Origin of the sequence: Frankia sp. AgB1.9 (assembly GCF_016786355.1) — a bacterium.
Classification (GTDB): Bacteria; Actinomycetota; Actinomycetes; order Frankiales; family Frankiaceae; genus Pseudofrankia.
In genome coordinates this window covers 48633-94435 of the sequence record NZ_JADWYX010000027.1, presented here as the reverse complement: position 1 = coordinate 94435, position 45803 = coordinate 48633, and the positions used below count along the sequence as shown (strand labels likewise).

The window sequence follows — 45803 nt, the reverse complement described above, 5'->3', positions numbered from 1 at the left end:
GACGTCCAGAACCACGTGTTGGCCGGTGTCAGCTGCGGGAGAGGCCGCACGGTGTTCGCTCCTCGGGAGTCGGTGGGGGGGGGGGGGGGGCCCCCCCCCCGGGCGGGGGGGGGGGGGACCGGGTTGCCGCTTGGTGGTCCGGCTGGCGCCAGGCAACTTCACGGGCACTCGCGACGCGACGATGACAATCGTGCCGAGGGCGCCGACCAGCAGGTAGAACCAGCGCTGGCCGGCGTCGACGACGAACCACGCGTCGAACCAGCGCCACGTGCCCAGGCGCAGGTCCCCGTAGCCCTCGAACACCACGTTCACGAAGAACAGCCAGATCGCGAATCCGGCCGGCAGCCAGAGCCACCACACGAGCAGCGGGATGGCGAGCCGCCGGCCCCTCGACCTCATGCGCTGATCATTCCGGCAATCGGCGTGATCACGGGATGAGTTTTGCGGAGTCCTTACATTCCGCCCTTGCCCGTCGTGGCAGCCCCCGCGTGTGGGATGCTGGTCGGGCGCGCTTGAGGGGAATCGATGGGCGACGGGCGGGACTCGGTTGATCTGGCCGATCTTTTCGGCCTTGATGGCGGTCGCGTGCATATCGGCCGTCCGTTCGGCGACGCCGGCCAAGGCCGGCTGTACGCCCGGGAGGGGCATCCCGGGACGGCGGTAAAGCTGTTCAGCCCCGCCTTCCTTTTCCGGTCGGCGGCGGACCTGCGCGCGAAGCTCACCTGGATGATCGGTCATCCGCCCGCGGACGTCGCCGGCCGGTACCGGTTCGCCTGGCCGCGCGAGCTGGTCGTCGACCGAACCGGCGCGCTCGCCGGCTACACGATGCCTGGACCGGCCGACGGGGTCGAGCTGCGGGCCCTGTTCGTCCGTGGCCGCCAGCCGCCCCCCGAGGCTCGGCTGCCGGACTGGCTCGTCGGCCCGCCCACGCAACGGCTGGACCGGGCCGACCGGCCGCGGGTGGCCGGCGACTGGCGGCTGCTGACGCGGGCGGCCGCGAACCTGGCCGCCGCGACGGCCGCGCTGCACGAGCTCGGCTACGTGGTCGGCGACTTCCACGACGGCCTGGTCCGGGTGGGCACCACGGGCGGGATCACCCTGGTCGACTGCGACGCGGTGCAGGTGACCGTGCCGGAGCTCACCGGCCCCCTGGAAGGGACCGGGCCGCAGGACGTCACCGGACCACCGGACGTTACTGGGTCACAGGACGTTACTGGGTCACAGGGCGTCACCGGGCCACAGGGCGTCGCGGCGCCGCGGGAGGCCCCCGGGTCGGCCGGCGCTCAGGTGTACCGGGCGCCGGTGGGGCGGCCCGAGTTCACGCCGTCCGAGCTGCTCGCCGAGCGCGGGCGGCCGGTGGGCCAGGGCGCCGACGACTATGCCTTGGCCGTCCACTGCTTCGCGCTGCTGCTCGGCGGCCACCGGCCCTACACCGGGACCTGGCGGGCCGCCGGCGACGAGCCCTCCCCGCTGGGCCTGGCCCGGCTCGGGCTCTACGCGCTGGCCGGCGGCGGACGGCTCGACCCACCGGCCGGCATGCCGCCCGCCGAGGTCCTGCCCATCGACCTGCTGGCCCTGTTCGAGCGTGGCTTCGGCCCCGGCGCCGGGGTGCGCCAGCCGCGGCCCACGGCCGTCGAGTGGCGTGACGCGCTGCGTGGGCTGGCAGGCGACCTGCGGACCTGCGCCCGGACGCAGACCCATCACTACCGTCCAGGCCTCGACGCCTGTCCGTGGTGCGCCCGGGACGACCAGGCCAGGACCCGGGCCGCCGCGCTGGTGCCGGCCGCCCTTCCCACGGCGCCGCCGCGCCCGGCGCGGACGGTCGTGACACCCCAGCGGGCCGTGCGCCAGCCGGCCGCGACTCCGCCCCGCACCGCCGGTTCGGCCCGCGCGCCGGGCCCTCGGCACCGGACGCCCCCCCGGGCCGAGCCCCGGCGGTGGGTCGGCAAGCTGGGCGCGGTCGTGCTGTGCCTGCTGGGCGCGGCCCTGATGGCCCTCACCATCTTCGGCGCCGTCGATCAGCCGTCGGCCACCGACCAGGCGCGCCGGGACACCGGCGGCCCGGCTCCCGGCAGCGCGGCCGCGGCGATCGCCGCCTCGGCGCGGCCGTCCTCGGGACGGGCACCGGCCGGCGCCACCGCGCCGCCCGGCCAGGCGTCGAGCAGCCCGACGGCGAGCCAGCCGGCGGCGCCGTGGCCGTGGCTCGGTCGCTGGCAGAGCGTCTCCAGCTCGCCGCTGCCCGGCTTCGGCCTGGAGATCGACGATCAGGGCGAGGTGGGCGGCCAGGAGGAGATCACGGCGACCGAGACCTCCGGGACCTGCCCGGTTCGCTACCACGGCACGGTCCATACCCGGCTGGACGGACCGATCTCGACCTGGCCGCTGGACGCCTCGGTGCGTCTCACGCTCGACGCCGTGCTGCCCGCCGGCCAGGACCCGAAGGGCTGCGCGCTGCTGCCCGACTCGTCGTTCTACACCGCCGGCGCCGGCGGCGAGCTGACCAGTCCCGGCGTCATCCAGTTCCAGGTGATCGCCGCGATCGACGGTCTGGCGCAGGCCCGGGTGATCGTGCACCCGGGCGAGCAGGTCGCCCTGATACTGCAGCGCGTGTAGGACCCTCGCCTGGGCGCTCGGCCTGCTCCGCGGCCTTGGCGAGCAGGTAGCGCCGTTCCGGCTCGCTCGCCGTGCGCTCCGCCGCCGCGCGGAAGTCCGCGCCGGCGCCCGCGCGGTCGCCGGTCTGCTCGCGCAGGTGGGCGCGGACGGCGAGCAGCCGGTGGTGGGCCGCCAGCCGCCCGCCGGCCAGCTCGTCCACGGCTTCGAGGGCCGCCGCCGCGCCGCGGACCTGGCTGAGCACCACCGCCCGGTTCAGCGCGACCATCGGGTTCGGCGCGATCCGTTCCAACAGGTCGTAGAGGCCCAGGATCTGCGGCCAGTCGGTGGCGTCGGTGTCGGCGGCCTCGGCGTGCACGGCGGCGATCGCGGCCTGCACCTGGTAGGCGCCGACCGGGCCGACGGGCAGCGCCCGCTCCACCAGCGCGAGGCCCTCGGCGATCAGCTCCCGGTCCCAGCGGGACCGGTCCTGCTCGGCGAGCGGCACCAGCCGGCCGTCGGGGCCGGCCCGCGCGGGGCGGCGCGCGTCCGTCAGCAGCATCAGCGCCAGCAGGCCCAGCACCTCGGAGCGGGCCGGCGCGCCAGCGGGCAGCAGCCGGGCCAGCCAGCGGGTCAGCCGGATCGCCTCATCGGACAGCGCCGGGGCGGTGAGGTCGGCGCCGGAGCTGACCGTGTAGCCCTCGTTGAAGATCAGGTACAGGACGTGCAGGACCGCGCGCAGCCGGGCGTCGTACTCGCCGCCGGCGGCCGGCAGCCGGAACTCGGCGCCGGCGGCGCGCACGCCCTGCTTCGCCCGGCTGATCCGCTGCGCCATCGTCGCCTCGGGGACGAGGAAGGCGGCCGCGACCTGCGCCGTCGTCAGGCCGCCGACCGCCCGCAGCGTCAGCGCCACCTGGCTCGGTCCCGAGAGCGCCGGATGGCAGCACAGGAACAGCAGCCGCAGCGAGTCGTCCTGGTCGGCTGGCCGGTCGGCGTCCGCCGCGGCGGCGAGCAGCTCGCCCGCGGGTGTCGCCAGCGCCACCCCCTGCTCGCGGCGCCGGCGGGCGGACTCGGCCCGGATCGTGTCGATCACCCGCCGGCCGGCCACCGCCGCGAGCCAGCCGCGCGGGCTGTCCGGGACACCGTCGACCGGCCAGCCGGCCGCCGCCGCGATCAGGGCTTCCTGGACGGCGTCCTCGCACAGCTCGAACTGGGTCGGGTACCGGCGCAACAGCCCGCCGAGGACCCGCGGCGCCAGCTCGCGCAGCAGGTCCTCGACGTGGTGGCCGTCCATCGGCTACGGCCGCTGGGGCGCCGGCGACTCGTGGGGGAGCGGGACCAGCTCGACGGCCTCTTGCGAGGCCCACGGCAGGTCGGCCGAGATCTCGATCGCCCGAGCCTCGTCGGAGACGTCGAGGATGTAGAAGCTCCCCATGAACTCCTTGGTCTCCAGGTACGGGCCGTCGGTGATGGCCGGCACCCCGTCGCGGACCCGGATGACCTTCACGTCGGCCTCGCTCCCGGACCCGTAGGCGCCGATGAGCTCGCCGGAGTCGAAGTACTTGCGGTTGAACGCCTCCTGCGCGGCGATCGCGGCCGGCCACTCCTCCGGCGGAATCGCAGCCCAGGTCTCGTCGCTTCCGTAGATCGTCACCAGGTACTTCATGGTCGGAACTCCTGCCGTCTCGGGCGCCGCCTCCCGGCGCCGACACCGCTGGGTCGAGGCCGCGCCCCCATTCTCTACGCCCCCACCGCCAGAGTGACGCGGGTCACGTCTCGCCGATCGCGTTCTCCCCGGTGACGGTCTCCCAACCGGCCAGCCGGCTGGTGCGGCGCCTGCGGCCGACCAGGCGGCGCCCAGGGCCGGTGGTCACCAGGAGCCAGGCGGGCCGGCCGCGCCGGAACAGCCGGCCGGGTATCAACGAGTACCCGCCCCGCAGGGCGCTCCCGACGAGGGAGAGCACGGCCGACGGCGCCAGCTGCGGGAACTCGTACTCGCCGACAGCGACCCAGACCTCGCGACGCCACGGGTAGACGGCTACCACGAGGTTCGGCCCGGCCCGCCTGGTCACCGCCACGGCTCGGTGGCCGCCGATCGTTCGCGTCGAGATCGCCGCGTCGCCCGCCGCGACCTCGGCTTCGAGAAGGCCGGCGAGCGAGCGCCACGTCTCGGCCAGGTAGGCGTCCGTGAACTCCACGTTCAGCCTGGTCACGGTGGCCAGCAGCGACGAGGACACCAGAAAGGACCCAACCAGGAGACCGGCCGGTACCGCGAGGTAGGTGTCGGGCGGCCGCAGGCCGAACGCGACGAAGGCGCAGGCCAGGTAGGCGCCGAGCGCGAGCAGGACACGGATACGGAGGCCTCGGTCCGCCCGCAACCCCGCCACGACCGTCCGCGCAGGCACGGTCTTGGCCACTTCGCGCCGCCACCGGTCCGCGATCCAGCTCCCCAGCCTGTTCACGGGCAGGACACCGGGCGCCTCCATAGACAGGCCGAACAGGACGCCGACCAGGCTTCCTGGCACAGCGATCCAGAACGATAAGCACCCGGACGATCTCGCGCAATACCGAGAACTGCCGTCCTACCAGTGCCTTCTCGCGGCCGTCCGGCCGTCAGGTATGAGTGCCCCCGCGCCGGTCATGATCGCGGTTTGGGCCCTGGGGTGGTCGTAGAAATGCTCTCGTCACGACCATCACAGGGCCAAAACGGCGATCAAGGCCGCGCGAGCATCGACCCATGGTCGAGCGCAGTTTCTAGATCAGCCAGACCCGGCCGAATGGGCCAGCAGAGTCCACCGGAGGGCGGAAACGACGATCAACGCGTTTCCGTTGGCCCGAGAAGGCGGCGCGTGTCCCGGGGTCCGCGGCCGCGGACTAGCGTCAGGTCCGGACATCGCCTCGGCCGGCGCGGCGGTGGCCTCCGGGCTCGACCAGGCCGGGCGCCGTCCGGGACGGCAGACGGCGGGATGGAGGCAGGCGGTATGGAGCTGCGCGAGGCGATGCGCACGGCCGGCGCGGTACGCAGGTTCACCGACACCCCGGTGCCGGACGAGGTGCTGGCGCGGGTGCTCGACGACGCCCGGTTCGCGCCGTCGGGCGGCAACGCCCAGCCGTGGACGGTGCTCGTCCTGCGCGACCCGGAGATCCGCCGGCAGGTGCGCGACCTGGCGGTGCTCGGCTGGCGTGAGTACACGGCGCAGGCCAAGGCCGGCGTCCGGCCGTTCGCGCCTGGGCCGGACGGGCGCTGGCACGGAGCGGCCGTCGACCTCGGCGAGGCCGCGGCGACGCCCGCGCCGATGTCGTTCGTCGACGAGCTCGACGAGGCGCCCGTCCTGCTGGTGCTGGTCGCCCGGCTCACCGCCCTGGCCGTGATGGACATCGAGCTGGAGCGGACGAGCATCGTCGGCGGCGGCTCGATCTACCCGTTCGCCCAGAACATCCTGCTCGCCGCCCGGGGCGAGGGCCTGGGCGGGACGATGACGACGTTCCTGGTCCGCCGTGAGCCGGTGGCCGCCACGCTGCTCGGCATCCCGGCCGACCACGCGATCGCCGGCGTTCTCGCTCTCGGCTACCCGCAGCAGCGGGCGACGAAGCTCCGGCGCCGGCCGGTGGCCGAGTTCGCCCACGTCGACACCTTCGACGGCCCGCCGTTCCCGGCCCCATCCGAGGACTGAGCACATATGAGCGCCGCGAACGACCGGCTGGTCGAAGGCATCGCCCTGATCACCGCGGCGGCCTCGCACGACCTCGCCCAGCTGGCCGCCGAGATCCGCCGGGCCATCGTCCTCGCCGCCGGCCTGCCCGAGCCGTACGGCGACTCGGACGACGGCGGCTCCGGCGACGACCAGTCGGCCGCCGAGCTGCTGCGCGAACTGGCCGCGAGCAATCCCGACGCCCTCGCCGAGGCGACCAGCAAGATCATCGAAGAGGCTGGGATGCGGATCGCCGCGGTCGCCTACCTGGCCGCCGCGCTCAACGGCCAGGGCCGGCCGAGCCTGGAGCACATCGCCCTGATCCTCGCCGCCGAGGCCCAGGACGAGGCCTGACGGCTCGGGTCCGCCCCGACTCCGCCGCGCGAACGCCGCTTGCATGAATGCCTGACCACGGCGATGACCAGGCTGCCTCCGCATGCCGTCCCGGCGGACCGGGCAGGGGTCGCGAGTGGGGTTTCAACACCACCCTGCCGTGATTCCCAAGCTTTGAACGGCGAGAAGGAGACACGCGATGACCACCTGGACGCGCACCGAGCTCGACGCCCTGGGCAGCACCGACGAGATGACCATCAGCACGCGGCGGCCGGACGGCTCGCTGCGTCCCGCCGTCCCGATCTGGGTCGTGCGCGTCGAGGACGACCTGTACGTCCGGTCCTACCGCGGGCGCGACGGCTCCTGGTTCCAGCGGGCCGCGGCCCAGGGCACGGCCCATGTCCAGGCGGCGGGCGTCGACCGTGACGTCACCGTCGCCGGGCCGGGCGCGTCCGCCCGGGAGCCGGTCGACCGGGCCTACCGCACCAAGTACGCCCGTTACGGCGACAGCTACCTGCGGCCCATGGTCGCCGACCCGGCGGTCGACACGACCCTGCGCCTCAACCCCAGTGACTGAACGGCACAGATCATGACCCAGCCCCAGGAACCGTCCGGCGCCGCGAGGATGTTCGGTGACTCGGCCATCGGCATGGGATCTCGTCCCGAGACCAGTAAGATCGTCGTTTTCGCCCTCGCGTGGCTGTAAACGTCGCGGTTTTGTGACCACGTGAGGGCCAAAACAGCGATCATGATCTTGGCGCTCGCCCTTGGCGCCGGGCGAGGCCTGACGGCCGTATCCGGCGCCGAGCCTGGCCCGGCCGGGACGTCTGGCTTACGCCGACGCCGACGGCTCGGGCACCGGCGCGGCGGCTCAGCCGGTTGGTGGTGTGGCGTCGGCCGGCTTGGGCTCGGGGTGCAGGAGCGGGGAGCTCGTGTTGGACGGCCACTGCGGGCGGTAGTAGCCGCGGAAGTGCAGCTCGCCGCCGCGCAGTTCGCGGATGGTGAGGAAATCGCCCTTGTAGCCGCGGTGGTCGTACGGCGCGAACGTGAGGTACGCGCCGGGCCCGCCGTTCGTGCAGGGCATCCACTTGATCTTCTCGAGCCCTAGCCGGACCTGTTCGGGCGTCGCGATCGCCGCGTTCGCGATGCCGTGGATCGCGGCCCGTGCGGTGTCGTAGCCGAGGGCGACGACGACGTTGCGGGTCACCCGGCCGAACCGGGCCTCGAACCGGCGGACCATCGCCTCGTAGTTCGGGTTCGCGCCGTCCTCGCCGAGCTGGTCGACGCCGTGCCAGCCCTCCAGGCCCTCCGCCCAGGCGTTCGAGTTCGAGTAGAACATGAACGCGGTGCCCATGAACCGGGGCGGGTCCCAGTCCAGCGCCTTGAACGCGGCGGCGAAGTGGAACGTCGAGTAGCCGTAGCCCATGTAGACGATGGCCTCGGCGCCCTGGGCCCGCATCGTCTCGAGGTGCTCCTGGAGGCCCCTGGGGTTGGGCCCGAGGCTGACCTCCTTGATGATCTCAACGCCCACGTTCTGCGCGGCGGTGCGGAAGTACTCGGAGTAGTGGTCGCCGGACGACCCCTTCTCCCAGAAGAAGCCGACCTTGGTGTGTCCCTGCTGCGCGCACCAGTTGGCGCCCATCACCGACTCGGTCGGGATGTCGCCGTTGGCGACCGTGAAGCAGTAGTCGCCGGCGAACTTGACGCTGCCGGTCCAGCCCAGGCAGGCGACGCCGGTCCGGTTCACGGTGTCCATCAGGTTCAGCGAGTTGTCCGAGATCATCGGGCCGAGCACGACGACGCACCCGTCGTCGACGAGCTTCTGGTAGCCGCGCCGGACCTTCAGGTAGTTCTCCCGTGGCAGGCCACGGGCGTCCGCCGTGATGATCTCCACTGGCCGGTCGTACACGCCCTCGTTGAGTGCGTCCTCGATGGCGAGGATCGTCGAGTCGACCCAGTCGGACAGCAGCTGGCCGAGGTCCATGTCGACGAGGATGCCGATCTTCACCGGCTCGAACGGGTCACCCTGGGTGACCAGTCCGCGGGTCGGCGGGTAGACGACGATCGACTCGACCGCCTTCTCGCCGACCCGGCCGCCGCCCTCGTACCAGCGGCCGTCCGGGTCGTTGTACGCGACGGTGTCGGTGCCCCGCTCGACCGTCGAGACGGCTCGGTCCGGCCGCGCGATCCCGTGGTCCACCGGCGCGGGGAACAGCCGCTGCGCGTACTGGGTCTGCTCCTGCTCGGGTGATGCCGGCCCGCTCCCGCTCATCCGCGACTCCTCTGTCACTGCCCACAGTTCGGCTGCTCGTCCCGTTCCGGAGGCGTCACCAGGCCCGACGCTCGTCCAGGCGGTCAGGAACGATCGGATAGTATATACAATCTTTGCGGGAGTCGAGGGGTTCAAACCGGTCGGGTTCCGCGGGCGGGGACTGTCGCTACAGCTTCAGATCGGCGAACGACAGCTCGGCCTCGCCGTCGGCGGGCGAGCGGTCGGCGAGAGTGCGCAGGTCAGCCGTGAAGGAACGCAGAATCGCCAGTCGGTCTGGGATGGTCCCGTCAGTGGCGCCGGGGACACACGCGGCAGTCCAGTCCTCCTGGAAGACCTCCAGCCGGCATTGCGCGCGGGTCGCGGCCGCCTGGCCGCGCGCGGCCGCCGTCGACAGGCCGCAGACGTGCTCGATGGCCAGCAGCGCCAGCGCGGCGCCGAAGAACAACGAGCACCAGGCCGCGCCCGCGATGTCGTTGCGAGCGGCCGCGATCACCGGGAGCAGTACGCCCACCGCCGCCAACAGGACGGCCAGCACCCGCAGCAGGCGGGAGAGCGACCGAAGGTCGTGGCCGCGCCGCCGGTGCCGGTCGGTGGCGTCGATGGCCCTGCGCTCCAGCCGCCGGTACAACGCGGCCAGGACCGCGTCGGTGTCCTTCCAGTCGCTGGACGAGACCACGGGGAGCAGATCCATGCTCCCGCCGCTGGCCGGCGCTCCGATGGCCCGCGGCCGCCAGGCGAGCCACGCCGCCCGGTCGGCCGGCACGACCGCGCCCGCGAAAGCCGCGACGGTCCCGGGCGCGACGGGCGCGAGCGGCGAGCGCGGCCCCTGCGGCGGCGGCTGCGTCCTCGGACCCCACAACACCATCTGACCTCCTTCTGCACGATGGATACTCTCCGAACAATGATAGTGACGGATTGTAGTCAGAAGTGGGATCGGCCGTGGTCGCCCGGCGTGCCGCGCCGAGGCGCCGGTTGGCCAGGACCTGACGGGTGGTCGGTCCTCGACGCTTCCAGGGGGTTTGCGAAGTCGGACTATTGAGCTAATCTCCGTGCCGGAGGCCGAGGCGCCCTCGCAACCCGCTCGCTCACCTCGACCCGGAACGGTGTGGCCGGGGGAGCGGGAAAGGCCGGCGTTCTGGCCTGTCTGAGCAGAGGAGAGCTGGCCGATGTTGCTGTGAGTGAGGGCGAATTAGTCAGAGCGGCAGCAAAAGTTCGGACTAATAGTCCGATGGGCCCGGCCGCTGACGGTGGGACTGACACCGTCGTTCTGTGTCCGCAGGCGGACGGTGTCCCGTTCGCGCCGCGTACCCCGCTGACCGCGCCGTTCTGGGCGGCCTGCGCCCGCGGCGAGCTGATCTTCCAGCGCTGCGTGGCCTGCGCCGAACCGGCCTTCCCACCGGCGGCGGCCTGCCGGGCCTGCCTGTCGAGCGACCAGCGCTGGGAGCGGTCGGCCGGCCGCGCCACCCTCTACAGCTGGACGGTGGTGCACCGACCGGTGAGTGCCGCCTTCCGCACGCCGTACGCGCCGGCGATCGTCGCACTCGACGAGGGCTACCAGCTGCTCACCTGCCTGGTCGGCCTCACGGTCGCCGAGATCCGCCCGGACCTGCGTCTGCGCGTCGCGTTCCACCCGGTCAAGGACGCGGGCGGCCACGCCACCACGACGCTTCCCTACTTCGAGCCCGCCGCGCGCGCCTGAACGGAGTCCGCCGTCATGCAGCCAGAGGACCTGATCCTGATCAGCGTCGACGACCACATCGCCGAGCCGGCCACCATGTTCGACGCGCACGTCCCGGCGAAGTACCGGGAGCTCGCGCCGCGGGTCGTCGACGAGCCCAACGGCGTGCAGCAGTGGTACTACGGCACCACGCGAGGCCGTAACCTCGGCCTGAACGCGGTCGCGGGCAAGCCGCCGGCGATGTTCAACGTCGACGCCAGCCGCTACGACGAGATGCGGCCCGGCTGCTACGACGTCCACGAGCGCGTCCGGGACATGAGCGCCGGCGGCCAGCTCGCCGGCCTGAACTTCCCGAACTGGCCCGGCTTCTCCGGCCAGGTCCTCAACCAGGGCCCGGACCGGGACGTCAACCTGGTCATGGTCAGGGCCTACAACGACTGGCACGTCGACGAGTGGTGCGGCGCCTACCCGGACCGGTTCATCCCGTGCGGCATCCTGCCGCTCTTCGACGTCGACGAGGCGGCCAAGGAGGTGCGGCGGCTGGCGGCCAAGGGCTGCCACGCCGTCACGTTCTCCGAGAACCCCGAGGCGCTCAGGATGCCGAGCATCCACAGCGGCTACTGGAGCCCCCTGTTCCGCGCCGCCAGCGACACCGGCACCGTGCTGTGCCTGCACCTGGGCTCGTCGTCGCGCTCCCCGATGTACTCGACCGACGCGCCCGCGAGCGTCAACATGACCGGCTCGTCGATCGCCTCGATCTTCTCGTTCGTCGAGCTGGTGTGGGCCGAGTTCTGGGCGGACTTCCCGGACCTGCGGTTCTCCCTGACCGAGGGCGACATCGGCTGGGTGCCGTACTTCCTGTGGCGCAGCGAGCACGTCCGGCGCCGCCACTCCGGATGGACCCGGCCGGTCTTCCCGGCGGGGCTCGACGGCCCGGCGGACGTCTTCCGCCGGCACATCCTGACCTGCTTCATCAGCGACACCGTCGGCCCGCGGCTGCTCGACTGGTTCGACGTCGGGAACGTCTGCTGGGAGTCCGACTTCCCGCACTCGGACTCCAGCTGGCCGTACGCGCCCGAGGACGTCCTGGCCAACCTCGGCGGCCTCCCCGACGAGACGATCAACAGGATCACCCACGAGAACGCGATGCGCCACTTCCGGTTCGACCCGTTCACGACCCGTCCGCGGGAGCGGGCCACGGCCGGCGCGCTGCGCGCCGAGGCGACCGACGTCGACGTCGTCACGCGGGTCGGCCGCCCGGCCAGCGAGCGCGACCTGGCGAGCTGGAAGCGCCTCACCACCCGCACCGCGCCGCCGGCCGCCGCCGCGCCCGGCCCTCGGGCCTAGGCGCCCGGATGACCTCCGACCGCGCCGCGCCGGCCGAGCCCGCGGCCCCGCTCGCCGGTGTCCGCGTCCTGGAGCTCTCGACGCAGCTCGCCGGGCCCTACTGCGGCAAGCTGTTCGCCGACGCGGGCGCCGACGTCGTGAAGGTCGAGCCGCCCGGCGCCGGCGACCCGCTGCGTGCCTGGTCCGCCTCGGGAGCACCGCTCGACGGGGATGGCGCGCTGTTCCGCTACCTCAACGCCTCGAAGCGGTCCGTCGCCGCCGACCCTGGCAGTCCCCGGGTGCTCGGCCTGGCGGCGGCGGCCGACGTCGTCATCACCGGTGGCGCGCTCGCCGGTGGGAGCCACGTCGGTCACGGCCTCGACGCCGCGGCCGTCCGGCGTCTGCACGCCGACAACCCGCGCGCCGTCGTCGTGTCCATCAGCCCGTTCGGCCTGGCCGGCCCGTGGACCGGCGACGGCCGGGAGCACGGGTCCCAGCCACTTCGGGACCGGGCGGTGAACGAGTTCCTGCTGCAGGCGCTGTGCGGCTCGACCGCGGCCCGCGGTGAGCCGGATGCCGCCCCGCTGCAGGCGGGCGGGCGGATCGGGGAGTGGGCCGCCGGCGTCTACGCGGCGGTGGCCGGGCTCGCCGCGCTGCGCGGCGCCCGGCGCGACGGCGTCGGTGACCTGGTCGACCTCTCCATCCTCGAGTGCATGACGATCATGATGGGTGGCCTGTCGGTGGTCGGGCCGACCATCATGGGCGGCCCCGGACCAGGGGTCGCCGGCTCGCCTGGCCGGGTACCGGAGATCCCGTCGATCGTGCCGACCAAGGACGGGCTGGTCGGCTTCTGCACCATCACCGCCCAGCAGTTCCAGGACTTCCTGGTCCTCATCGAGCGGCCCGACCTGCTCGGCGACCGCGACCTGGCGCTGCTGGCGCGCCGCCACGCCCGCCGCGACGAGTTCCTGGCCGCCGTCCACTCGTGGTCCACCCGGCACACCACCGACGAGATCGTGGAGCTCGCCGCCGGGCTGCGCATCCCGGTCACCCCGGTCGGGACGCCGTCGACCGTGACGACGATCGACCACTTCACCACCCGCGGCGTCTTCGTCCCCAACCCGAGCGGCGGGTTCGCCCAGCCGCGCACGCCCTACCGGGTCGACGAGTTCCGCGGCCAGCCGCTCGTCGGTGCGCCGGCCCTCGGCGAGCACACCGACACCGCCGGCTGGGAGCCCGTGCCCGCGCCGGTCGAGGCCGGCGCGGCGGGGCGGGAGCTGCCGCTGGACGGGCTGCGGATCCTCGACCTGACGGCGTTCTGGGCCGGTCCGTCCGCGACGATGCTCCTCGGTTCGCTCGGCGCCGACGTCATCAAGGTCGAAGGGGTGACCAGGCCCGACGGCCTGCGGTTCGCCGGTGGCAAGCCGCCGACCGAGCCGAGCTGGTGGGAGTGGGGCACGATGTTCCTGGCCACCAACGCCAACAAGCGCGCGGTGAGCCTGGAGCTGTCGACCCGCGAGGGGCAGGACCTGGCCCGGCGCCTGATCGGCGCCTGCGACGTCGTCATCGAGAACTTCACGCCCAGGGTGCTGCCCAATCTCGGCCTCGACTGGGACGCGGTGCGCGCGGCGAACCCGGCCACGGTGCTCACCCGAATGCCGGCCTTCGGCCTGGACGGACCGTGGCGCGACCGCACCGGCTTCGCCCAGACGATGGAGCAGGCCAGCGGCCTGGCCTGGCTTACCGGCACCCGCGACGGCCCGCCGGTGATCCCGCGCGGTGCGTGCGACCCGATCGCCGGCCTGCACGCCGCCTTCGCCACGCTGGTGGCGCTCGCGGCGAGGGACCGCCCGGGTAGCAGCGGCGCCGGCGCGTTCGTCGAGGCGACCATGGTGGAGTCGGTCCTCAACGTCGCCGCCGAGCTGACCGTCGAGCACACGGCGTACGGCGCCTCGCTGCGCCGCGACGGCAACCGCGGGCCGCTCGCCGCCCCGCAGGGCACCTACCACTGCCCCCGCGATCCGGCCGGCCCCGACGTCTGGCTCGCGCTCGCGGTGACCGACGACGCCCAGTGGCCCCGGCTGTGCGCGGTGGCCGGTCGTCCGGACCTGGCCGCCGACCCGGACCTGGCGACGCTCGCGGGCCGGCGCGCCACGGCCGCCCACGACCGCGTCGACGCGGCGCTGGCCGCCTGGGCCGCCGCGCTACCCGACCGGGCGACCGGGCTCGCGGCGCTCGCCGAGGCCGAGGTCCCGGCCGCGCCGGTCACCCCGGCCGCCGCGCTGCTGGCGAACCCGCAGCTGGTGGCCCGGGGCTTCTTCGAGCGGCTGGCCCACCCGGTGGTCGGCGAGCACCCGATGCCCGGCGTCGCGTTCCGTCTCGCCAGCCATCCCGGCCCGTTGCTGCGCCGGCCCGCGCCGGTCTTCGGCCAGCACGACGACGAGGTGTACCGGGACCTGCTCGGCCTCACCCACCCGGAGATCGAAGGCCTGCGCGCACGGGGCGTGCTCGCCGACCGGCCGGCGGGCGCATGACCGGGCCACGGCCAGACGCCGGCCCCGACACCGCCGACGAGGAAGGCGACGCGACGCCAGGCGGCCTGCCCGCGACGGCCTATGCCGTGCTCGGGCAGCTGGCGGTGGCCGACGTGCCGCTCTCGCCGGTCGAGCTGAAGACGCGGGCCGACTTCAGCCTGCGCTTCTTCTACTGGGCGCCGGCGATCAGCCACATCCGCAAGGAGCTGGCCCGGCTGGAGCAGCTCGGCCTGGTGACGTCCAGCCCGGCGCCGGGCCGCGGGCTGCGGCGCACCCTCGTCCACGAGATCACGCCCGCGGGACGCGCGGTGCTGCGCGACTGGCTGCACCGGACACCCGACGACGAGCCGGTGGTGATCAAGCACCCGGTGCTGCTGCGGGTGTGGCTGGCCGGCGAGAGCGACGACCCGGACCGGGTCGTGGAGATCCTCGACCACCACCTGGCGCAGACCCGGGCAGCGATCGACGAGCTGCGCTGGGGCAGGCGGCGGGCCCGCGAGGTGCGGCTGGCCGACCGGCCCGAGCTGCGCTACTCGGGCGCCGTCGGCGACTACGTGCTGCGCCGGATGTACGCGGAGCTGGCGAACATCACCCAGCTGCGGGACGAGCTGGCCGCGCTGCCCACCGCGCCCCGGCCGCCGTTCGCCGGCCCGCCGCCGCTGCACGACTACGCCGTGGAACCGCCAGTCCCGGCGGCCGACCCCGAGGCGGCCGACCCAGAGGCGACCGACCGCGCCGCCGCCGCCCGCGGACCCGTCGCTCCCGACGAGGAGGAGAGCTGACCATGCCATCAAGGCCGGCTGCCGTCGTCGGCGCCTACAACACGGTCCAGGCCCGCCGGCTGCCCGGCGAGACGTCCACCAGCCTGCTGTTGGACGCCGTCGCCGGCGTCCTGGCCGACGCCGGTGCCGCTCTCGCCGACGTGGACGGCATCTGCGCCCCGGGCATGGGGGGCGCGCTCGTCTACGACCTGGGTCTGGGCCCGGCGTGGCAGGGCGCCCAGCCCGGCATCGGGGCCGTGCTGGAGGCCGCGGCGGCGATCAGCACCGGTCAGGCGGACTGCGTGCTGGTCGTCACGGCCGAGGCGGGTACCTATACCGAGCACACGGCGACGGCGCCGTGGACCCGTCCCGAGAACGAGTTCGTCATCCCGTGGGGGATGTTCACGGTGGCCGAGTTCGCCCTCATCGCCCGCCGCCACATGATCCAGTACGGAACGACACCCGAGCAGCTCGCCGCCGTCGCCGCGACGATCCGCAACAACGGCCACGCGAACCCGGCCGCCGTCTACGCCGGCCGCGGCCCGTTCACCCCCGCCGACGTGCTCGCCTCGCGGCTGGTCGCGGACCCGTTCCATCTGCTGGACTGTTCGACGACCTCCGAGGGCGGCTGCGCCCTGCTGCTGACCACCGCCGAGCGCGCGGCCGACCTGCGTCGCGTGCCCGTCCACGTCCTGTCCGGCGGTTCCGACCACCTCGGCCCGAGCTACCGGTACCCGCCCGCCTGGGACCACGTCGGGCGGCGCCCGGGAGCCCCCGTCAACGGCCTCGTCGGGCGGCGCGCGTTCGAGCGCGCGCTGGCGAACGCTGGCCTGTGCCGCGACGACGTCGACGTCCTGGAGCTCTACGACCCGTTCTCGTTCGAGATCATCCGCCAGCTGGAGGCGTTCGGGTTCTGCGAGCCGGGGGAGGGCGGGCCGTTCGTCGCGGACGGCCACATCGCCATCGACGGCAGCCACCCGGTGACGACGGACGGCGGCACCATGTCGTTCAGCCACGCGGGCTCGTCCGTCCAGATGCTCCAGCGGGTGATCCGCGGCGTGGAGCAGCTGCGCGGCGACTGCGGCCCAGCGCTCCAGGTCCCCGGCGCCGACGTCGCCCTGTGCACCGCCGGCGGCGCCGGCGCCCTCTTCCTCACCCTCGTCCTGCTGGGGAGGCACCCGTGACCACCATCGTTCCCGCGCCCCTCGATCCCGCGCTGTTCCTGCCGGAGCCCGAGCCCCGGCCGGTCCAGTACACCGTCATCTCGGTCGACGACCACGTCGTCGAACCGCCGCACCTGTTCGCCGGGCGCGTCCCGGCCCGGTTCGCGGACGCGGCGCCGCGGATCGTCGAGACCGAGCGCGGCCACCAGGTCTGGCGGTTCGAGGACGCGACCTTCACCCAGGTCGGGATGAACGCCGTCGCCGGCCGGCGGCCCGAGACGGTGCGGGTCGAGCCTTTCCGGTTCGAGCAGATGCGCCCCGGCTGCTACGACATCCACGCCAGGGTGAAGGACATGGACCTCGGCGGTGTCTGGGCCTCGGTGAACTTCCCGTCGCAGATCACCGGGTTCTGCGGCCGGGTCTTCTTCGCCGCCCGCGACCAGGAGCTGGGCCTGGCCTGCGTCCGTGCCTGGAACGACTGGCTGTACGAGGAGTGGTTCCAGGCCTACCCCGACCGGGTCGTCCCGATGGGCATCACGTTCCTTTCGGACCCCGAGCTGGCGGTCGCCGAGATCCGGCGTAACGCCGAGCGCGGGTTCACCGCCGTCACGTTCCCGGAGCGCCCGCACCGGGTCGGTCTGCCGTCGCTGTGGGACACCGACCACTGGGACCCGATCATGCGGGCCTGTGTCGACACCCAGACCGTCATCACCCTGCACGTCGGTAGTGCCGGCCTGGAGGAGCGGCCCCCGGGCGCGCCCGGCCTGCAGCTGGGCGCGACCCTGTTCGGCCAGGCCTCGCTGACCGCGTGCGCCGAGTGGCTGTGGTCTGGCTACCCGGCCCGGCTCCCGGCCCTGAAGATCGCGATGAGCGAGGGCGGGATCGGCTGGGTCGCGATGCTGCTCGACCGGCTCGACAACCTGGTCGACCGGTCCGGCTACGGCACCGCCTGGGACCTCCGGCCGGCCGACGTGCTGCGCCGTAACTTCTGGTTCTGCACCCTCGATGACCCGTCGACCATCGATACCCGGCACCGGATCGGCGTCGAGAACATCATGGTCGAGACCGACTACCCGCACGGCGACGGGACCTGGCCGGACACCCAGCGGCTGCTGGCCGACGTCTGGGGCCACATCCCGCCGGCCGAGATCCGGGCGATGGCCTGCGAGAACGCCGCCGCCCTGTTCCGCCACCCGCTGCCGCCGACCGTGCTGCCGGCCGACTGAAGGGCAGAGCCATGACCTTCCACCCGACGGCCGAGAAGCTGATGCCGGAGCTCACCACCCGCGAGGAGATCGCGCTGCTCGCCCGCGCCCTGTGGCAGGAGGGCTACGACGACCACCTTGCCGGGCATATCACGGCGCTGCAGCCCGACGGCACCCTGCTGTGCAACCCGTGGCTGGTCCGCTGGGACGAGCTGCGCCCGGAACAGGTCATCCGGATCGACCTGGCCGGGAACCTGGTCGAGGGCGACTGGCCGGTGCCGCTCGGCATCCCGCTGCACCTCGCGCTGCACGCCGCCCGTGCCGACGTGACCTGGGCCGTGCACAACCATCCGCTGTTCGGCACGGTCTGGGCCGACCTCGGTGAGATCCCGCCGATCTACGACCAGAGCTCGGCCCTCGGCGGCGGTGGCGACCTCGTTCTGGTCAACGAGTACTCCGGCCCGGTCAACGACGCCGCCACCGCGCGAGGCGCCGTCGACGCCATGAACGGCGGCCATCTCGCGCTGCTCGCCGGCCATGGCGTGTTCGTCCTCGGCGGCTCGGCCCGAGCCGTCTTCCAGCGCGCCGTCGCCCTGGAACAGCGCTGCCAGCGCGCCTGGCATGTCCGGGCGGCAGGTGCGACCCCGACCCCGGTGTTACCGGCCGGGTTCCTGAACCACCTGAAGGCCTCCGACGGCGACGGCTTCCTCGGTTTCTGGGAGTCCGCCGTCCGCGCCGAGCTCCGCGCCGACCCAACCCTCCTCGACACCCGCTGACGGCCGAACGCATCCTGTTGATGCGGACGGTCGCTAGGAACCGCCGCTACCGCCGCTACCAGGCGATGGGTAGGCGTTCGGGGTAGCGCCAGATGGAGCCGGCGTGCCAGGGGATCCCCTCGGGGGGCACTGCCAGGCGCAGGGCCGGGAAGCGGGCGAGCAGGGCCTCCAGGGAGATGCGCAGCTCGGCGCGGGCGAGGCTGGCGCCGGCGCAGTAGTGGGTCCCGTGGCCGAAGGTCAGGTGGGTAGACGGCCGGTACCGCTGGAGGTCCAGCTCGTCCGGGTTCTGGAACACGTCCGGGTCCCGGTTGGCCGCCAGGTACGAGACGTGGACGGCGTCGCCGGCGCGGATCGTCACGCCGCCCAGCTCGATGTCCTCGGTCGCGATCCGGGCGATGCCGACTCCCCGGCGGAACGGGATGAAGCGCAGCAGCTCCTCGACCGCGGGTTCCAGCAGGCTGGGCCGGGCGCGCAGCAGCGCGAGCTGCTCGGGGTGGGTGAGCAGCGTGTAGAGGATGTTGCTGAGCTGGTAGGTGCTGGTGTCGTGGCCACTGATGGTGAGGACCATCGACATCACCGCCAGCTCGGTGTCGCCCAGCAGCTCGTCGCCGTCGCGGGCCAGGGCCAGGGTGCTGATCAGGTCGTCGCCCGGCCGGGCGCGCCGCCGCGCGGTGAGCTCCAGGAAGTACGCGCGCAGGGCGGCCTTCGCCTCGCGGGTCGGGCCAGGGCCTGCGCCGGTCGACATGAGCGTGACCACCAGGTCCCGCAGGCGCCGCTGGTCGCCGTCGGGGATGGCCATGATCTCGCAGATCGTGGTGAGGGGCAGGCGCGCGGCGAACAGCCGGGCGAAGTCGGCGGGAGCGCCGTGGGCGCTGATGTCGTCGAGGAGCCGGGCCACGACCGCGCGGATCTTCGGGGTCATGCGCTCGATCTGGGCCGCCGTGAACCCCTGCGCGACAAGGCGTCGCAGCCGAGTGTGCGCGGGGGGATCCATCAGGTTGACCGCCTCGGCCTGGGCGATCGGCTCGGGCGTCATCCGCGGCAGGTCACGGCCGATGCCGGCCGCGCGGCTGAACCGGTGGTCCGTCACGACCGTGCGGACGTCGTCGTAGCGGGTCACCAGCCAGGCCCAGCCCCGGCCGTGGGACATGCTGATCCGGGTGACCGGCTCCTCGTCGCGCAGCTGGCGCAGCAGTGGGTCGAACTCCAACGCCTCCAGATGGCCGAACGGACAGTGCCGCGCCCGGGGCTGCGTCTCGGTCGTCATCACGCGGCGCTTTCACGGGCTGTGAGCCGGGTGCGCAGGTCCGAAGGCTGACTGATGGGGGAGGTCCAGGTGCCGACGCAGCTCTCGGCCGTGATGCCGGGGCCGAAGCCGGCGATCACGCCGGTCGCTCCATGTTCGAGAACGTTGTCCTCGAACATGCGCCGAAGGGCGTCGAGGACGACCGCGCTCGCGATGTTGCCATGCTCGGTCAGGGTCGCCCGGCTGTAGCGGAAGAACGCCGGGTCCAGGCCGAGAATGTCGCGCAGGTCGTCCAGAATGCGTGGGCCGCCTGCGTGGATGATGTAGAAGTCGAGCGCGCCGGCGTCCCAGCCGTGGCTTTCCGCGAGTGCGCACAGCGCCGGGGCGAGCATCGCCATCGTCTTCGGCACCCGCTTGTCGAGCCGGAAATGAAAACCCGTCTCCTTGACCGCGTAGGAAATCCAGTCCTCGGTGTCCGGCACGAGGTAGGAGCAGTTCCGTTCGAGCTGCACGCCGTACCCGCCGCGCCCGCGGACCACCGCGGCGGCGACGGCGTCACCGAACAGGCCGTTGGCCAGCAGCGAGCCGACGTCGTGGTCCGACGGCTGGTAGAGCAGCGAGCAGAACTCGCAGGCGACGATGAGGACGTTCGCGTTCGGGTAGGCGGTGCAGAAGTCGGCCGCCCGGTTGATGGCCGCGCCACCCGCGGCGCAGCCGAGCTGGGCGATCGGGATCTGCCGGGTGTCGTTCCGGAACCCGAGTTTGTTGATCATCCAGGCCGTCAGGGACGGCATCAGGAAGCCCGTGCAGGAGACGAAGATGATGGCGTCGATGTCCTCGGGCCCGAGGTCCCCGGCCGCCGCGAGGGCGGGGCGCACCACGCCTGGTATCCGGGCCATCGCCTCTTGGGCGTACACGGCGTTACGCGCCTCGAAACCGGGATGCAGCAGGGTTTCGGCCAGGGGTCGGACCAGATGTCTTTTGTTGACCCCGGTGTTCGAGATGAGCTGGAGAACGAGATCGAGTTGAGGGTGGTCCGCGTGCAGTCGGCGGGCCAGCTCGAGGGTCTCCTCCATTCCGATCGTGTTTTCTGGGACCAGCACGGCAGGGCGGCAGAGGATTGGCATGCGAAGCGCCCCTCCTTCGCGGGCTCACGCCAGCCGGGGCGCGGCTGGCGCGCCGCCCGCGCGGCCAGGTTGGGTTGATCCTAGGAGCCTGGATGGCTCGCTCAACGTACCCGTTCTCGTAATGCCAAAACGATGGCCGCGGCCGGCGCCGGGAACTGCCTCAACGTGCCGGAATTGTTCCGCCAAAGAGGGCCGGCGGGCGGAGGTATTTCATTCCGGAAGTGCGGGAAATCCGGCCATCGCGGGACTCGGGACCCGAGCGGGACTTAGGACCAGAGCGGGACTCAGGACCCGAGCGGGACTCAGGACCCGAGCGGGGCGAAGGGATAGGCGTCCCACGCGGCTCGTTCGGCGTCGCGGGGAGCGTCGACGACCCGCGACGTCGGCGCGTCCCAGATCATCGTCGCCCGCCCAGACGGCTGGTACGACGGCCAGGTCGGCCGTGACACCTGGCGCACGGCGTTCGGGTCGCCGGTACGGGCGAACGAGGTCCAGGCATCCATGATCTGGGCCGACAGCCGGGCCAGGGGCGCGCGGTCGGCCCGGACGGCGGCCTCGCCGCCGGGGATCCCGGCGAAGCGCAGGGTGCCGAACACGAACGGCAGCTCGATCGTGTGGACCGCGCCCAGCCCCGTCGGCGGATTCCAGTCGAACTCGTAGACGTAGGTAGGCCGCCAGCGGCTCTGCGCCTCGGCCAGCCGCAGGGCCGGGACGCGCAGGGCCTGGTCGGTGAACATCGCCAGCCGGATGTCCTGGTCGCTGGCCCCGGGCAGGTCGCGGCGGTAGACGGCCACCATCTGGTCACGCTGCCCGGCGAGGCGCTCCGGGAACACCCCGTCGTACTGCTGGGACAGGACCGCCAGGCCGTCGGAGTCGAACTGGCCGAAGAAGTTCATCTCGTCGCGGGTGGTACCGAGCAGAATGCTGATTTCGCGGGTCTTTCCCTCCTCGACGGCCTGGATGGTCGGCTCACGAACGAGCGTGCCGTCGACGTATGGGGCGAAATAGAGCGCCGACTGCGCACCCGGCGCGGCGTCGAGCAGCTTGTCCTGCAGGCCCAGGATCTGGCTTGTCGACATCGCCGTCAGGTCCTCGACCCGCTTCACCGGCAGCCCGGCGGAGATGCTCTGCTCGAACCCGGCGGAGTGGACCAGATAGCCGTTCCCGCTTTCCAGGACGGCCCGGCGGAACAGCTTCTCGGGGTGGTCGGTCGCGAGCATCGCGCTGATGGAGAACGCGCCCTCGGACTGGCCGGCGACGGTCACGTTCGACGGGTCACCGCCGAAGTCGGCGACGTGCGCCTGGACCCAGCGCAGGGCCGTCAGCTGGTCGCGCAGGCCGTTGTTTCCCGAGCCCTCATACGACGGGTCGATCCCGCCGAGCTCGGACCAGCCGAGAATGCCGAGCCGGTAGTTGAGCGAGATCACGACGGCATTGCCTGCCCTCGCCAGGCGGGCGCCGTCGTAGCGTGGCTCGTCGCCCGACCCGAGCCGCGCGGCCCCACCGTGGATGAACACGATGACCGGCCGTTTGGTGGCGTCCGGCCGTGGTGTCCAGACGTTCAGGTACAGGCAGTCCTCGTCGGTGTAGACGGCGCTGTCGTCCGGGTAGTCCTCGGCGGAGTCCCGGTCCTGCGGGCAGACGTGCATGCCGTCGGTTGCCGGCAACGTCCCGTGCCACGGGCTGACCGGGACCGGCGGGCGGAACCGGAGCCGGCCCGTCGGCGGCTGCGCGTAGGGAATGCCGAGAAACGCGCACAGGCCGCCCTCGGCCTGCCCCGCCACGGCACCCAGGCTGGTTTTCGTGTCACACGACGGCGGTGAACCGGACGCGGCTGTCGAGGAACAGGCCGCCGCCGGCAGCGTCAGCAGAAAGGCGGCCAGAACGGTGGCCGCCATGGACCGGAACATGGGCGATCTCCTTTCGAGAAACCGCCTTTGATGGTTCGCCGCCCGCACCACAAGGCACATCGCCGCCGAGAACGAACCGAAGGTCACTCCTGCGGGTGACCCGCGACGATCAGCCCTGCCTTGCGACGATCAGTCCTGTCCGGCGACGATCAGCCCTGACTCGTAGGCGAAGACGACTGCCTGCGCCCGGTCCCGAAGCCCGAGCTTGGTCAGGACGCTGCTGACGTGGCTTTTGACGGTGTGCTCGCTGACCACCAGAGCCGCGGCGATCTCGCTGTTGGACAGGCCCCGGCCGAGCAGCCGCAGCGTCTCGGACTCGCGCTCGGTCAGCTCGTCCAGCCGGCGGGCCAGCTCCGGCCGGGCGGCCCCGCGGCCGACGACGTCGGCGATCAGCCGGCGGGTCACGCTCGGCGCCAGCAGCGACTCGCCGGCCGCGACGAGGCGTACCGCCCGGACCAGCTCGTCGCGGCGGACGTCCTTGAGCAGGAACCCGCTCGCCCCGGCCCGCAGCGCCGCGTAGACATAGTCGTCCACGTCGTACATGGTCAGGACCAGGACCTTGGCCGCGCAGCTCCGGCAGATCGCGGCCGTCGCCCCGACGCCGTCGAGGGTCGGCATCCGGATGTCCATCAGCACCACGTCCGGGGCCAGCGCCGCCGCCGCCCGCACGGCCTCGGCCCCGTCGGCGGCCTCGCCGACGACGGTGATGTCGGGCTGCGCGTTGAGGATCATGGCGAAGCCGCCGCGGAAGAGATCCTGGTCGTCGACCACCAGGACCCGGATCGTCGCTCCCATCGGCGTCACCCGCCGGCCGGGGCCGAACGCGGCCGGGGCCAGTGCTCGGCTGGTCGGCCGGGGGCCGGCAGCGACGCGGTGACGGTGAAGCCGCGCGGGTCGACGGCCAGCGTCCCGCCGCAGGCCTGGGCCCGCTCCCGCATCCCGAGCAGACCGTGCCCCTCCCGCGGCGGCCCGGAGAGGCCGGTGCCGCCCCCGTCGTCGGCGATCCGGACCTCCAGCGACGCGTCGGTCCAGCTCAGGGTGACCTCCACCGACCGGGCCCCCGCGTGGCGGACCACGTTCGTCAACGACTCCTGGACGATGCGGTAGGCCGCCACCCCGACGTCCACCGGCAGCGGACGGCGCTCGCCCTCCTCCGTCAGGCTCGTCCGCAGCTCACCGCGGCCGGTCCGCGCCACCAGCTCGCCTACGGCGTCGATCCCCGGCACCGGCTCGCGCCCGGCCTGGCCCCGCAGCGCGCCGAGCATCACCCGCAGCTGGTCGACAGCCTCCCGGCCGGTCGCGGCGATCGTGTCGAAGACGGCCTCCGCCCGCGCCGGGTCGGTCCTGGCCACCACCGGGCCGGCCTCCGCCTGCACGATCATCAGCCCGACCGAGTGCGTGACGATGTCGTGCATGTCGCGGGCGATCCGGACCCGCTCCAGCTGGACCGCCGCCGCCCGCGCCTCGGCGGTTCGCTGGGCCCTCTCCGCGTCGGCCGCCTCCCGGTCCCGCCGCGCCCGGATCCCGCCGCCGATGGCGAACACGGCGACGTACTCGGTGACGACGACGCGCACGGTGTCGAAGCTCTCCCGCGGCACGACCAACGTGATCAGGACGCCCGCGGCGCAGATCGCGATCGCGACCGGCTGAAGCCGGCGCGTGCCGTGCGCGGCGAAGGTGTAGGCGCACAGCAGCGCGCCGTAGGGCACGAACAGCGGGCCGAGGCCTGGGCACAGGGCGAGCACGGTGGTCGCCGGCCCCACGACCAGGCACACCGCCAGCAGCGCCCGCCCGCGCCAGGCGACCGGCACGGACGCCGCGAGGCCGAGTGCGAGCAGCCACCACCGAGGCTGGCCGGTCACGGCCAGCGGAGCGACCGTCGCCGCGGTGACCGCCGCCGCGGCCGCCGCGTCCCACCGGTTCGGAAGCCCCCCTCGCACAGCCTCTCCCGCGATCGTCGACTCCTCCTACTATCGCCCGCCGGCCCATCAGCCCGCCTCGTCCGTACGAGTGATTCGGGCTCCCTCGGACGAGCGATCCCGCGGGCTATCGGAGGCCGAAGCAGACCGACTCTTGCGCCGGAGCGGCTTCAGCGCTTTTGTAGAACCCGTTCTACTCGGTGACGGATGCCGCCGGTCGCGGCCGGGACGGACAGCGGCCGGGACGGACAGCGGCCGGGACGGACAGCGGCCGGGACAGACAGGGGTGTGCGCTGTGCGGGACTTCGCCGGCAGGGTCGCAGTGGTCACGGGCGCTGGCCAGGGCATCGGCCGGGCCCTCGTCGAGCGGTTCTGCGCCGAGGGGATGAAGGCCGTCGTCGCGGACGTCGTGCCGGACCTCGTAGAGAGCACGACGGCCGAGCTTCGCGCGGCCGGCCGCGAGGTCACCGGGGTGGTCACCGACGTGACGTCGCTCGAGTCCGTGGAGGCGCTGCGGGACGCGGCGCTGGCCGCGTACGGCGGCGTCCACGTCCTGTGCAACAACGCGGGCATCGGCTCGGGGTCGGAGGGCCAGCTCTGGGAGCACCACGTCAACGACTGGCGCTGGTCCTTCGACGTCAACGTGCTCGGCGTCGTCAACGGCATCCGCGCGTTCACCCAGACCATGGTCGACCAGGACGTCGAGGGCCACATCGTCAACACGACGTCCGGCAACGGCGGCTTCACCCCCCTGATCAACAGTGCGGTCTACGCGGCGACGAAGTCGGCCGTGACCACCGTGACCGAGTGCCTGTGGGGCCAGCTGCGCCAGTCGGGCGCGAAGGTCTCCGCCTCGCTGCTCTACCCCTCGACCGTGACGCCCGGGCTGCTCAACACCGGGATCTGGCGGCCGGGCGCGAACCGGCCCGACCGCTACGACCGCCCGGGCGCTCCACCGAAGGAGGGGCGCGACTCGCTCGGCGCCTTCCAGGAGCGGATGGACGCCGCCGGGCTGCCGGTGGTCTTCGCGCCGCTGTCCGAGGTCGCCGACCTGTGCCTGGCGGGCATCCGGGCCGACACCTTCTGGATCACGGTCCCGAGCGAGGCGCAGAGCGCGAAGATCCTCGCCCGCGCCCACTCCCAGGTCGACCGGTCCGATCCGGACTACCTGCTCGAGGCCAACCTGATGGCCGCCCGCCCAGCCACCCACCCCGCCACCCGCCCGGCCGCCAGGCCGTGATCACCGAGCCGTGACCACCGATCCCACCCCCGATCCGCCCCCAGGAGGCACCCGGATGGCACAGGACAACCTGCTGCGTCGGTTCGAAGGCCGCGCCGCGCTCGTCACCGGAGCCGCGTCCGGGATCGGGCGGGCCGTCGCGCTGCGGCTGGCGGCCGAGGGCGCCTCGGTCCTGGCCTGCGACGTCGACGCCGCTGGCCTGGAGACCCTCGACAAGGAGAGGCCCGAGGGCGCCGGGCCGATCGTCGGGCGGGTCACCGACGTGCGGGACCGGTCGGCGTGCTTCGCGGCCGTCGAGGACGCCGTCGCCGAGTTCGGCCGGCTCGACGTGCTCGGCAACGTCGCCGGCATCCTGCGCACCGGCCACGTGACCGACGTGTCCGAGGACGAGTACCGGCTCATGTTCGCGATCAACACCGACGCGTACTTCTTCTTCGCCCAGGCGGCGATCCCGCACCTGCTGGCGACCAGGGGCAACATCGTCAACATCGCGTCGAACTCGGGCCTCATGGGCGGCGCCTACACCGTCCTGTACTGCATGACCAAGGGCGCGGTCGTCCAGCTGACCCGCGCGCTGGCGATGGAGTTCCTCAAGAAGAAGATCCGAATCAACGCGATCGCCCCCGGCGGGACCGACACCGCCCTGGTGGCCGCGACCGCGTTCCCCGACGACGTGGACTACGAGCTCATCGGCCGCTACATGGTCCCGCGGCGGATGGCCAAGCCGGACGACATCGCGAAGCTGCTCGCCTTCGTGGCCAGCGACGACGGCAGCAACATCCACGGCGCCATCCTGTCCTCGGACGGCGGCGTCACCGCCGGCTGACCCCGGCGGCCCGGCCCGCCGCCGCTCGCCGATCGTCAGTCCGCTGCTGGGCCCGGCGCGCGGTGGGCGCGCAGCAGGGTGTCGATGGCGTTGACCTCGCCGTCGGCGGTCCGCACCGGCCGCAGGACGCGGCCGGCGCGCTCGATGACGAGTCCGGGGACGTCGGCGAGGTCGGCGGCGGTGTCCTGCGGGGTGTAGAGGACCTCGCGCTCCCGGGGACCGCCGATGCCGTCGGTCAGGTTCTCCGCGTCGTGGGCGACGACGAGCAGGGTTCCACCGGGCGCGAGCCACGCCGCGGCGCGGCGCAGCGCGATCCGGCGGGCCAGCGCGGGGAGCTGCAGGTAGGCGACGATGACGGCGTCGAAGCGGCCGGCCGCCGGGAGGTCGGACCTGCCACCGGTTTCCGGCTCCGCCTCGGCGATGACATCGGCGACGCGGAACCTGGTGCGGGCGGCGACGCCTGCCTCGTCCGCCAGCCGGGCCGCGCGTTCGATCGCGGCGGCCGAGAAGTCCAGACCGGTGGCGTGCCAGCCCCGGCTGGCCAGCCAGATCGCGTTGCGCCCCTCACCGCAGGCCAGGTCGAGTGCCCGGCCGGCCGTCAGCTCGGCGAGCTCCGCGGCGACGAACCGGTTCGGCGGGAGCCCCCACACCAGGTCGTTGCCGGCGTACCGCGCATCCCAGTCCGACGCCCGCATCGCGATCGTGGTTCCTTCCGCCCGTCCCCGGCCGTGCGGCCCTGCGCCGCCCGCCCCGCGGCGTCTCCGGCCGTGCCGACGCCGTCCACCTCTCGGGCCCCCGACTATCCCAGAGGCGGGGGGAACCTGGGCCAACCATGACAACCCGGCGTCCTCGCCTGCCCGTAGCGTCGTGCCGGGGCTACGGAATGTGGCACGACATTCCGTCCGCTACGGACCTGCTGGCGCCGCGAAATAACAAGGTGAGAGAAGACCACGCTCACGCCGCACTCGCGGCATTAGGTGATGCACGGTGCGAGGATGACGCCTTGTCGACGCCTCCAACTTCTCCGTGCCATTGGATGGTGGCTTCTCTCACCTACTGCCTTTGTACCCGCCCGTCCGGTCCGCACACAACCCCTCCGCCCGCAGCCCATCAATCGGCACCGGGTGCCGAATTCCGCGCCTACCGTCCTGAACGCGCGGTTGGCTCCCGTCCGGGTGCACCGTGCGGCCCGGTCCCGCTTTGTCCCGAGAACGGCGTGCCGCCACCCGTGCGGCCGGCGATACCGTCTCAGCCGGCGATACTGGGGCCGTCGCCGGTGAGCGGGCCGCCGTCGGTGAGTGGCGCCAGCTCCAGGTCCCAGTCGATGTGGCGGGACTCGCCGCCGGAGGGCACCACGGCGGCGGCCCGGCGCAGGAAGGTGCGCACGGCCCAGCGGGGCAGCCCGATCCTCGCGTGCCCGCCGGGGCTCGACAGGGACAGCTCGACGACGGTCTCGCCGGCGTGCGTTATCGGCGCGACCCGGACGTCGGCGATCCCGGCGGGCCGGCGCAGGCCGTCCTCCAGCAACTCCCGGGCGAAAACCCATTCGACCCAGGCGCCGTTGCCGACGTCGAACCGGATGACGACCGCGAACGGGTCCGTCGACCGGTAGGACAGCTCGGCGGGGAATTTCCCTCCGTCGTCCAGGAGCCGGGCGTCGAACGGGACGCTGATGATTGCTTCGGCGCGGGTCACTGCGGCCTCCCCTCGCCGGGCGAGTGTTGACGATGCCGATATGGTCGCGCGTCGGCGGGAAACCGGCCAGACCCTCAATGCGCTGCTCCTGCTGGCGCCTGTCGGCGCGGCGTACCGCCAATGGTGACATCTTGGTCGACTTGGCTCAATGTATCCGGGCACTCCGCGTCCGACTGATTTTCGCCGGCCCGCGACGGAACGCCCGGCGGCCCGGAGACAGGGCTGCAGTCCCGGCCGACCACACCCGACTCTGTCTCTCCCGCGACCAGCGGGGAAGGCTGGTTCCGAGGGCGCCCGCGCCGCGTGACGACCTCCGGGCGCCAGCCTGGAGCTGAGGAGGGCGAGATGACGATTCCCTACCAGGTGCCGGTCACGGTCTCGCCGGCCACGACGCTGGCGGACGCCGCCCGGCTGATGGACCGGGCGGGAGTGGGTGCGCTGCTCGTCCTGGACGGGGAGCGGCTCGTCGGCATCGTGACCGATCGTGACCTGGTGCTACGGGCGGTCGCGCGCGGGACGCCACGCGACGCCCGGGTCGACGCGGTGATGACCAGCGGCGTCGTCACCCTGCCGGTGACGGCCGAGCGCACGGAGGTGGTGCGGGCCTTCCAGACCCACTCGGTGCGCCGGCTGCCGCTGCTGGACGGGGCCGAGGTGGTCGGCCTGATCTCGCTCGACGACCTGCTCGCCGAGGCCGTCCCCGAGGATCTGCGCGGCATCGGCGCCCTGGTCGTCAACGAGGCCCACCACCCGCGCCACGAGGCCGGCCTTCCGGTTCCGACGGCGAAGGCCGAGCGGAAGGCCCGAACGGCCAGGACCGAACCCGGACCGGGCCAGGCCCGGGTCGGCGACCAGATCGTCGTCCATCGCCACACCCAGGACGAGCCGGACCGGGACGGCGAGGTCCTCGAGGTCAGCGGGCCGTTCGGCAGCCCGCCTTTCCGGGTCCGTTGGTCGGACGACGCGAGGGTCACCTTCTTCTACCCCGGCCCGGACGCCGAGATCCGCCACCTCGCCCGGGTGGGCCGCCACACCTGAGGGCCGTGGCGACGGACGTCAGGGCCTTCAGGCGTCGAGGAGCTCGACAAGGGTGGCGTTGGCCGTGCCGCCGCCCTCGCACATGGTCTGCAGGCCGTAGCGCAGGCCGTGGTCGCGCAGGTGGTTGATCAGGCGGGTCATCAGGATCGCCCCGGAGGCGCCCAGCGGGTGGCCGAGCGCGATCGCGCCGCCGAGCGGGTTGAGGCGCTTCGGGTCGGCGCCCGTCTCGGCGAGCCAGGCCAGTGGCACCGACGCGAACGCCTCGTTGACCTCGAAGGCCCCGATGTCGTCGATCGACAGGCCGGTCTTCGCCAGCAGCTTCTCGGTGGCCGGGATCGGGCCCGAGAGCACCTCGATCGGGTTGGCGCCGACGACCGTGCCGGCGACGTACCGGGCGATCGGGGTCAGGCCCAGCTCCCGGGCCTTCTCCGACGTGGTGATCAGCAGCGCGGCGGCGCCGTCCGAGATCTGGGACGAGCTGCCCGCGTGGTGCAGGCCGTCCGGGCCCGCGACCGGCTTGAGAGCGGCCAGGGTGTCGGCGGTGGTCCCGCGGCGCAGGCCCTGGTCGACCGTGAACGGCCCGGCCTCGGTCGGCACCGCGACGACCTGGGCGTCGAAGGCGCCGGCGTCGATCGCCGCGGCGCCCCGCTCGTGGCTGAGCGCGGAGAACTCGTCGAGCTCGCGGCGCCCGAAGCCCCAGCGGCGCGCGATCAGCTCGGCGCCGGTGATCTGGTTGAAGTCGGAGCCGTCGTAGCGGTTACGGGCCGTCGCGCCGTACGGCTCGCCGGACTGGCGGGACGCGCCGAGCGGGATGCGGCTCATGCTCTCGACGCCACCGGCGACGACGAGGTCCTGCTGCCCGGACAGCACCGCCATCGCCGCGTACTCGATGGCCTGCTGGCTGGAGCCGCAGGCCCGGTTGATCGTCACTCCCGGGACGTGCTCGGGCCAGCCAGCGGCGAGGATCGCGAACCGGGCGACGTTGCTGGACTGGTCGCCGAGCTGGCCCACGCAGCCCCAGTGGACGTCCTCGACCAGGGCCGGGTCGATGCCGGTCCGCGTGACGAGCTCGCGCAGCACCAGCGCCGCCAGGTCAACCGGGTGCACCCCGGCGAGGGCTCCGTTCCGCTTCCCGATCGGCGTCCGAACCGCCTCGACGATCACCGCGTCCCGCACTGCCGTTCCCCTCCCGACGCCCGCCGCGCGGGGTCGTGGTCCGCCGTGCCGGCCGTCCGTCGGGCCGGTGGCCCGGCCGCGAGCCGACCGCCCGTCGAGTGGCGCCTGTGCGCGCCGCATGCCGCGAGGGAAGACGATAGGCGGCCTTTCACCGTTGACGCCGGTACTTGTGCCGAAGCGAACGTCTCCGCCCCGGCCGGCGACCGTCCGGCGGGGTGTAGTCGGGTCGGAACTCGGCGTTCCGGTATTCTCCGGCTAGTCGTCGAACCGCGTCTGTGCCAACGAGCAGGGCTAACGAGCAGGGCCAGCGAGCTGTGGCTGCGTCATCCAAATGTGTCATCCAAGGCCGAGTCAGGCCCGGACGAACGTGAGGCGGAGGAGCCGGTGCGCCGGACCAGGGGCGGTAGTGGGGGAGACGCGGCGCCGCTGCCGCAGCGGGTACCGAAGCCGGTCCCGCCGCCCCGTCATCCGGTGACCTGCCTGGATGACCCGGACCTGCTCACCCGGGTCGCCGACCGGCTGCGCGCGCTGGACGAGCGCCGCCTCGCCGGCCTCGGCCGCCTCAACTAGCCCGCCGACACCGCCGAGGCACGCCCGTCGCCTTGATCGCCGTTTTCGTCCTCCGGTGGCTACGAAACAGATCCGGTAACGACCATCAGAGGGCCGAAACAGCGATCATGGGGACGCCTGAACGGGCGAACCCGGCCGCAGGCGGCACTGGGGCGCTTCTAGCGCGCTGCGTCCGCTGACTATGCCGTCTCGACGCGCCGCCGACGGGAGCCGCTCGCGCGGCGGCGTGCGGCGCGGCAGCATGCGGAAGATGAAGTGGGCGGGCCAGCGGTGAGCGTCGGTGCGGGTCAGGCCCCGGAACGGGCGGTGACGGGCGCGGGCCTGGCCACCGTGGGCGCGGCCAGCCTGGTGGGGTCGCTGACCGCCGTTCGCGGGCTCTCGGTCGGGCACGCCCGCCGCGTCACCGACGGCTGGCGGACCGGGGTCACCGTGGTGCTGGCGCCGCCGGGCGGCGCCGTCGGCGGCGTGGATGTCGCGGGCGGAGCGCCCGGCACCCGGGAGACGGATCTGCTCGACCCGCGCAACGTGGTCGAACGGGTCGACGCGATCGTGCTGACCGGCGGCAGCGCGTTCGGCCTCGCCGCCGCCGACGGGGTGATGCGCCGCCTCGCCGCCGCGGGCATCGGGTTCCCGGTCGGGGCCGCCGGGGTGGTCCCGATCGTGCCGGCGGCGGTGATCTTCGATCTCGGCCGCGGCGGCGCGCTGCCCGCAGCCAGCGCGACGCCCGGGCCCGAGCTCGGCGCGCTCGCCTATGACAACGCGTCCACCGGACCGGTGGCGCACGGCACCGTGGGAGCCGGGACCGGGGCCAGCAGTTGCGGCATCGCGGGCGGGGTCGGCGGCGCGGCGACGGTGCTCGACGACGGGACGACGGTCGCGGCGCTGGCGGTGGTCAACTCGGCCGGTTCGGCCGTCGACCCACGTACGGGGCGCCTCTACGGCGACCTCGGCGCGGTCTTCCCCGACCCGGATCCCGACCTGCTCGCGGCCTGGCTGGCCTCCGAATGGCGGCCGAAGCCGTACCCGTCCGGTTTCGGTGCCGAGCGCGGCCTGCCCTCGTCGGCGTCGGCCAGCTCGCCGATGAACACGACGATCGGGGTCGTCGCGACGGACGCGGTGCTGACGAAGGCCCAGTGCGCCCGGCTCGCCGCCAGTGGCCAGGACGGCATGGCCCGCGCGATCCGCCCCGTGCACACCATGGTCGACGGCGACAGCGTGTTCGCCCTGGCGACCGGAGAGCGGCCGGCCGGCAACCTGAACGCCCTGCTCACCGCGGCGGCGGACGTCTTCGCGCACGCCGTCGCCGACGCGGTCTTCCACGCGACCGGCTTCGCCGACCTGCCCGGCTACGGCGCGCTCGTGCTCGGGCCTGGCCGGCCGGCCGACGGCGCCGGTTAGCCGGCCGCGTCGCCCGTCGCCGGGATGGCCGGTGGGCCGGTGCGGGCCGTGGGCCGCGCGGCGGCGAAATTCCCGAACAGCATCGCGTTTGTGCAGGTCAGCGCGGTGAAGTCGGGTGTGGCGGCGGCCGGCGTGAACTCGGGTCGCCCGGGGCGCGCCGCGTGGACGAGGCGCGCCGGTCGGAGTTACCGTGCCGGCATGGCCGGGGCCGCCCCGGGCCGACGAGCGCAGAGCCCGTCGGGGCGCGGGCCACGCTGGCCAGGGCCGACGGACGTGAAGGCCGCGCGAGTCGGTTCGGTACGCGGTGTACCGGTGGGTTCCAGGATGAGCCAGAATTGGTGTATTCGTCTGGTTACTGCCTGTTGCGCGATGAACCTCACCGTGACTGACGCCGCGTTGTCAAGCATTGTTGGGGAGAGCCGAATTCTGGACGGGTGACCTGATGAATGCTGTGAGCGGTACCACCTCTTCTGGCCGCCGGAAGCCTCGGTTAGTAGCCGAGACCACGACTGGGTCAAACCAGTCGCGCCGGCTTCACCAACAGCCTGTCGCCGCGGCGACCGGGCGCCCCAGCTGGGTCGCGATCCGGCTGCACGCGGCCCTCACCGAGGCCGACCGCCCGGTTCGGGCTCGCTCCCTCGCCTATGACCTCGGTCTCTCGGCAGCCGAGGTGACCGCGGAGCTCCGCCACCTGCAGGATCTCGGCGCCGCCACGTCGCGCGACCGCCGATGGACCGTCGCCGCCGCCGATCTCAACGCGGCCGTCGACCGGGCCGCCGCCACGGCGACCGCCGCGCCGCGCCGCACGGCCTGACCTCGCCGCACTGGCCTCCGGGCGGGTTCGTCCGGACCGGGACGACCTCATCGCGTCGTTTCCAACCGGTGACCGGTCTGTTTACACCCGCTGGTGGAACGGCCGGCTACCGGAATTTGTCCGGCAGCTGACAGCTACCGCGGTCATGGTGTTCACATGCGGCGCCCACATTCCACGGTCCCGTAACCCGGCTGGCCGGCCCGTGAAACCTCGGTACGACGTAATGGCCTGAGACGGGAACCACCGCGCGGCACCGTTGCCCGCCGGTGACGTCCGGTCCCGACGCCAGGTCGCGCCGCCACGGCCCGGCCGAGCCCGGGACGCCAGGACGCACCGAGCCGACCACGACCGGCCCCGGACGGCGGGCCGCCCAGGCGAGGGACCGAATGATGACGACACCTGATTTCCCGCTGCTCGACATCGGCCGGTGGCGGCACGGCACCGGCGACCAGCGATACCGGTTCGCCTGCGAGCTGGACGTCGCGCTGCGCCAGTCCGGGTTCCTGCTGGTCGGTGGGCACGGGATCAGCGCCCAGCTGCGGGCGGACATCCGGGCCTGCGCCGCCCGGTTCTTCCGGCTGCCGCACGCCGCGAAGTCCCCCTACGCGACCCAGGTCGGCGGCCGGGGCTGGATCCCGCTCGGTGGCGAGGCCAACGCCTACTACGGCGAGGTCGCCGACGCCACCCGGGCCGACCTCAAGGAGACGCTCACCTTCGGCCGGGCCTTCGCCACCGGCGACCCCGAGCTGGACGGCCGCTGGTTCGCGCCGAACGTGTGGCCCGGCGAGTGCCCCGAGCTCCAGGCGATGTGCGAGCGGTACACGGCCGAGGTCCGCGCCCTGTACGACGACCTGCTGCGGATCTGTGCCGTCGCCTTCGGCCTGCCCGAAGGCTGGTTCGTCGACCGGGTCCAGGCCGGCCCGCACAGCCTCAACATCAACCGGTACCTCCCGCGCTCCGAGACCGGGGCGCCGTGCGACCAGCAGTACCGGGTGGCCCCACACACCGACTGGGGCGTCCTGACCGTGCTCGACCGGCAGCCGGGCTACGGCGGCCTGCAGGTCCAGACCCGCGACGGCCGCTGGATGGACGCCCCCTACGAACCGGACGCCCTCACCGTCAACGTGGGCGACCTGCTGGCCCGCTGGACCGGTGACCGGTGGCGGTCCACCCGCCATCGGGTCCTGCCGCCGCCGGCCGAGGCTCCCGACGAGGAGCTGCTGTCCCTGATCGTGTTCCTGGAGTCCGACCTGGACGCGATCGTCGAGCCGCTCGTCGCCGGCACCGCCTACCCGCCGGTCATGGCCAGCGCCTACCTGCTGGAGCGGGCCAGCGCCGCCACCGTCTCCTGAGGCGCGTCTCCTGACGGCGGTCGCGCCCCGAGTCGGCTCGGGGCGAACACCAGGCCTCGGCGCTGTGGCCCGCTGGGCGTGGGCCGCGCCCTTGGGCCGATGGCCGACTGCATAGGCTGCGGCCGTGGCTCGTGACCGGACCGCTGGTGACCCAACCGCTGGTGACCTGACCGCCGCCGGCCCGCCGGCCGGCGACCAGGAGACTTCGCCGGATGCCCGGCGGGTCCAGGCGTCGCGCCGCCAGCTGCTGGCCGGCGCCGGAGCGGCGATCGCCACCGCCGGGTTCGCGGCGGCCTGTTCGAGCGACGGCCCGGCTCCCGCGACGGTCCCCGCGGCCGCGGCACCGGCGTCCACGAGCGTGCGCCCGACGCCGACGGCCGAGCCGGCGCTGACGTTCGCCCCCGTCACCGCGCAGGCGGTGGCGAACGGCCCGCGCGACCGCGACCAGGTGGCGCTGACCTTTCACATCGGCCCGCACGAGGCTGGCCAGGACGTGTCCCTCGCCCATCAGCTGCTCGACGCCGCCACGCGGCTCGGCGTACCGATCACGGTCTTCGCCGTCGGCCAGTGGCTGGACGAGCACGCCGACCTCGTCCCGGCGCTGCTGGCGTCCGGCAACGAGCTGGACAACCACACCTTCACCCACCCGACGCTGACCCGGCTGCCCGCGGCCCAGGTGGCGCAGGAGATCGTCGGCTGCCGGGACGTGCTGTCCCGGCTGGCCCCGGCCCAGGGCCGCTACTTCCGCCCGTCCGGCACCAGCGCCGCGACCCCGCTGATCGTCGAGCAGGCCGGTGCGGCCGGCTACCCGACGGTGGTCGACTTCGACGTCGACCCGCTGGACTACACCTCGCCCGGCGCCGACGCCGTCGTCTCCCGGGTGCGGGCCGGCGCCCGGCCGGGCTCGATCGTGAGCATGCACTTCGGCTACCCGGGCACCGTGGCCGCGTTCCCCAGGATCGTCGCCAACCTGCGGGCCGCCGGCCTGACCCCGGTGACGGTCCACACCCTGCTCGCCTGACCCTGCTCGCCTGACCCTGCTCGCCTAACCTCCTGCTCGCTCAGCCCGCCTCGGCGTCGGTCAGGAGCCGGTCTGGGTTCGGCCGCGGGTCGTGACGGCGCGGCGGCGGGCCGCGAGCTCGGCCGGGTCCCGCCGCCAGGTCTCCGCGAGGATTCCCTCCAGCAGATGCGCCTCGTCGAGCGTCGCCGTGCTCGCCAGGGACCGGTAGTGGGCGAGCAGCCGGCGCACGCCGCGCTGGTCGTTGCTGACGACGTCGGCGGCGAGCTTGCGGGCGAACGGCAACAGCTCCGCGTGCGGCACGACGTGGTTGACCAGGCCGAGGTCCAGCGCCTCGACGGCGGTGACGAAGTTGCCGGTCAGCGACAGCTCCACCGCCCGGCGCAGGCCGATGGCCTGGGCCAGCAGCACCGTCATCCCGCCGCCCGGCATGATGCCGACCCGGGCGTGCGTGTCGGCGAACCGGGCCCGTTCGGACGCCACCAGGAAGGTGCACTGCAACGCGATCTCGAGGCCGCCGGTGACCGCCACTCCGTTAATCGCGCCGATGACCGGCTTGGAGATCACCGGCAGGAAGCGGAACAGGCCGTTGCTGTCGCGCTCGGGGCCCGCGCCGGGCGGCCGGTGGCCGGCGGACCCCGGGACCTCGCCGGAGACCTCCTTGAGGTCGACGCCGGCCGAGAAGGCGGGGTCCGTGCCCGTCAGGATCACGGCGTCGATCTCGGGGTCCGCCTCGGCCGCGAGGATGCCGTCCCAAAGCGCCTGCAGTAGGGCCCTGTTCAGCGCGTTGCGCGCTTCCGGACGGTTGAGCGTCACGGTCGCGACGCGGTCCGCCACCTCGTAGCGGACGACGGGCTCGGTCACGGGCACCTCGGTCTCAGCGGCTCGGCGTCGCACCGTCTCTCGGCGTGGCGGTCCTCAGCGTCACAGGTTGCCCGGCGAGAGGCAAAGGTAAGGAGCTCCCCAGCACGGTGGTTTTCAGCCGGTCGGTGAACGACGATGCTGTCCGGGTTCGGGGCGTGTCCGGCACCAGATCCCGGCACACAGATCCCGGTACCAGATCCCGGCACTAGGTGGAGGTCGGCGATGCCAGATCCTGTTGTCACCACGGCCCGGCGGACCGACGGCAGGGCTCTGGGCTGCCCGGTCGCGAGCATCGTCCACGAGGCCCCGGAACGGCCAGCCCTGCAGGGCTTCCGTGAGTTCGACGAGTTACGTGAGCAGGGCCCGCTGCACTACGTCGAGTCCGGCCGCGGGTTCTACCTGGCCGTCGGCCACGAGGAAGCCCTGGCGATCACGCAGGACTGGCGGAGGTTCCCGCAGTCCCGCTACATGCTCGGGGTGAACGGCCAGCCCAACGACTTCGTCCTCATTCCCGAGAGCCTCGACGGCCCGGCGCACACGGCGTGGCGGCGCCTGCTCGCGCCCTACTGGTCGCCCGCGGCGGTCGGGGCCTGGGAACCGGTGATGCGCCGGCACGCGGCCGAGATCATCGAGGAGCTGCGGGCGCGGGGCGGGTGCGACCTCGTCCGGGAGTTCGCGCTGCGGTTCCCGCCGACGGTGTTCCTGGAGATCATGGGCCTGCCGGTCGAGGATCTCGACGAGATGCTGGTCTGGAAGGAACACCTGCTGCACCCAGACCACACGGACCCCGCGACGGCGGGCGTGAACCTGGAACGGTCGTTGACGGCGATCGTCAACTACTTCGTCGCCGCGATGGCGGCCCGGCGCGCGATGCCGCCAGAGGACCGGCCGCGGGGCCTGGTCACCACGGCGCTGGACTGGCGGCTCGACGGGGAGCCGGTCAGCGACGACGACCTGCTGTCGTTCTACCTGCTGATGTTCCTCGCCGGGCTGGACACCGTTACCGCCGAGCTGGGGTACGGGTTCCTGCACCTGGCGACCCATCCGGCCGACCGGCGCCGGATCGCGGCCGATCCGGCCGTCGTGCCGCACGCCGTCGAGGAGCTGCTGCGGGCCTACCCGATCGTCAACATCATGCGGGACGCGGCTGAGGACACCGAGATCAACGGCTGCCCGGTCTACCGCGGGGACACCCTGATGATCTCGCTGCCCGCCGCTGGCCGGGACGACTCGACCTACCCCCGGGCCGCCGAGGTCGACTTCGACCGGGACCGGACGACGCATCTGACCTTCGGCGCCGGGCCACACCGCTGCCTCGGCTCGCACCTGGCCCGCCTGGAGCTCCGCGTCGCCTACGAGGAATGGCACCGGCTCATCCCCGAGTACGAGCTCGCCCCCGAGTTCAGCCCGGCCGAGGCGTCAGGCCAGATGTTCACCCTGAACACGCTGCGGCTGCGCTGGTCGCGTTGACCCGGTTGGGGGAGTCGGTGAGGGTCACCGTCGACGGCGCGAAGTGCACCGGTCACGCGCGCTGCCAGGCGAGCGCCCCCGAGGTGTTCGCGCTCGACGAGCTGGGCTACGCCGTGCCCGGCGAGCGCGAGATCGCGGCCGGCGCCGAGGCCGAGGCCCGCAAGGGGGCGTCGGCCTGCCCGGAACGGGCCATCACGGTGGGGGATGACCCGTTGGGCCGGCCTGGCCGCTGACGGCCGTCGTGTCCGTGGTGTCATGCCCCTGCGCGGGCGCGGCACCGCGGCCGCGAGGCATGGAGGTGGCCTGTGCTCTCGGACCTGTTCACGATGGGCATTCCCGTCGGGGAGAAGGTGATCCGGACCGTCGCCGTGTACGTGGCGATGACGGTGCTCATCCGGGTGTTCGGAAAACGGGAGATGGCCCAGCTGAACACCCATGACCTGGTCGTCATGCTGCTGGTTTCGAACGTCGTCCAGAACGCCATCATCGGCAACGACAACAGCCTGACCGGCGGGATCATCGGCGCGGTGACGCTGTTCGTCGTCAACGGGGTGGCGGTCCGGCTGCTGCGGGACAACGCCGCCGCCGAGCGGGTGTTCGAGGGAACCCCGACCGTCCTGATCACCGACGGCCAGTTCGACGACCGGGCGCTGCGCCACGAGGGCCTGCGCCGGGGTGACGTGGAGCGGGCGCTGCGGGTCCAGGGCGCCGACGACGTCACCGAGGTCGAGTCCGCGACGATCGCCCCCGGCGGCGCGATCGTCGTCGAGCTCCGCGCCGCCGACCAGAACGCCTCCCGCGGCGACCTCGCCGCCCTGCGCGCCCACGTCGACGCGCGCCTCGACGAGATCAGCCAGGCCCTCACCCGGCTGGCCCCGTCGTAACGCCACGGGCCCCCGCGTTGATCCAACGGCCCCGTGGCGGGCGAAGATAGGGCATGCCCACGGATCTCGCCTTCGAGCCCGCGCTGTCCAGGCCCGACCTGCTCGCCGGCCCGGTCGCCGCCGCGCTCGCCTCGCTCGGCCTGGCCGACGCCGTCCAGGCCGCGCCGATCGACCCGGACCTCGCCGACACGGCGGAGTTCTGCGCCGCCTACGGGATCGACGCCGCCGAGTCCGCGAACTGCGTCGTCGTCGCCGGCAAACGGGGCCAGACCGTCACCTTCGCCGCCTGCGTGGTGCTCGCGACCACCCGTGCGGACGTCAACGGGCTGGTCCGCCGTCGGCTCGACGCCCGCAAGGTCTCGTTCGCCGCCCGCGAGGACGCCGTCGGCGCCACCGGCATGGAGTTCGGCGGCATCACACCGCTCGGCCTGCCAGCCGACTGGCCGGTCCTCGTCGACGCCGCCGTGGCCGCCGCCCCCTGGGTGGTCATCGGCAGCGGCCTGCGCCGCTCCAAGCTCGCCCTCGCCGGCAAGACCCTCGCGACCCTGCCGACCGCCGAGGTCCTCGACGGCCTCGGACTGCCCGCCTAGGGGTCCGACGAGGGCCCGCGCCGACGTGGCCGGTCAGGTCGCCGTCAGATGTTCACGTTCGACATGTTCGCGTAGCGCAGGCCCTGGACGGTGGCGCCCGCCGCCGCGAGCGTGGCGATCTCGGCCTCCGTCAGCGTGATCGCCGCGGCGGCGACGTTCTCCTCCAGGTACCGGCGGCGCTTCGTGCCCGGAATCGGGACGATGTCCGCTCCCTGGGCTAGCACCCAGGCGAGCGCGACCTGTGCGGGGGTCGCGTCGTGCGCGGCGGCCACCCGCTCCACCTGCTCCACGACGGCGAGGTTGGCTTCCAGGTTCTCGCCCTGCAGCCGGGGCAGGTGGACCCGGAAGTCGTCCGCCGCGAAGTCGGCGGCGGTGCGGAACGTGCCGGTCAGGAAGCCCCGGCCCAGCGGGCTGTAGGCGACGAAGCCGATGCCCAGCTCGCGGGTCGTCGGGAGGATCTCGCTCTCCGCCGGGTCCCGGGTCCAGATCGAGTACTCGGTCTGCAGCGCCGTGATCGGGTGGACGGCGTGCGCTCGGCGGATCGTCGCGGGCGCCGCCTCGGAAAGCCCGAGATAGCGCACCTTGCCGGCCGCGACGAGCTCGGCCATCGCGCCCACGGTCTCCTCGATCGGCACGGTCGGGTCGACGCGGTGCTGGTAGTACAGGTCGATGTGGTCGATGCCGAGCCGGCTGAGCGACTCGTCGCAGGCGGCCTTCACGTAGGCGGGCTGGCCGTTGACCGGCCGCGCCATCGGGTCGGCGGGGTCGTGCACGATGCCGAACTTCGTCGCGACCACGACCTCGTCGCGCCGGCCCGCGATCGCGGCGCCGACCAGCCGCTCGTTCGTGTGCGGCCCGTACCGGTCGGAGGTGTCCAGGAAGTTCACCCCGAGGTCCAGGGCGTGACGGATGGTGGCGAGCGACTCCTCGTCGTCCCGCCCGCCGTAGAAGTCCGACATGCCCATGCAGCCCAGCCCCTGGGCGGACACCACCAGGCCCTGGCTGCCGAGTGGAACCTGGGCGGGCGTCGACTGCGCGTTCGGTGACATCAGGTGGACGTCCCTTCCTTGTCGACAACGAGCTTCTTCGCGTCAGTCCGCCCCGGCGAGCCGGCCAGTGGCGGGAGTTCCTCGCCGAGCGGTTCCCAGGGGAACGGCAGGCCGGTCGCGGCGGGGTCGAAGACGACCCGGATACCCCAGGACCGCAACGTCGTCAGGGCGGCGACAAACGCAGGGTGGCGGGCCAGCGGCCCGTTGACGGCCGGCACCAGCAGGATCGGCTTCCCGGCGCCGAGCCCCTCGTTGAGCAGGCCTAGCGCCAGGGTGTCGGAGATGCCGGCGGCCAGCTTGTTCACCGTGTTGAACGTCGCCGGCGCGACGACGAACGCGTCAGCGGTTGGCAGGACGTCGGGCTCGTCGGGCCGCTTGTACTCGGAGCGGACCGGGTGGCCGGTCAGCCGCGCGAGGAGCCCGGCGTCGATGAACTTCGTGCCGGCCGGGGTCGCGACCACGCAGACGTCCCACCCGGCGGCGAGCGCCCGCTCGACGAACGGCACGAGACCGACCGCGGGCTGGCCACCGCACACCACGACGTAGAGAACCCCGAGCTCGGGCCTGGTCATCCGCGCAGCTCCGATCAGGTGGTGCGGCCGGTCAGGCGTGGGCCTTCCCATAGAAGGCCTCGGTGATGTACGGAACGTGGACGTGGCCATCCTTCTCGTGGCGCGCGGCCAGCGCGCGGACGCGGTGCAGGAACTGCGCGCCGACCGCCGCGATCGCGCGCTGCGCCTGGGTCGACGAGGAGCTCATCGTGACGAACTCGGCGACGGTCAGCGGCTGGCGCCAGGCCTGCTCGGCGCGCTCCACCTCGCCGAACGTGGTGGCGAGCTCGCCTTCGACGTCGATCGCCCGGTAGCCGCGGCTGTAGAACGGGGACAGCTCCTCCAGCAGGTCCTCGTAGTCGCCGGCCAGGCCGCCCGCGCTCAGGTCGCGGTTGTTCTGGATGACCAGGCAGACCCCGCCCGGCCGCAGCGCGCTCGCCGCCGCGGCCCGGAACGCCGGCCGGTCCAGCCACTGATAGGACTGCGCCGCGGTGACCAGATCGACGCCGGTGAAGGTGGCCAGGTGCTGCTCCGCGTTGCCCTTCGCCCAGGTGACCGCCGGGAACTTCTGCCGGCCAAGCTCGATCATGTCGCCCGACACGTCGACGGCGTGGACGTCGGCACCGGCCGGGAGTAGCGGAAGCAGCGCCTCAAGCGCGATTCCGGTCCCGGCTCCCACGTCGACGACCGTGGGGCGGGCATCCGCGGGCAGGAGGCCGACCGCGTGCGCGAACAGCTCGACCGGGTACCGAGGTCGGGTGCGCTCGTAGCTGTCAGCTAGCCCGTCGAACTTGGCGGTGGGGGTGGCCATGCCGACGATGATCCTCGGGCGGCGGACCGGTCCTGGACGCGGGGCAGCCGACGGTGTCGGTACTCACATCTCGGCGGCCGGCCGGCTGGCTCGGCGACCCGGCGGCCCAGCCTCGGGCCTGTTCACCCGGTCGGCGCGGCCCGCGGAGGGTCGATCTTCCACAAGACGGACGCGTCCGGCGACCACGGCAACGCGGTCCGTCCGGGTACGGAGTGTGGGAGCGTGGTCGTTGTGACTGACCGGCTTCCGCTGTTCACAGGGATCGAACTGTTGGCTCCGGCCCGGCTGCGGCTGGTGCCCGCCGAGCCACCGCCGCTGTCGCGGGCTGACCAGGCCGCCGTCGACGACGCGTGGGACGAGGCCGTGCGGGTGAAGCCGGGCCTGTTCGACGGCCCGGTGGCGGCCTCCGGCGGGCTGCGGTGGGACGAGGCCCAGCCGGGAACGCTGGTGCTCACCTGGCTGCGGGCGACCTACCGCCGTTACGTGTCGCCCCGGACGCCCGGATCCGCGCGCTGGCTGCCGCACCTGTTCGTCAGCGTCCTGCAGCCGACGGACGACGGGGCCCTGATGGTCGGGCGGATGGCGACCTGGACCTCGTCGCCGGGCCGCTGGCAGCTGCCGAGTGGCACCGGCGAACCACCCGAGACCGTCGGCGACCCGCTGGAGGTCGCCGACCTGCGGGCGCTGGCCGCCCGTGAGCTGCTCGAGGAGACCGGCACCGAGCTCCCCGCCGCCGACCTGCGGTTCTGGCGGCTCAGCCGGGGCAGCCAGGGCGACGTCGGTGTCCTGTTCCTGGCGCCGCCCCGGCCGGCCGGGGCGCTGCGGGCCAGCTACGCGGCCCTGGTGGACGCCGAGCGCGCGGTGGGTCACGAGCCCGAGCTGGACCAGATCGCCTTCGTCCGCGTGGAGGCGGACCTTCCCGCGCTCGGCGACCCGCGCGGCGACGTGGACCCGATCCTGCGCGCCTTCCGGCAGGACGCGCCGGACCTGGCCGCGGTCGGCGACCCGGCGGCCTTCCCCCTGGGACGCGGAAGGTAGGTGGCGACCGCGCCGGCCTGGCGGCACGCGCGGCCGGTGCGGGCCGCGGGGGATCAGGTAGGCCGGTCGCTCGCCGCTATCCCGACGAGCCCGCCGATGACGGTCCCGATGACGACCGGGAAACCGTCGGGCACGGCCTTGTCCATCAGCACCATGGCGATCCAGCCGCCGATGGAGACGAGCATGGCCACGCCGAGCAGGCACAGCACGACGTAGCGCGGCTCGCGGTACTTGCGAACGGCGTCAGGCTGTTGCGGCAGGCTCGGCGCGACCGCCGGGCTCGCGGTCGTGCCGAGCGACTTCTCGGCCCCTGTGGGCGACATCGGTCCTCCGTCTCGACACGCCGGGTCACGCGGTCCCGTCCAGGACGCGGTCCCGTGTGAGACGCGGTCCCGGCTGAGACGCCGTCCATCCAAGGTGAAACGGCGCGACCCGACCCCCACCAGCCGAAATCGCCAGCAGCCTAGCCGATCAGTCGGAGTCGGGCATCTCGGCGGGTATCCGCGGGCGCATCGCCTCGGGAATGCCGGGCTCCACATCGAGGACGCGCATCAGCAGCCCCAGCAGCTGGCGCTGCTCCGCCGGCGACAGCACCCGCATGGAGGGCGGTGGGACCGCGAGGAGCTTCTGGGCCTGCGCGAGGACCTCGCGGCCCTCGTCGGTCAGCGCCACGGTCTTCGCGCGCCGGTCGGTCGGGTGCGGCTCGCGCCGGGCGACGCCACGGCGTTCCAGCAGGTCGACGACGCTGGTCAGGTAGGACGGGTCGTGCCGGAACGTCTCGACCAGCTCGCGCATCGGGCGAGGACCGTCGGACAGCACCAGCAGGACCTTCAGCGCGGCCGGCGTGAGATCCGTCGCCTGGCAGACGGTGTGCATCCGGGCGGGCGCCGCCCCGCCGAGCGTCAGGGCCAGCATGGCGCGCCAGGCCTCACTGGCGAACGCGTCCCTTTTGGCGATCTCCGGGCCGGCGGCCGCGCGCGCGGGCGCCGCCGGCGGGGGGGGGGGCCCCCCGGCCACCTCGCCGGGGGTCTCCCGAGCGGCTTCGATCATGTGTCGATGGTAGCGGGTGCTTGCTGAGAAAGTGTCGTTGTGAGGACGATATATTTGACACCACTCAACGAACGCTGGATGCTGAGCCCGGAGCAGAAGTCATCCTCAGGCCGTCAGGCCGCAGGAGCGGAGGGGGCGGGTCCGCCCGCGACCGACCTCCGCCCGTGCCGCCGTGACGGACGGCCACATTTCAGGGAGCTATTTCGTGTCCGACCAAACTGACGCGGCCTCGCGGCCAGCGACAGCCACGGCGCCTGGGCCCGTCCCAGACGACGGCAAGCTCGACCCGGCGCTGCTGCGCCTCTGCGGCACCGTGATGCTCGGCGCGATCATGGTCATTCTTGACACCACGATCGTGTCCGTCGCGATCCGCGACCTCGGCAAGGAGTTCGACACCTCCCTGTCGACGATCTCCTGGGTGACCACCGGCTACCTGCTGGCGCTCGCCGTCGTCATCCCGCTGTCCGGCTGGGCCGTCGAGCGCTTCGGCGCCACCCGGATGTGGAACATCTCGCTGACGATGTTCATCGTCGGCAGCGCCCTGTGCGGTCTCGCCTGGTCCGCGCCCGTGCTGGTCGGCTTCCGGGTGCTGCAGGGCCTCGGCGGCGGCATGATCATGCCGATCTGCATGACGCTGCTGGCCCGGTCCGCCGGTCCGACCCGGATCAACCGGGTGATGAGCATCATCGGCGTCCCGACCCTGATCGCCCCGGTCCTCGGCCCGGTGATCGGCGGCCTCATCGTCGACAACCTCAGCTGGCGCTGGATCTTCTACGTCAACCTGCCGATCGGCGCGCTCGCGCTGTTCCTGTCGTGGCGGGTGCTGCCGCGCGACGACCGCGGCTCGTCGAGCAACCGGCTCGACCTCGCCGGCCTCGCCCTCATCTCGCCCGGGCTCGCCGGCGTGGTCTACGGCCTGTCCGAGGCCGGCAACGGCGGCGGCTTCGGCAGCCTGAAGGTCGAGCTCAGCATCATCATCGGCCTGGTGCTGCTCGTCGGCTTCGTCCTGCACGCGCTGCGCGCGCAGCACCCGTTGCTGGACATGAAGCTGTTCAGCAACAAGGACTTCAGCCTGGCCAGCGTCGCCACGTTCGTGATCGGCGCGGTCCTGTTCGGCGCGTTGTTCCTGCTGCCGCTCTACTACCAGGTGGACCGCGGGCTGAGCGCGTCGACGGCCGGCCTGCTGCTGGCGCCGCAGGGCCTCGGCGCGATGATCGCCATGTCGTTCTCCGGCCGGATCGCCGACCGACGAGGACCCGGCTCCGTCGTCCCGGTTGGCATGGCGCTGACGCTCATCGGCACCATTCCGTTCACGATGGTCGGCGGCCACACGAACGAGCTCCTGCTCGCGGCCGTGCTGTTCGTGCGCGGCCTCGGCTTCGGCGCGGCGATGATGCCGGCGATGGCCGCCGCCTACCAGACACTCGCCCCCAGCGCGGTGCCGCGGGCGACGACGACGCTGAACATCCTGCAGCGCGTCGGCGGTTCGGTGGCCACCGCGCTCGTCGCCGTCGAGCTGCAGCACAACATCGCCAGCCGGCTGCCCGGTGTCGGCGGCGGCAAGAGCACGCTCGCGGTGGCCGGGGCGAAGCTCCCCGGTCCGGTCGCCGACAAGGTCGCCTCGGCCTTCGGCGCCACCTTCTGGTGGGTCATCGGCCTGTCCGCGGTCGGCTTCGTGGCGAGCCTCTTCCTGCCCCGCATCTCCCCGCCGGCGGCCGTCCCCACGCCGGTCACGCCGTCCACTCCCGCCCGCGAGCCCGTCGCCGTCGACTGACCGCGTCGCGCGACAGCGAGCCCCCCGGGGGCCGGCCCCCGCCGCGGGGGGGGGGGCGCGGGGG

The 45803-nt window shown here is 73.2% G+C and carries 44 protein-coding genes and 1 pseudogene; 25 read left to right on the top strand and 20 right to left on the bottom strand.

The window, feature by feature from the left end; translation table 11 throughout:
* Nucleotides 1–399: pseudogene (locus I6A60_RS13255) on the bottom strand (hypothetical protein); the annotation flags it as partial.
* A gap of 126 nt (nucleotides 400–525) precedes the next feature.
* Here I6A60_RS13255 and I6A60_RS13250 point away from each other — a divergent pair.
* Nucleotides 526–2613: a hypothetical protein gene (locus tag I6A60_RS13250; protein ID WP_203042453.1), complete on the top strand. Its 2088-nt coding sequence runs from the start codon at nucleotides 526–528 to the stop codon at nucleotides 2611–2613.
* Here I6A60_RS13250 and I6A60_RS13245 read toward each other — a convergent pair.
* The 3 genes from I6A60_RS13245 to I6A60_RS13235 all read right to left on the bottom strand — a co-directional run bounded on the left by I6A60_RS13245 (nucleotide 2513) and on the right by I6A60_RS13235 (nucleotide 5114).
* The gene (locus tag I6A60_RS13245) at nucleotides 2513–3883 is read right to left on the bottom strand and encodes an RNA polymerase sigma factor (RefSeq protein WP_203021704.1); all 1371 of its coding nucleotides are present in this window, start codon (nucleotides 3881–3883) and stop codon (nucleotides 2513–2515) included. The two genes, I6A60_RS13250 and I6A60_RS13245, sit on opposite strands and share 101 nt — an antisense overlap.
* A gap of 3 nt (nucleotides 3884–3886) precedes the next feature.
* Nucleotides 3887–4255, bottom strand: coding sequence for a YciI family protein (locus tag I6A60_RS13240; RefSeq protein WP_203021705.1), 369 nt, complete (start codon nucleotides 4253–4255; stop codon nucleotides 3887–3889).
* Between the two features lie 103 nt (nucleotides 4256–4358).
* Nucleotides 4359–5114, bottom strand: coding sequence for a hypothetical protein (locus I6A60_RS13235; RefSeq protein ID WP_203021706.1), 756 nt, complete (start codon nucleotides 5112–5114; stop codon nucleotides 4359–4361).
* 456 nt (nucleotides 5115–5570) lie between these two features.
* Here I6A60_RS13235 and I6A60_RS13230 point away from each other — a divergent pair, with 456 nt between their 5' ends.
* The 3 genes from I6A60_RS13230 (at nucleotide 5571) to I6A60_RS13220 (ending at nucleotide 7191) form a co-directional block, all read left to right on the top strand.
* Nucleotides 5571–6263, top strand: a complete 693-nt coding sequence (locus I6A60_RS13230) for a nitroreductase family protein (RefSeq protein WP_203021707.1) — start codon at nucleotides 5571–5573, stop codon at nucleotides 6261–6263.
* A 6-nt stretch (nucleotides 6264–6269) separates the two neighbouring features.
* Nucleotides 6270–6635 (top strand): hypothetical protein, encoded by a 366-nt coding sequence (locus tag I6A60_RS13225; RefSeq protein WP_013423619.1) that lies wholly within the window; start codon nucleotides 6270–6272, stop codon nucleotides 6633–6635.
* A gap of 178 nt (nucleotides 6636–6813) precedes the next feature.
* Nucleotides 6814–7191, top strand: coding sequence for a DUF2255 family protein (locus I6A60_RS13220; protein WP_203021708.1), 378 nt, complete (start codon nucleotides 6814–6816; stop codon nucleotides 7189–7191).
* Between the two features lie 294 nt (nucleotides 7192–7485).
* Here the strand turns inward: I6A60_RS13220 and I6A60_RS13215 are convergent, their stop codons facing one another.
* Entirely contained in the window at nucleotides 7486–8886 is a 1401-nt protein-coding gene (locus I6A60_RS13215; protein WP_203021709.1) for an ABC transporter substrate-binding protein, read from the bottom strand.
* Between the two features lie 166 nt (nucleotides 8887–9052).
* Complete coding sequence (locus tag I6A60_RS13210) at nucleotides 9053–9751, bottom strand: SLATT domain-containing protein (protein WP_203021710.1); 699 nt, start codon at nucleotides 9749–9751, stop codon at nucleotides 9053–9055.
* A gap of 363 nt (nucleotides 9752–10114) precedes the next feature.
* On the opposite strand from I6A60_RS13210, the gene I6A60_RS13205 reads away from it, so the two are divergent.
* From I6A60_RS13205 to I6A60_RS13175, 7 genes are read left to right on the top strand one after another with little or no spacing between them, the layout of a single operon-like run.
* Nucleotides 10115–10585 (top strand): Zn-ribbon domain-containing OB-fold protein, encoded by a 471-nt coding sequence (locus I6A60_RS13205; RefSeq protein WP_238435340.1) that lies wholly within the window; start codon nucleotides 10115–10117, stop codon nucleotides 10583–10585.
* Nucleotides 10586–10600: 15 nt separating this feature from the next.
* The gene (locus I6A60_RS13200; protein ID WP_203021712.1) at nucleotides 10601–11911 is read left to right on the top strand and encodes an amidohydrolase family protein; all 1311 of its coding nucleotides are present in this window, start codon (nucleotides 10601–10603) and stop codon (nucleotides 11909–11911) included.
* A gap of 8 nt (nucleotides 11912–11919) precedes the next feature.
* Nucleotides 11920–14424 (top strand): CaiB/BaiF CoA-transferase family protein, encoded by a 2505-nt coding sequence (locus I6A60_RS13195; protein WP_203042482.1) that lies wholly within the window; start codon nucleotides 11920–11922, stop codon nucleotides 14422–14424.
* Nucleotides 14421–15206, top strand: a complete 786-nt coding sequence (locus I6A60_RS13190; protein ID WP_203024194.1) for a PadR family transcriptional regulator — start codon at nucleotides 14421–14423, stop codon at nucleotides 15204–15206. The genes I6A60_RS13195 and I6A60_RS13190 overlap by 4 nt, the downstream gene beginning before the upstream one ends.
* Nucleotides 15207–15208: 2 nt before the next feature.
* Nucleotides 15209–16369 carry a thiolase family protein gene (locus I6A60_RS13185; protein WP_203024192.1) on the top strand — a complete coding sequence of 387 codons (1161 nt, stop codon included), beginning with the start codon at nucleotides 15209–15211 and terminating at the stop codon, nucleotides 16367–16369.
* Nucleotides 16366–17574 (top strand): amidohydrolase family protein, encoded by a 1209-nt coding sequence (locus I6A60_RS13180; protein WP_203024191.1) that lies wholly within the window; start codon nucleotides 16366–16368, stop codon nucleotides 17572–17574. Before I6A60_RS13185 ends, I6A60_RS13180 begins: the two co-directional genes overlap by 4 nt.
* 11 nt (nucleotides 17575–17585) lie before the next feature.
* Entirely contained in the window at nucleotides 17586–18329 is a 744-nt protein-coding gene (locus tag I6A60_RS13175) for a class II aldolase/adducin family protein (RefSeq protein ID WP_203024189.1), read from the top strand.
* Between the two features lie 55 nt (nucleotides 18330–18384).
* Here I6A60_RS13175 and I6A60_RS13170 read toward each other — a convergent pair whose 3' ends face one another.
* From I6A60_RS13170 to I6A60_RS41565, 5 genes are all read right to left on the bottom strand, one after another.
* Nucleotides 18385–19596: a cytochrome P450 gene (locus tag I6A60_RS13170; RefSeq protein WP_203024187.1), complete on the bottom strand. Its 1212-nt coding sequence runs from the start codon at nucleotides 19594–19596 to the stop codon at nucleotides 18385–18387.
* Nucleotides 19596–20702 (bottom strand): type III polyketide synthase, encoded by a 1107-nt coding sequence (locus tag I6A60_RS13165; RefSeq protein WP_203024185.1) that lies wholly within the window; start codon nucleotides 20700–20702, stop codon nucleotides 19596–19598. The genes I6A60_RS13170 and I6A60_RS13165 overlap by 1 nt, the downstream gene beginning before the upstream one ends.
* Nucleotides 20703–21004: 302 nt before the next feature.
* Nucleotides 21005–22612 carry a carboxylesterase/lipase family protein gene (locus I6A60_RS13160; protein WP_203024183.1) on the bottom strand — a complete coding sequence of 536 codons (1608 nt, stop codon included), beginning with the start codon at nucleotides 22610–22612 and terminating at the stop codon, nucleotides 21005–21007.
* A 129-nt stretch (nucleotides 22613–22741) separates the two neighbouring features.
* Nucleotides 22742–23407, bottom strand: coding sequence for a response regulator transcription factor (locus tag I6A60_RS13155; RefSeq protein ID WP_203024181.1), 666 nt, complete (start codon nucleotides 23405–23407; stop codon nucleotides 22742–22744).
* A 5-nt stretch (nucleotides 23408–23412) separates the two neighbouring features.
* Nucleotides 23413–24552 carry a sensor histidine kinase gene (locus tag I6A60_RS41565; protein ID WP_203024179.1) on the bottom strand — a complete coding sequence of 380 codons (1140 nt, stop codon included), beginning with the start codon at nucleotides 24550–24552 and terminating at the stop codon, nucleotides 23413–23415.
* 274 nt (nucleotides 24553–24826) lie between these two features.
* On the opposite strand from I6A60_RS41565, the gene I6A60_RS13145 reads away from it, so the two are divergent.
* The gene (locus I6A60_RS13145) at nucleotides 24827–25771 is read left to right on the top strand and encodes an SDR family NAD(P)-dependent oxidoreductase (protein ID WP_203024177.1); all 945 of its coding nucleotides are present in this window, start codon (nucleotides 24827–24829) and stop codon (nucleotides 25769–25771) included.
* Between the two features lie 55 nt (nucleotides 25772–25826).
* Entirely contained in the window at nucleotides 25827–26597 is a 771-nt protein-coding gene (locus I6A60_RS13140) for an SDR family NAD(P)-dependent oxidoreductase (RefSeq protein ID WP_203024169.1), read from the top strand.
* Nucleotides 26598–26632: 35 nt separating this feature from the next.
* Here I6A60_RS13140 and I6A60_RS13135 read toward each other — a convergent pair whose 3' ends face one another.
* Together I6A60_RS13135 and I6A60_RS13130 are read right to left on the bottom strand one after the other, a co-directional pair.
* Nucleotides 26633–27292, bottom strand: coding sequence for a cyclopropane-fatty-acyl-phospholipid synthase family protein (locus I6A60_RS13135; RefSeq protein ID WP_203024167.1), 660 nt, complete (start codon nucleotides 27290–27292; stop codon nucleotides 26633–26635).
* Nucleotides 27293–27845: 553 nt separating this feature from the next.
* On the bottom strand, nucleotides 27846–28292 hold the full coding sequence (locus I6A60_RS13130) for an SsgA family sporulation/cell division regulator (RefSeq protein ID WP_203024165.1): 447 nt from the start codon (nucleotides 28290–28292) through the stop codon (nucleotides 27846–27848).
* Nucleotides 28293–28637: 345 nt separating this feature from the next.
* On the opposite strand from I6A60_RS13130, the gene I6A60_RS13125 reads away from it, so the two are divergent.
* Nucleotides 28638–29330, top strand: a complete 693-nt coding sequence (locus tag I6A60_RS13125) for a DUF1918 domain-containing protein (RefSeq protein WP_203024163.1) — start codon at nucleotides 28638–28640, stop codon at nucleotides 29328–29330.
* A 27-nt stretch (nucleotides 29331–29357) separates the two neighbouring features.
* Here I6A60_RS13125 and I6A60_RS13120 read toward each other — a convergent pair whose 3' ends face one another.
* Complete coding sequence (locus I6A60_RS13120; RefSeq protein ID WP_203024161.1) at nucleotides 29358–30506, bottom strand: acetyl-CoA C-acyltransferase; 1149 nt, start codon at nucleotides 30504–30506, stop codon at nucleotides 29358–29360.
* 333 nt (nucleotides 30507–30839) lie between these two features.
* Here I6A60_RS13120 and I6A60_RS13115 point away from each other — a divergent pair, with 333 nt between their 5' ends.
* The 5 genes from I6A60_RS13115 to I6A60_RS13095 all read left to right on the top strand — a co-directional run bounded on the left by I6A60_RS13115 (nucleotide 30840) and on the right by I6A60_RS13095 (nucleotide 35661).
* Nucleotides 30840–31076 (top strand): regulator, encoded by a 237-nt coding sequence (locus tag I6A60_RS13115; protein WP_238435338.1) that lies wholly within the window; start codon nucleotides 30840–30842, stop codon nucleotides 31074–31076.
* A gap of 306 nt (nucleotides 31077–31382) precedes the next feature.
* Nucleotides 31383–32474 (top strand): P1 family peptidase, encoded by a 1092-nt coding sequence (locus tag I6A60_RS13110; protein WP_203055620.1) that lies wholly within the window; start codon nucleotides 31383–31385, stop codon nucleotides 32472–32474.
* Between the two features lie 670 nt (nucleotides 32475–33144).
* Nucleotides 33145–33288 carry a hypothetical protein gene (locus tag I6A60_RS41560; protein ID WP_238435337.1) on the top strand — a complete coding sequence of 48 codons (144 nt, stop codon included), beginning with the start codon at nucleotides 33145–33147 and terminating at the stop codon, nucleotides 33286–33288.
* 386 nt (nucleotides 33289–33674) lie between these two features.
* Nucleotides 33675–34640 carry an isopenicillin N synthase family dioxygenase gene (locus I6A60_RS13100; RefSeq protein ID WP_374113423.1) on the top strand — a complete coding sequence of 322 codons (966 nt, stop codon included), beginning with the start codon at nucleotides 33675–33677 and terminating at the stop codon, nucleotides 34638–34640.
* A 124-nt stretch (nucleotides 34641–34764) separates the two neighbouring features.
* On the top strand, nucleotides 34765–35661 hold the full coding sequence (locus tag I6A60_RS13095; RefSeq protein ID WP_307873663.1) for a polysaccharide deacetylase family protein: 897 nt from the start codon (nucleotides 34765–34767) through the stop codon (nucleotides 35659–35661).
* 60 nt (nucleotides 35662–35721) lie between these two features.
* Here I6A60_RS13095 and I6A60_RS13090 read toward each other — a convergent pair whose 3' ends face one another.
* Complete coding sequence (locus I6A60_RS13090) at nucleotides 35722–36522, bottom strand: enoyl-CoA hydratase (RefSeq protein ID WP_203021656.1); 801 nt, start codon at nucleotides 36520–36522, stop codon at nucleotides 35722–35724.
* A 222-nt stretch (nucleotides 36523–36744) separates the two neighbouring features.
* Here I6A60_RS13090 and I6A60_RS13085 point away from each other — a divergent pair, with 222 nt between their 5' ends.
* The 4 genes from I6A60_RS13085 (at nucleotide 36745) to I6A60_RS13070 (ending at nucleotide 39466) form a co-directional block, all read left to right on the top strand.
* Entirely contained in the window at nucleotides 36745–37992 is a 1248-nt protein-coding gene (locus tag I6A60_RS13085; protein ID WP_203021655.1) for a cytochrome P450, read from the top strand.
* A 17-nt stretch (nucleotides 37993–38009) separates the two neighbouring features.
* Entirely contained in the window at nucleotides 38010–38225 is a 216-nt protein-coding gene (locus I6A60_RS43485; RefSeq protein ID WP_203021654.1) for a ferredoxin, read from the top strand.
* A 72-nt stretch (nucleotides 38226–38297) separates the two neighbouring features.
* The gene (locus I6A60_RS13075; RefSeq protein ID WP_203021653.1) at nucleotides 38298–38876 is read left to right on the top strand and encodes a DUF421 domain-containing protein; all 579 of its coding nucleotides are present in this window, start codon (nucleotides 38298–38300) and stop codon (nucleotides 38874–38876) included.
* Between the two features lie 53 nt (nucleotides 38877–38929).
* The gene (locus I6A60_RS13070; protein WP_203021652.1) at nucleotides 38930–39466 is read left to right on the top strand and encodes a YbaK/EbsC family protein; all 537 of its coding nucleotides are present in this window, start codon (nucleotides 38930–38932) and stop codon (nucleotides 39464–39466) included.
* A 44-nt stretch (nucleotides 39467–39510) separates the two neighbouring features.
* Here the strand turns inward: I6A60_RS13070 and I6A60_RS13065 are convergent, their stop codons facing one another.
* The 3 genes from I6A60_RS13065 to I6A60_RS13055 are packed head-to-tail and all read right to left on the bottom strand — an operon-like array spanning nucleotide 39511 to nucleotide 41877.
* Nucleotides 39511–40515: an aldo/keto reductase gene (locus tag I6A60_RS13065; RefSeq protein WP_203021651.1), complete on the bottom strand. Its 1005-nt coding sequence runs from the start codon at nucleotides 40513–40515 to the stop codon at nucleotides 39511–39513.
* Nucleotides 40515–41087 (bottom strand): flavoprotein, encoded by a 573-nt coding sequence (locus I6A60_RS13060; protein ID WP_203021650.1) that lies wholly within the window; start codon nucleotides 41085–41087, stop codon nucleotides 40515–40517. The genes I6A60_RS13065 and I6A60_RS13060 overlap by 1 nt, the downstream gene beginning before the upstream one ends.
* A gap of 31 nt (nucleotides 41088–41118) precedes the next feature.
* Nucleotides 41119–41877: a trans-aconitate 2-methyltransferase gene (locus I6A60_RS13055; RefSeq protein ID WP_203021649.1), complete on the bottom strand. Its 759-nt coding sequence runs from the start codon at nucleotides 41875–41877 to the stop codon at nucleotides 41119–41121.
* A gap of 222 nt (nucleotides 41878–42099) precedes the next feature.
* Between I6A60_RS13055 and I6A60_RS13050 the strand changes: the two genes are divergently transcribed.
* Nucleotides 42100–42915 (top strand): NUDIX domain-containing protein, encoded by an 816-nt coding sequence (locus tag I6A60_RS13050; protein WP_203055619.1) that lies wholly within the window; start codon nucleotides 42100–42102, stop codon nucleotides 42913–42915.
* Between the two features lie 53 nt (nucleotides 42916–42968).
* Here the strand turns inward: I6A60_RS13050 and I6A60_RS13045 are convergent, their stop codons facing one another.
* Both I6A60_RS13045 and I6A60_RS13040 read right to left on the bottom strand, forming a co-directional pair.
* Nucleotides 42969–43238, bottom strand: a complete 270-nt coding sequence (locus I6A60_RS13045) for a hypothetical protein (RefSeq protein WP_203021646.1) — start codon at nucleotides 43236–43238, stop codon at nucleotides 42969–42971.
* A 148-nt stretch (nucleotides 43239–43386) separates the two neighbouring features.
* Entirely contained in the window at nucleotides 43387–43965 is a 579-nt protein-coding gene (locus tag I6A60_RS13040) for a MarR family winged helix-turn-helix transcriptional regulator (protein ID WP_203055618.1), read from the bottom strand.
* A gap of 205 nt (nucleotides 43966–44170) precedes the next feature.
* Between I6A60_RS13040 and I6A60_RS13035 the strand changes: the two genes are divergently transcribed.
* Nucleotides 44171–45739, top strand: coding sequence for a DHA2 family efflux MFS transporter permease subunit (locus tag I6A60_RS13035; RefSeq protein ID WP_203021645.1), 1569 nt, complete (start codon nucleotides 44171–44173; stop codon nucleotides 45737–45739).
* Nucleotides 45740–45803 lie beyond the last annotated feature (64 nt).

Bases quoted from the DNA above. Each gene is read 5' to 3' on its own strand.
- I6A60_RS13160 (WP_203024183.1), bottom strand. From the start codon at position 22,612: ATGTTCCGGTCCATGGCGGCCACCGTTCTGGCCGCCTTTCTGCTGACG.
- I6A60_RS13055 (WP_203021649.1), bottom strand. From the start codon at position 41,877: ATGGCCACCCCCACCGCCAAGTTCGACGGGCTAGCTGACAGCTACGAG.
- I6A60_RS13195 (WP_203042482.1), top strand. From the start codon at position 11,920: ATGACCTCCGACCGCGCCGCGCCGGCCGAGCCCGCGGCCCCGCTCGCC.
- I6A60_RS13205 (WP_238435340.1), top strand. From the start codon at position 10,115: ATGGGCCCGGCCGCTGACGGTGGGACTGACACCGTCGTTCTGTGTCCG.
- I6A60_RS13040 (WP_203055618.1), bottom strand. From the start codon at position 43,965: ATGATCGAAGCCGCTCGGGAGACCCCCGGCGAGGTGGCCGGGGGGCCC.
- I6A60_RS13220 (WP_203021708.1), top strand. From the start codon at position 6,814: ATGACCACCTGGACGCGCACCGAGCTCGACGCCCTGGGCAGCACCGAC.
- I6A60_RS13245 (WP_203021704.1), bottom strand. From the start codon at position 3,883: ATGGACGGCCACCACGTCGAGGACCTGCTGCGCGAGCTGGCGCCGCGG.
- I6A60_RS13085 (WP_203021655.1), top strand. From the start codon at position 36,745: ATGCCAGATCCTGTTGTCACCACGGCCCGGCGGACCGACGGCAGGGCT.
- I6A60_RS13135 (WP_203024167.1), bottom strand. From the start codon at position 27,292: ATGCGGGCGTCGGACTGGGATGCGCGGTACGCCGGCAACGACCTGGTG.
- I6A60_RS13140 (WP_203024169.1), top strand. From the start codon at position 25,827: ATGGCACAGGACAACCTGCTGCGTCGGTTCGAAGGCCGCGCCGCGCTC.
- I6A60_RS13065 (WP_203021651.1), bottom strand. From the start codon at position 40,515: ATGTCACCGAACGCGCAGTCGACGCCCGCCCAGGTTCCACTCGGCAGC.
- I6A60_RS13185 (WP_203024192.1), top strand. From the start codon at position 15,209: ATGCCATCAAGGCCGGCTGCCGTCGTCGGCGCCTACAACACGGTCCAG.
- I6A60_RS13250 (WP_203042453.1), top strand. From the start codon at position 526: ATGGGCGACGGGCGGGACTCGGTTGATCTGGCCGATCTTTTCGGCCTT.
- I6A60_RS13070 (WP_203021652.1), top strand. From the start codon at position 38,930: ATGCCCACGGATCTCGCCTTCGAGCCCGCGCTGTCCAGGCCCGACCTG.
- I6A60_RS13190 (WP_203024194.1), top strand. From the start codon at position 14,421: ATGACCGGGCCACGGCCAGACGCCGGCCCCGACACCGCCGACGAGGAA.
- I6A60_RS13230 (WP_203021707.1), top strand. From the start codon at position 5,571: ATGGAGCTGCGCGAGGCGATGCGCACGGCCGGCGCGGTACGCAGGTTC.
- I6A60_RS13240 (WP_203021705.1), bottom strand. From the start codon at position 4,255: ATGAAGTACCTGGTGACGATCTACGGAAGCGACGAGACCTGGGCTGCG.
- I6A60_RS13155 (WP_203024181.1), bottom strand. From the start codon at position 23,407: ATGGGAGCGACGATCCGGGTCCTGGTGGTCGACGACCAGGATCTCTTC.
- I6A60_RS13210 (WP_203021710.1), bottom strand. From the start codon at position 9,751: ATGGTGTTGTGGGGTCCGAGGACGCAGCCGCCGCCGCAGGGGCCGCGC.
- I6A60_RS13225 (WP_013423619.1), top strand. From the start codon at position 6,270: ATGAGCGCCGCGAACGACCGGCTGGTCGAAGGCATCGCCCTGATCACC.
- I6A60_RS13060 (WP_203021650.1), bottom strand. From the start codon at position 41,087: ATGACCAGGCCCGAGCTCGGGGTTCTCTACGTCGTGGTGTGCGGTGGC.
- I6A60_RS13170 (WP_203024187.1), bottom strand. From the start codon at position 19,596: ATGACGACCGAGACGCAGCCCCGGGCGCGGCACTGTCCGTTCGGCCAT.
- I6A60_RS13125 (WP_203024163.1), top strand. From the start codon at position 28,638: ATGACGATTCCCTACCAGGTGCCGGTCACGGTCTCGCCGGCCACGACG.
- I6A60_RS13045 (WP_203021646.1), bottom strand. From the start codon at position 43,238: ATGTCGCCCACAGGGGCCGAGAAGTCGCTCGGCACGACCGCGAGCCCG.
- I6A60_RS13175 (WP_203024189.1), top strand. From the start codon at position 17,586: ATGACCTTCCACCCGACGGCCGAGAAGCTGATGCCGGAGCTCACCACC.
- I6A60_RS13200 (WP_203021712.1), top strand. From the start codon at position 10,601: ATGCAGCCAGAGGACCTGATCCTGATCAGCGTCGACGACCACATCGCC.
- I6A60_RS13215 (WP_203021709.1), bottom strand. From the start codon at position 8,886: ATGAGCGGGAGCGGGCCGGCATCACCCGAGCAGGAGCAGACCCAGTAC.
- I6A60_RS13165 (WP_203024185.1), bottom strand. From the start codon at position 20,702: ATGCCAATCCTCTGCCGCCCTGCCGTGCTGGTCCCAGAAAACACGATC.
- I6A60_RS13100 (WP_374113423.1), top strand. From the start codon at position 33,675: ATGATGACGACACCTGATTTCCCGCTGCTCGACATCGGCCGGTGGCGG.